A 57,671-nucleotide genomic window follows, 5' to 3' on the forward strand; every position below is an offset into this window, starting at 1 on the left:
CCGCGTCGTCCCCCCCAGCACTCCCCCGGGCGCGCGCCCGCGGCCCCCCCGGGGCGGCGCCCCCCCCGGGGGGGGGGGGGCCGGTCGAGCGCCGCCCCCCCCGCCCCGCTTCGTTGTCAGGCCGCGGCCGGCGTGTAGTGCGCCGCCTCGTCGCCCTCGACGACCCGGCTCAGCCCTCCGCCGACGCCGACAGGGACATCGCCCGCGACCGTCACCCGGTGCAGCAGACGCGGCAGATCGCCGTAGTCGTCGGGCGCGTAGTGCTGCGTGCTGCGGTTGTCGAAGAGGACCAGGTCGCCCGGCGCCCAGGTCCAGCGGACGACGTTCTCCGGGCGCGTCACGTACGACTGGAGGATCCGCAGGATGTCGCGGGACTCGGACGGGGACAGGCCCACCAGAGACTGCGCGAAGCCACCGATGAAAAGGCCGCGCTCGCCCGACTCGGGGTGGACACGGACCACCGGGTGCTCGGTGCGGTACTTCCTCGAGACGAACTGCCTGCGGTGCTCGGCGGCCTTCTCGGTCTTCGGCTCGGCATAGTCGTACGCGTTGGTGTGGACGGCCCACAGCCGGTCGGCCAGCTCGCGCAGCGCCTCGGGCAGATCCCGGTAGGCGGCCGCCGAGTTGGCGATCAGGGTGTTGCCGCCGTACGGCGGGACCACGAGGCTGCGCAGCGTGGACGCCTTGGGCGGGGTGCGCAGGAACGTGACGTCGGTGTGCCACTGGTTGGCGCGGATGCCCTCGTCGCCGTCGACCGGCAGGATGTGCGGCTGGCCCTCGACGGACGGCACCGTGGGGTGCGCGGTGGTGAGCTCGCCGAACAGCGAGGCGAACCGTAGCTGAGCGGCGTCGTCGAGCTGTTGGTCGCGGAAGAAGAGCGCTTTGTGCTCGATGAGCGCCGCGTTGATCTCGGTGACGATGGCGGGGTCGAGGTCGGTGGAGATGTCGACGCCAAGGATCTCGGCGCCGATACGGCCGCCGATCCGGCGGATGTCGAAACCGGTGCTGGTCATGCGGAACTGCCTTTCTCTGGCGGTGAATGAACGGGGATCAGTGGGACAGGCCGGGCCGGCCTGCCGGGCGCTGAAGGCCGTAGTGGTCGCGCAGGGTGCGGCCGCTGTACTCGGTGCGGAACAGCCCCCGGTCCTGCAGCAGGGGGACAACCTGGTCGACGAAGTCGTCGAGTCCGCCCGGCAGATACGGCGGCATGATGTTGAAGCCGTCTGCCGCGCCCTCGGCGAACCACTGCTCCAGCTGGTCCGCGATCTGCTCGGGCGTACCGGCGAAGACCCGGTGGCCGCGGCCGCCGCCGAGCCTGGCGATCAGCTGCCGGATGGTGAGCTGCTCGCGCCTGGCGAGCTCGGCGACCAGCGTGAAGCGGGACTTGTTGCCGTTGATGTCCTGCTCCTCGGGGAGCTCGGGCAGCGGTCCGTCCAGTGGCAGCCCGCCCAGGTCCGTGCCGAGCATCCCGGACAGCTGCTGGAGCCCGTACTCCGGGACCTGCAGCCCCGTGAGCTCGTCCTCCAGCGCCAGCGCCTCGGCCTCGGTCCCGCCGATGATCGGGCAGATGCCGGGCAGGATCTTCAACTGGTCCGGTGTGCGGCCGTACTTCGCGAGCCGCGACTTGAGGTCCTTGTAGAAGGTCTGGCCGTCGGCGAGAGTCTGCTGGGCGGTGAACACCGCCTCCGCGTACCGGGCCGCGAACTCCTTGCCGTCCTCCGACGACCCGGCCTGCACCAGCAGCGGATGTCCCTGGGGCGAGCGCTGTACGTTGAGCGGTCCGTCGACCCGGAAGTGGGTGCCGCGGTGCTCGATCGGCCGTACGGCGCCCTCCTCGGAGTAGACGCCGCGCTCGCGGTCGATCACCGGCGCGTCGTCCAGCCAGCTGTCCCACAGCTCCTTGGTCACGTCGAGGAACTCGGCCGCGCGCTCGTAGCGCAGCGCGTGCTCCAGATGCTCCTCGAGGCCGAAGTTCCTGGCCTCGGCGACATTCCCGGAGGTGACGATGTTCCAGCCGGCCCGCCCACCGCTGATGTGGTCCAGCGAGGCGAACTTGCGCGCCACATGGAAGGGCTCGTTGAACGTTGTGGAGACGGTGGCGATCAGGCCGATGTGCTCGGTGGCGACGGCCAGCGCAGAGAGCAGCGTGAGCGGCTCGAAACCGCCGACCGCGTTGTAGCGGGCGTTGCCCCACAGAGCGACGCCGTCCGCGAGGAACAGCGAGTCCAGCCTGCCCCGTTCGGCGGTTCGGGCCAGCTCCTGGAAGTACGAGAGATCGGTGATCCGCTCGGGCTGGGTGCGCGGATGGCGCCAGGCGGCATCGTGATGACCGGCGTTCATCAGGAACGCGTTGAGATGGAACTGGCGTGGGGTGTCGGCGGGCATCGGTGAATCCTCAGTTTCCGGTCGGGGTGCGCCAGGACGTGAAGCGGCGTTCCAGGGCTACGAGCAGCTGGTTGAAGATCACGCCGATGGCGGAGATGGTGATGATCCCGGCGTACATCTCGGGGATCGCGAAGTTGAACTGCGAGGCGTTGACGAGATAGCCGAGCCCGGCCTTGGCGCCCACCATCTCGGCGGCGACGAGGACGAGGATGGCGAACCCGCCGGCCAGCCGGATGCCGGTGAAGACCGTCGGGACCGAGGCGGGCAGGATCACTTTCTGGAAGATCCGCGGGGCGGGCAGATCCATTGACCTGGCGAGCCTCAGCAGGGTCGGATCGACGCTGCGTACGGCGCTGATGGTGTTCAGCAGGATCGGCCAGGTGCACGCATAGACGACGATGGAGATCTTCGAGGTCTCCCCGATGCCGAGCAGCAGCACGAAGACCGGCAGCAGCGCCAGTGCGGCGGTGTTGCGGAAGACCTCGAGGAGTGGCCCGAGGAGATCCGCGAGCGGTTTGTACCAGCCGATCAGCAGGCCGAGCGGTACAGCGCCGACGACCGCGAACCCGAAGCCGGTGAGCGATCGCCCGAGGCTGGCCTGTGCGTGCTCGGCGAGTTGCCCGTCGAGCAGCAGCTGCCACCAGGCGACGGCGACTTCGGAGAACGGTGGCAGAAAAGTACGGTCGACGAGGCCGAGGCGGGGCGCGGTCTCCCACAGAGCGAGCAGCGCCGCGATCGCGACGGTCCGGGTGAACACGGCAAGCAGGGCCCGGCCGGTGCTCCGCAGCGGGGCAGCCCGCAGTGCGCTTGTGCGGGCGGGGGGCGCGGGTGCTGGATCGGTGCGCCGTGCCGTGCCGCTCACATCGACGGCGGTTACGAGCGCCTTCTCGGTGGTGATGCTCATGGCGTTGCGGCCTCCAGCTCCTCCTGCTGGGCCCTGTTGACCTCATCGCGCAGCAGGCTCCAGATCTGATGTCGGTGGTGCGCAAACTCGGGGCTGGACCGTGGATCGGCGTCGGCGCTTCGGTCACCCAGGTCGATCGGCACGATCTCTTTGATCCGGCCGGGCCGGGAGGTGAGCACGGCGACCCGCCGGCCCAGATGGACCGCCTCGTCGATGCCGTGCGTGATGAACACGATCGTCTTGCCGGTGCGCTGCCAGATCCGCAGCAGCTCGTCCTGGAGGGACTCCCGGGTCTGTGCGTCGAGCGCGGCGAACGGCTCGTCCATCAACAGCACGTCGGGGTCGTAGGCGAGGCTGCGGGCGATGGCGACACGCTGGCGCATGCCGCCGGAGAGCTCGTGCGGATGGCGGTCCTCGAAGCCGGTGAGCCCGACGAGCGCCAGATACTCGCGGGCCCGCTCGGCCCGTTTGCGGCGCGGCACCCGGGTGGCTTCGAGGCCGAACTCGACATTGCCCCGGGCGGTGCGCCAGGGGAGCAGGGCGTACTGCTGGAAGACGATGCCGCGGTCCAGACCCGGGCCCGAGACGGGTTCGCCGTCGAGCAGGATCCGGCCCGAGGTGGGCTCGGAGAGCCCGCCCAGCAGGTCGAGCAGGGTGGATTTCCCGCAGCCGCTGGGGCCGACGACAACCACGAACTCCCCGGCGGCGATGTCGAGATCGATTCCGTCGAGCGCGATGACGGGCTGCTGCTTTCCGCGTACGGGGAAGGTCTTGCCGATGCCCTGGAAGCTGATCTTCGGCGTGGTCATGGGTCAACTCCCCGCCTTCGTGGCGCTCTTGTTGAACCTGTTGGTGTAGAGGTCGGGGACCTTCACCTGGCCGGACTTGATGTCTCCCCGCTCTGTGAGCCAGTCGGCCCAGTCGGAAATCTCCTTCTTGTCGATCCGGCCGCCGGGCGCGGAGACACCGTAGGAGCGCCAGTACTTGAGCGCTTCGGCACTCTCGTTGCGCTTCCGCTTGGCGACGATCTCGGTCATCTTGGCGACGACCTCTTCGTGCGGATTCGTACGGGACCAGTCCAGGGCCTTGCCCACGCCGGTGACGAAGGTCCGCACCGTCTCCGGGTTCTGTTCGATGAAGCGCTCGGTCAGCACATAGGTGCCTGCGCTGACGGCCCCGCGCAGCTCGAAGTCGCTGAAGAGCTTGCGTATGCCGCCCGTCTGCAGCGCTTTGTCGCGCAGGATGCCGCCGAGGACGGCCACGTCGATCTGCCGCTGGCGCAGCGACTGTTCGGTGTTGACGGGCGGTACGACGATCCGCTCGACCTGCTCGGCTTCTGCCCTGCTCAGACCGTTCTTCTTGAGGTAGATGTCGAGCATCGCCTCGGCGTGGGCGCCGAGGGTGTTCATGCCGACCTTCTTGCCGATGAGGTCGCGGGGCCGGCGGATGGCGCTCTTCTCGGCGGCGTAGTAGCCGCTGTAGGCGTACTTGTCGGAGCCGTAGTAGCTGATGACGGCCGTGATGGGAGCTTTGCGGGAGGCGAGCTTGACCACCGCGCCGTTGAATGCGCCCCCGAAGTCGATCTGACCGGAGGCGGTGGACTGGATGTCCTGCGGGCCGCTGATGGTGTTGCCGACCCAGTCGAGCTTCAGGTCCTCCAGATAGCCGAGGGCAGCGGCGAGTTCGGCCGGGTTCACCGCGCCGGCCGAACCCTGATAGCGGAGCGTCTTGGTGTTGCGGACGCCGCTGCCGCTCGCTGTGCCGCAGCCCGCAGCCGCCAGCGCGGAGAGTCCTGAGAGCACAAGGAAGGTGCGTCTGGTGGAGGTCATCAGTCATTCCGTTTCGGGGTACGCGAAGATTCCTGGAAATTCACCGGGAAGAGCGCGATGAATTCAGGTAGGAGGTGGGAATTTATTGGCAGGGGAATGGGGGAAATCCTGCCCAAATAATTACCGCGGGAGGGCTGGAGAGTGGGGTGCTCAGCCCGTCAGAAGCCCCTGGAGCAGGGGCCGGACGCGGACGAAGAAGTCAGCTGCGCGTGTTTCAGCGGCCGGCGGCACAGAGTGCGCTGGCGTGCCGTCGAAGATCGACGTGCAGGCGCGATACGAGAATGTCAGCTTGACTCACAACGGTGAGAGTGGCAGCGACTTCCGGTCACGTCAATGCGTTTCGGAAATCGTCTCGCATAGTGAATTGTTACGGCTTTCTTTCGCGAATGTGGACGTCGGACGGCTGTCACGGCCCCGAAGTGTCCACGGTCCTGACGGCCGCTGTTCTTCCCGGTGTTCCCACGGCCCACTGGTACGCCCCCCCCGGGCGCCGAGATGCTGTCCGCCGACAGCGCTTACTACGCGCTCAACACGCCGTATTCCAGGAGTAGTTGTGGGCCTTGGCAGAGCAAGACGCTCCGTCGTGCTGGTCGCGACGGTGTCCGCCCTGGTGGCGGGAGCGGTATCTCCCTCCGTCGCCGATTCCACCCCCGACCCCCGGCCCCGGGACCGGTCCGAAGTACTGCGGCCGATCGCGCCGCCGCCCGCGAGCGCCCCGGCCGGACGTCCCAGAGCCATCGCCGACGGCGACGGCATCGAGACCGCGCGCAGCTCCCGGCCGATCGCCCCGGGTGTCCGCCTCACCTCGTACGACCGGCTCGAATCCAACAAGTGGCTGCGGGTCGACGCACTCTCCGTCGAACTCGACGGCAGCGGGGCACAGGCCGACTACCTCTCCTCGGGCAAGGTTGCCGACCGCCGTACCGTCTCCGAACTCGCCGCCGGTCACGACGCCGGACCCGGCCGGCGCACCGTCGCCGCCATCAACGCCGACTTCTTCGACATCAACCAGACCGGCGCTCCGCAGGGCCCCGGCATCAAGGACGGCAAGGTCACCCACTCGCCGGCCACCGGCGCCAACCGAGCCGTCGGCATCGGCCCCGGGAGCGCGGGACGCGTCCTGCAGCTCTACTTCGACGGCACCCTGACGCTGCCATCGGGAACGCACCCGCTGACCGCGTACAACGCCGCGAACGTTCCGGCCGGCGGCATCGGCGCGTACAACGCGGCCTGGGGAACCGCCGACCGTGCCCTGACCGTGGACGCCGCAACTCCCGTCGCCGAGGCGCTCGTACGGGACGCCAAAATCGTCGCGGTCACGGGCAGGCCCGGCACCGGGCCGATCGCTCCGGACACCACCGTCCTGGTCGGACGGGAGGCCGGCGCCGGACTCCTCGCCGCGCTGCGCCCCGGCGACCCGGTGTCCCTGGAGTACCGGCCGCGCACCGACAGCGGCCCCGTCCCGCGCACCGCGGTCGGCGGCCGTGAACTCCTCGTCGTCGACGGCGTACCCCAGAACCACGAGGGCGAGGGCAACAACACCGCCGCCCCCCGCACCGCCGTCGGCTTCTCCAAGGACGGCAGCGCGATGCAGGTCATCACCGTCGACGGCAGGCAGGCCGACAGCGGCGGCGTCACCCTCACCGAGCTCGGCCTGATGATGAAGCAGGCCGGCGCGCACAGCGCGCTCAACCTCGACGGCGGCGGATCGTCGACGCTTCTCGCGCGCGAGCCCGGCAGCGACGCCCTCCAGGTGGAGAACAGCCCCTCCGACGGCAGTGAGCGCACGGTCCCCAACGGTCTCGCGCTCACCGCGCCCGACGGCAGCGGACGGCTGCGCGGCTTCTGGGTCGAGACCCGCACCCCCGCCGGTGGCGCCCCCACCGCCGACCCGGTCAAGGGCGGCCACCCCGAGCGGGTGTTCCCCGGACTGACCCGTCGGCTCACCGCCGCCGGGTACGACGAGACGTACGGACCGGCTGCGGGAACCCCGCACTGGCGTGCCGTACGGCCCTCGGTGGGCCGGGTCGACGGCCACGGCGTGTTCCGGGCTCGGCACAGCGGCACCACCGAGATCCGTGCCGAACGCGCCGGCGCCCACGGCAGCACCGAGCTGACCGTCCTCGACGACCTTGCCTGGATCGAGCCGACCACCCGGCGTGTCGGCCTCGCGGACGTGAGCGCCACCGGCACGTTCGGCATCCTCGGCCTCGACGCGCAGGGCAACAGCGCGCCCGTGGAACCCGGCGATGTGCAACTCGCCTACGACCACACGCTGTTCGACATAAGCGACGACGGCCGGGGCTCCTTCACCGTCACTTCCCGTACGGGCGGCGGCGCCGGGCGGATCACGGCGACCGTCGCCGGCGTCACCACCGTCCTCGCCGTCAGCGTCGGCCTCGCCGAGCAGCCGGTGTCGGCCTTCGACGACGCGGCGTCCTGGACCTTCAGCCAGGCCCGCGCGAGCGGTTCGGTCGCGGCCACGCCCGACGGGCAGAGCGGCACCGGCCTGGAGCTCACCTACGACTTCACGCAGTCGACCGCGACCCGCGCCGCGTACGCCAACCCGCCGCGGCAGATCGCCGTCCCGGGCCAGCCACAGTCCTTCACGCTCTGGATCAAGGGCGACGGGAAGGGCGCGTGGCCGACGCTGCACCTCAAGGACGCGGCCGGATCCGACCAACTGCTGCGCGGCCCGTACGTCACCTGGACCGGCTGGCGGCAGGTGACTTTCGCCGTCCCGCCCGGGGCCGCGATGCCGCTGTCGGTCCACCGCTTCTATCTGGCCGAGACCGCTGCCGCCAGGCAGTACACCGGCAAGATCGTGATCGACGGCCTCGCCGCGCAGCTGCCGCCGACCGTCGACCTGCCCGAACAGCCGCGTACGGCCGATCCGCTGATCGACCCCGCGGCCGAAACCGAGGGCAGGGACTGGCAGTTCGCGGTCATGTCCGACGCACAGTTCGTCGCCCGCGACCCCGACAGCGCGATCGTGGCACAGGCGCGGCGGACGCTGCGCGAGATCAAGGCCGCACGGCCCGACTTCGTCGTCGTCAACGGCGACCTGGTCGACGAGGGTTCGCCCGCGGACCTCGCGTTCGCGCGGCGCGTGCTGACCGAGGAGCTGGGGGACGAGCTGCCCTGGTACTACGTGCCCGGCAACCATGAGGTGATGGGCGGGAAGATCGACAACTTCATCACCGAATTCGGCCCCGCGCACCGTACGTTCGACCATCGCGGCACGCGCTTTCTGACGCTGGACACGTCGAGCCTGACCCTGCGCGGCGCCGGCTTCGACCAGATCAAGGAGGTGCGGGCGCAGCTCGACGCGGCGGCGAAGGACCCGGACATCGGCTCGGTGACGGTCGTCGAGCACGTGCCGCCGCGCGACCCGACCGTCCAGAAGGGCAGCCAGCTGAGCGACCGCAAGGAGGCGGCGCTGATCGAGCAGTGGCTCGCGGAGTTCCGCCGTACGACGGGCAAGGGTGCGGGGCTCATCGGTAGCCATGTCGGCGTCTTCCACGCCGAGCACGTGGACGGCGTGCCGTATCTGATCAACGGCAACTCGGGCAAGAATCCGGCGGGCCCGGCGGACGAGGGCGGCTTCACCGGCTGGTCGCTGGTCGGCGTCGACAAGGTCTCGCGGGGCGAGCAGGCGGCGGGCCGTGCCAGGCCGTGGGAGGGCGGCCCGGACTGGGTCTCCGTCCAGACCCGCGCACATGTCGACGGTCTCACCCTGGACGCGCCCGCGGTACTGCGCCCCGGCGACAGCGAGGATGCCGACGCGACGGTCACTCAGGGTGCGCGCAGGGTTCCGGTGGCTTTCCCGCTGAGCGCGGACTGGACGGGCTCGCCGAATCTGTACATCGGTGCCCCGGAGAACGCCCGCCACCGCCACGCGGCGGCGTTCGACCCGACGACGGGCCGGCTGACGGCCCTGCGACCGGGGACGGTCACGCTGGCGGTGACGGTGGGCGGCGTGACGCAACGTACCGAGGTCCGCATAGCGGCGGAGGGAGCGGGGGTGGGCCGGGCGGCCTAGACACACCTGCTTGCGCGCAGCCGGCCTCGCACCCGGCGGGGGTGTGGGGCCGGCCGCGCACCCGATGGGGCCGGCTGCGCGGCCCCGTTGTGCCCCCGCTCCCGCGACCCGGCGAGGCATGGCTGTACAGGGACGGACCGGGTGCCCCAGCTCGCCGTGCGGGAAGCCCCCGCAGCGGGCAGCCTAGGTCGTGAGCGCTGCGGAGGAGGTGATTCCCCTTGTCCGATCCGCTCGCCTCAGGGGCCGCAGAAGCCGTAGAACCGGACGGCGGGGGCGAGGGCTCCCACCCTCTCCTGTCGCTCGCGCTCGCCGGGATGATGGACGACGTCCAGGCCCACTCCGGAGCCGTCTACCTGCTCGCGCACGACGGGCAGGTCCTCGAGATGGCCGTCATGGCCGGGCTGCCCCGCGCCTTCGCCGCGCCCTGGGAACGCGTCTCGATCGGCTCGCCCATCCCCGTCGCCGAGGCGACGCGTGAGCGGCAGCTGATCTGGGTCTCCGGCGAGGAGGACATGGCCCGCCGCTATCCACGCATCGCGGTGGTCCTGCCCTATCCCTTCGCCCTCGCCGCCCTGCCCATCGCGACCGCCGACACCGCGTACGGCGCCGTCTTCGTCACCTGGCCCGGCTCCCATCCGCCCGAGATATCCGCCGGCGAAGTCGGCCGTCTCACCGCCGCCTGCGACCGCCTCGCCCTGCGGCTGGCGCGCGCCGCGCAGCAGGGCCGCCCCGTCGTCCCAGAGGCAGACTTCCTGGGGCCCGCCGCCATGACCGGGACGAGCGGCGCGGTCGAGGCCGTGCACATGCTGGCGCGGGTGCCGGACGGCATGTGCTCCCTGGACGTGAACGGACACGTGACCTACGCCAACCCCGCGGCCGGTGAACTGCTCGGCCTCCCCTCGTCGGGGCTGCTGGGCAACCTGCTGTGGTCGGCCCTGCCGTGGCTGAACGACCCGGTGTACGAAGACCGCTACCGGGCGGCTCTGATCAGCCAGCACGCCACGTCCTTCGTGGCGCTGCGCCCGCCGCAGGACTGGCTGATGTTCCGCTTCCACCCCAGCAGAAGCGGCATCAGCGTGCACATCACCCCGGCCCGCGGAACCGTCCAGGAGATGCCCCACGACGCACCGTCGCAGCAACCCGCGGGCCTGGTGGCGATATCCCACATCCTCAACCTGGCCAGCGCGCTGACCGAGGCCGTCGGCGTGTCCGACGTGATCGAGCTGGTCGCGGACGAAATCATGCCGGCCGTCGGGAGCCGCGCGCTGATCATGCTTGCGTCCGACGCCGGGCGGCTGCGCGTCCTGGGCCAGCGCGGCTACCAGAACCCGGAGGTCGTCGACCGGTTCGACGGCATGCCCCTGGCCGCCCAGACGCCCGGCGCCCAGGCGCTCGCGACCGGAGTGCCGTCCTTCTTCGAGTCGCGCGAACAGCTGGAGCACATCTATCCCGCGCGCTACGCGACCCGTGACGGCATGGCCGCCTGGGCCTATCTGCCGCTGATCGCCTCCGGACGGCCCGTAGGCACCTGCGTACTCAGTTACTCGGAGCCGCACCACTTCTCCACCGACGAGCGCGCCGTCCTCACCAGCCTCGGCGGCCTCATCGCTCAGGCACTTGAACGGGCCCGGCTCTACGACACCAAACACCGGCTGGCCCACGGCCTCCAGTCCGCCCTGCTGCCGCACTCCCTGCCCACCCTGCCCGGCCTGGAGGTCGCCGCGCGCTATCTGCCCGGCACCCAGGGCATGGACATCGGCGGCGACTTCTACGACCTGATGCGCACCGGCGACGCGGTCATCGGAGATGTGCAGGGCCACAACGTCACCGCCGCCGGGCTGATGGGCCAGGTCCGCACTGCCGTCCGCGCCTACACGGCGGTCGGCCAGCCGCCGGGCCAGGTCATGGAGAGCACCAACCGGCTGCTGATCGACCTGAACGTGGATCTGCTGGCCAGCTGCGTCTATCTGCATCTCGACCGGCTGGCGGGCCGCGGCCTGCTGGCCCGCGCCGGACACCCCCAGCCGCTGCTCCGCGATCCGGACGGCCGGGTCCACATCCTGGATCTGGCAGGCGGCCCGCTGCTCGGCGTCGACCGGTTGGCCGCCTACCCCACCACGGCGGTGCCGCTGCCCCCGGGATCCGTACTGGTCCTGTACACGGACGGTCTGATCGAGGTGCCCGGCGTCGACATCGACGACGCCCTGGCGGACCTGGCCGCACTGCTGGCAAGCACCGCCGACCAGCCGCTCGAAGCGCTGGCCGACAGTCTGATCCGCCACGCGACGCGCAGCCGTCAACGCAGCGACGACACGGCGCTGTTGCTGCTCCGCCCGGAAGTCTGAGCAGAGCGGGGCCGCACGATCAGGCGTGATCGGGAACCACCGCAGACGTTCACCCGGTCGAGCTGGAGGCCCTCAATTCGCCGTTCCCGAGGGGCGCGAAGAACCGGGCCACATCCGCGTCCGTCACCTCCGACAGCTCCGCGGGCGACCAACGTGGCCTGCGGTCCTTGTCGATGACCTGCGCCCGTACGCCCTCCACCAGATCGGGCGACGAGAGGGCCGCACACGAGACGCGGTACTCCTGGTCGAGCACCGGCTCCAGCACTCCCAGCCGCCGGGCCCGGCGCAGCGCGGCGAGCGTCACCTTCAGCGAGGTGGGGGACCGGGTGAGGATCGTCCCGGCGGCCTCTTTCGCCGCCGGCTCGCCGCAGTCGAGCAGCCGGCCGAGGATCTCCTCCACGGATCCGGCGGCGTAACAGTCGTCAATCCACTCGCGGTGCCGGGCCAGTTCTCCTTCGGGCGCGGCCTCCGCGCACCGCCGCACCGCCTCGGCCACGTCCAGTCCGGCGAGCAACGCGGTGAGCTCCGCCAGCCGGCTCGACGGTATGAAGTGATCGGCGAGCCCGCACAGCAGTGCGTCGGCCGCGCCCACCGCCGTGCCGGTGAGCGCGAGATGAGTGCCGAGCTCCCCGGGAGCCTGCGCGAGCAGATGCGTACCACCTACGTCCGGCACGAAGCCGATGCCCGTCTCCGGCATGGCGACGGCGGAGCGCTCGGTGACGACGCGTACGTCGCCGTGCGCGGAGACGCCGACCCCGCCGCCCATGACGATGCCGTCCATGAGGGCGACATAGGGCTTGGAGTAGCGGGCGATACGGGCGTTGAGGCGGTACTCGTCCCGCCAGAAGTCGAACGACGCGTTTTTGCCCGCCAGCGCGTCCGCGTGAATGGCCCGGATGTCGCCGCCCGCACAGAGCCCCCGTTCACCGGCTCCGGAGACAACCACGACCGCGACGGATTCGTCCTGCTCCCACTGTGCGAGCGCCGCGTCGATGGTGCGGACCATCGGGTGGGTGAGGGCGTTGAGAGCACGGGGACGGTTGAGAGTGATGTACCCCGCGCGGCCCTCGGTGCGCAGCAGTACGGAGTCGTCGAGGGCCATCGGTGTTCCTTCCGGGGTGTGGATCTCCTCGGTCCATCCTCGCTCACGCGACGACGGCTCCTTCAGGCGCGCCTTGTGTTCGGGCTCTTCCCGCCAGTCCGACCAGTCGGTACGTTCCTGGGTGAGCCGGATACCGGTAGGCCGGACACCCGGTCCGAGGCGACGGAGGCCCCGATGTCAGAGCACGCACCACAGATCGCAGGCCACTGCGACGAACGCTTCGAGGCGGTGCGCACCGCCTTCGAGGAGAACTTCCGCGCCCGCGGCGAACTCGGCGCGGCCGTGACCGTGTTCCTCGACGGAGAGAGCGTCGTCGACCTGTGGGGCGGCTGGGCCGACGAGGCGCGCACCCGCCCGTGGGAGCGGGAGACGCTGGTCAATGTGTGGTCGACGACCAAGGGCCCCACCGCCCTGTGCGCGCATCTGCTCGCCGACCGGGGGCTGCTCGATCTGGACGCCCCCGTCGCCACCTACTGGCCGGAGTTCGCCGCGGCCGGCAAAGAGGCCATTCCCGTACGTCATCTGCTGTCGCACCGCGCGGGCCTGGCAGGGCTGCGCGAGCCGCACAGCATCGACCAGCTCTACGACTGGGAGCTGACCACCGCACGCCTCGCGGCCACCGAGCCGTGGTGGGAGCCGGGCACCCGCTCCGGCTACCACGCCTTCACCTACGGGTTCCTGGTCGGAGAGGTCGTCCGGCGGATCACCGGACAGCTGCCCGGGGAGTTCCTGCAGCAGGAGATCACCGGACCGCTCGGCATCGACTTCACCATCGGGCTGCCGGAGAAGGAGGCCGGGCGCGCCGCCGAGCTGGTCCATCCGCCGGCCGCGGCGAGCAGCGAACAGGCCGCGATCTTCGCCCAGTTGCAGCCGGTCGCCCTGGCGGCCCTCGTCAATCCGATTCTCGGTGCGGCCGACGCCAACACCCCCGCGTGGCGCGCGGCCGAGATCCCCGCCGCCAACGGCCACGGCACCGCCCGTGCGGTCGCCGCGCTGTACGGAATCCTCGCCGGACGCGGAGAGTTCGCCGGCCGACGCGTGCTGTCCCCGGGGGCCGCCGAGCGCGTCCGCGAGGGCCAGGGCCGCTGCCGGGACCTGGTACTCGGCGCGGGCTTCAAGAACGACACGGAGGTGGCGCTCGGCCTCTGGCTGAGCGGCGAGAACGGCTCGTACGGCCCCAACACCCGCGCGCTGGGCCATGACGGCTTCGGCGGCTCGTGCGGCCTCGCCGACCCGGAGGCGGGCATCAGCATGGGCTACGTCATGAACCGCATGGGCCCGCACATCGCCGACGACCCGCGCAAGATGGCTCTGATCGACGCGCTTTACCAGTCGGTGGGGTGACCGTCCGGTTCTGCGGGACGGGCTTGATTACCCCGGCCCTTCCAGATTCTTGCAACACGTTCTACTGTGTGCGCCGCCGCGCATGGGACGGATCGCGAGACTCCTGGAGGGGCCGTGCACCTCGAATACACGCCTGAGCAGCAGCAGTTGCGGGCCGAGCTGCGCACGTACTTCGCCGAACTCGTGCCGGACAACGTCTACACCCGGTACGCCGACCCGGGCGAGCAGAAGCGCTTCTACCGCGAGACCGTGCGCCGCCTCGGCACCGACGGCTGGCTCGGTGTCGGCTGGCCCAAGGAGTACGGCGGCCGCGGCCTCAGCCCCATGGAGCAGTTCATCTTCTTCGACGAGGCCGCCCAGGCCGGCGTACCGCTGCCGCTGATGGCCCTCAACACCGTCGGCCCGACGATCATGCAGTTCGGCACGGAGGAGCAGAAGGCATACTTCCTGCCGAAGATCCTCTCCGGCGAGATCGACTTCGCGATCGGCTACAGCGAACCCGACGCGGGCACCGACCTCGCGGCCCTCAAGACCCGCGCCGTGCGCGAGGGCGACGAGGACAACGGCACGTACACCGTCAACGGCCAGAAGATCTGGACCACCAACGGCGACACCGCCGACTGGGTCTGGCTCGCTGTGCGCACCGACCCCGAAGCCCCGCCCCACAAGGGCATCACCATGCTGCTGGTGCCGACCTCCGACCCCGGCTACTCCTGCACCATCATCAACACCCTCGCCTCGCACGACACCACCGCCAGCTACTACGAGAACATCCGTGTCCCCGCCTCCCGCCGCGTCGGTCAGGAGAACAAGGGCTGGCGACTGATCACCAATCAGCTCAACCACGAGCGCGTCACCCTCGCCGCCCACGGCACCATGGCCATCCGGGCCCTCCAGAACGTCCAGCGCTGGGCCGCCGACACCAAGCTCGCCGACGGCCGCCGGGTCATCGACCTCGGCTGGGTGCGAGGGCGCCTCGCGCGGACCCACACCAAGCTGGATGCGATGAAGCTGCTCAACTGGCAGATGGTCGGCGCCGTCCAGGCAGGCACGCTCACCCCGCAGGACGCATCCGCCGTCAAGGTGTACGGCTCCGAAGCGCGCCGCGACGCGTACGCCTGGCTGATGGAGGTCGTCGGCGCGGCGGGCCCCCTCAAGGAGGGCTCGGCCGGCGCCGTCCTCCACGGCGAGCTGGAGCGCGGCTACCGCTCCGCCGTGATCTTCACCTTCGGCGGCGGCAACAACGAGATCCAGCGGGAGATCATCTCCTGGATCGGGCTCGGGATGCCGCGAGTGCGGCGTTAGCGTCCTTGTGACTCACCACGATAGTTGGCACATCACAACCACAGTTGTCGCTGGACACGCGTGTGCATACTCGCTGTTCGATGTCAGAGATGGCGCCGCATAGCCTGGATGCAGACATCACGACTTCACGCCGAAGCCCTGACTTGGCGAGGCCGGCCGGTTCTGCGATATGCTTGACAGGAATCTCTGCGTCCGCCGGTCCTTCCTCGAGCAGTTCGACCGCAGCGGCGAAAATTCAATTCTGTCGCTCAAGGTTGTGCCGCTCCCAGCGCGCATCGTGACCCGTCGACATTCGACGAGTGTATCGAGCCGAATTTTCGCAAGCGGAAAGGTATGTTCGCGGCCTTACCTGCAACAACAAGATCGGGGAGATGCTGGCGTTGCCACGATCGAGAGCGGCGTCACGCGCTGGTTGTCGAGTTCGGTAGGCGGTCCGTCGCACGATTATCGTCGTGAGGGAGATCAGTTCCCATGGACCTCAACACCATCACCGAAGTCGTCCGGCGACCGTCCGATCGGCCAGGCGTGGACTGGCGCGAAGGCGACTCCTGGCTCGCAGGCGGAACGTGGCTGTTCTCCGCGGAGCAGCCAAGCCTGCGCCGCCTGATCGACCTGACAGCGTTGCGTTGGGATCCCCTCGTTCCGAGCGACGCGGGCCTCGGAATCGGCGCAACGTGCACCATCCGCGACCTGTATTCCTTTGCGCTGCCAGGTGATTGGATCGCGGGCGCCCTTTTCGCGAAAAGTTGCGAGGCGTTCTTGTCCTCGTTCAAAGTCTGGAACTCGGCGACCGTCGGCGGCAATATCTGCATGTCTTTGCCTGCTGGCCCAATGATCACGCTGACGGTCGCACTCGAGGCAAAGTACGAGCTGTGGGCTCCTGACGGGTCCGCGCGCAACGTCGATGCCCTCGACTTCGTGACCGGCAACAATCGAAACATTCTTACTCCCGGGGAAATCTTGCGGCGCATTGACATTCCGGCGCGCGCCCTGAGGAAACGCACTGCGCACCGCCGCTTCACGCTGACCCACCTCGGCCGTTCGACGGTGTTCCTCATCGGTACTCAAACGCCAGGAACGAGCGACCTGCTGCTCACCGTGACAGCCGGCACTACACGGCCTGTGCGCATTGCTTTCGACACCATGCCCGATGCCCGAACTCTGCAGCAGAGCATCGACGTTATCCCCGCCGGCGTCTGGTTCGCCGATCCCAACGGGACCCCCGACCACCGTCGCCACCTGACAAAGCACTTCGCCGAAGAGATTCGTCGCGAACTCATAGCTGGGGGCCCGGCATGACATACATCGTGAACGGCAAGAGCTTCGACGAAGAACCAGACCCCGGCCAGTGCCTGCGAACTTTCCTCCGTTCACTCGGCCACTATGGTGTCAAAAAGGGTTGCGACGCAGGCGATTGTGGCGCATGCACGGTGTGGTTGGACGGCAATCCGGTACACAGCTGCATCACCCCTGCTTTCCGCGCGGACGGTTGTGAGGTGACTACGATCGAGGGTATTGGATCACCCGGCAACCTTCATCCAATGCAGCGACAGTTCCGCGACGCCCCGGGGTTCCAATGCGGTTTCTGCACCGCGGGGATGATCATGACGTCGGCAACGTTCACCGAGGCCCAGAAAGAGGACTTGCCACGGGCGTTGAAGGGCAACCTCTGCCGCTGCACCGGCTATCGAGGGATCGAGGATGCCGTGAAGGGCGTCGCCGGCCTGGAGACAGCCGCGCCGGGAAAGGCCGTCGGGACGAGCGTCAGTGCGCCGGCAGCCAACGACGTGGTAACCGGTCGTGCCGAGTTCACGATGGACACACACATCGAAGGCATGCTGCACCTCAAGGTGCTGCACTCACCACACGCGCACGCCCGGATCGTCTCGATCGACAAGACCGCTGCACTCGCAGTTCCCGGCGTGCATCGGGTCTACACCTGGGAAGATGTGCCGCGCAGGCGTTTTACTACGGCGATCCACAGCGACCATCTTGTCGATCCGGACGACACCTTCATCCTGGACAACACGGTCCGCTTCGTCGGCCAACGCGTCGTTGCGGTCCTGGCCGACACGGTCGGGGCGGCAGAAGAGGGATGCCGGAGGGTCGTCGTCGAATACGAGGCAATGCCGGCAGTCTTCGAGCCCGAAGAAGCAATGGCCGAGGGGGCGCCACAGCTGCACGGCGCGGACAGTCCATTCGTCCGCGATCCCGTCCACAACATCTTGCTCGAGATCCATTCGCACATCGGCGATATCGACGCAGGGTTCGCCGAAGCCGACGTGATCCACGAAGGCACGTACTCCTCACCACGAGTGCAACACGCGCATCTGGAGACCCACGGCTCGATTGCCTGGATGGAGAACGGTCGTCTGAACGTCCGCACCAGTTCGCAGTCGCCGTCGATCGGGAAAGTTAAACTCGCATATCTGTTCGCGCTGCGCCCGGACCAGCTCCGCGTGTTCTGCAAACGCGTTGGCGGCGGCTTCGGCGGCAAACAGGAAGTGATCTCGGAGGATCTGGTCGCGCTCGCCACCCTGGACACCGGGCGACCTGTCTGCTTCGAGTACACCCGCGAGGAGGAGTTCACAACGGCTTCGCCACGGCATCCGATGAAGTTGACGGTCAAGCTCGGCGCGAAGGCAGACGGAACGCTCACGGCGTTCCAAGTCCGCAATGTGTCGAACACGGGCGCCTATGGCAACCACGGCGGCGAAACGCTGTATGCAGGCGGCGCTGCCGTCATGATCTACCGCTGCCCCAACAAGAAGTATGACGCGTTCTCCGTCTATACGAACACCGTTCCGAGCGGGGCGCTGCGCGGTTACGGGATGACGCAACCGGCGTTCGCCGTGGAATCAGCGATGCACGAGCTGGCACTCGCATTGCACATCGATCCGCTCGAACTGCGACGCCGCAATATCGTGCGACCGGGTGATCCGCTCGTCGCCATGCATGACGGCCCCGACGACGTGCTGTTCACCGAGGACGGACTCGCGAAGTGTATCGATCTGGTGGATGACGCCATGGCCCGTACAGCAGATGAGCCGTCCCCCGGCCCGGGGTGGCTCGTCGGGGCCGGCGTGGCGAGTTCATTGCACGAGACCGCGCCCCCGACGGAACACATCTCCGAGGCCTGGGTCACGCTTGGCGACGACCTCATGTACGAGTTGGCCGTCGGAACAGTCGAATTCGGCGAGGGCACGTCGACCGCGCATGTCCAGATTGCGGCCAACCAGCTGGGCACGACGCCGTCGCGGATTCGCCTGGTGCAGTCCGACACCGACCGCACGGGATTCGACACCGGAGCCTTTGCGAGTGCAGGGCTCTTCGTGTCGGGCAACGCGGTACTTCGAGCGGCCAATGCTGTGCGCGACCGTATCCTGGAATTTGCTGCCGCGCACACAGGTGTCCATGTCGTGATGTGCTCGATGGACGACGAGGGTGTCGTCTGCGGCGACCAGCGCGTGTCGTTGGCCGAGCTCGTCGCATCGGCCCGAGCGCGCGGAATTCGATTCACCGCCGCCCGCAAGGCCTATGGCTCACCCCGAAGCGTCATCTCCAATACGCAGGGGTTCCGAGTCGCCGTCCATCGGGTGACGGGTGAGATCCGAATCCTTTACAGCGTCCAGGCGACCGACGCCGGCGTCGTCATCAACCCCGCGCAAGTCCGGGGACAGGTCGAAGGCGGTGTCGCCCAGGGAATCGGCTTCACGCTGACCGAGAATTACCACGTCGACGCGAACGGTGTCATGGTCAACCCGAACTTCCGCAACTACCGCATCCCCACCTACGCCGATGTCCCCCGCACCGACGTGCTCCTGGTGGACTCGGCGGATTCCGTTGGGCCCATGCGGTCGAAGGGGATGGCGGAATGCTGTATCAACCCGGTGGCCCCCGCGTTGGCGAATGCGCTCCACGACGCCACGGGCGTCCGCTACCGCGCGCTGCCCCTGACTCCGGAACGAATTTACAGCCGGCTCAACGAATACCAGTCGGTGCCGACGGCCTGAGCAAATGAACACCTGCCCGGACTGGAGCGGGAGTACGAAACGCGGCAGGAGGACGTCAACGCCGCTGCCGCCGACTACCTCGGCGCCGAGGAAGTCCGGCGTGTGCTCGACACGACCATGATCGGTCCAGAATCGCAGGCGGAACGGCTGAGCCGGCACCTCGGCGAGTTCGCCGGCGAAGTCCGCCACGAGAAGCAGGAGCTCCTCCTCGTGGCTCGCATGGCCGAACTGCCGCCCCGCCTGCCGGGACACCGGATCGGACAGTCCGCCGAGATCAGACCACCGGGGCCGGGTAGGTCGGGTACTCCACCCCGGAGACGTGCTGGACGACGCGGATGACCTGGCAGGAGTAGCCGAACTCGTTGTCGTACCACAGGTAGAGGATCGCGTTGTCGCCGTCCACCTTGGTGGCGCCTGCGTCGACGATCGAGGCGTGACGCGAGCCGATGAAGTCGCTCGAGACCGCGTCGGGGGCGGTGGTGAAGTCGATCTGGCGCTTGAGCGGCGAGGTCAGCGACACGTTGCGGAGGTAGTCGAGGACCTCCTCGCGGGTGGTCTCACGCCCGAGCCGCAGGCTGAGGATCGCGATCGAGACGTCGGGCACCGGGACGCGGATCGAGCTGCCGGTGATCGGCGCCTTGAGGTCGGGGAGCGCCTTGGCGACCGCGGAGGCGGCACCGGTCTCGGTGATGACCATGTTGAGCGGCGCCGAGCGGCCGCGGCGGTCCGAGCTGTGGTAGTTGTCCAGCAGGTTCTGGTCGTTGGTGAACGAGTGGACGGTCTCCACGTGGCCGCGCAGGACGCCGTACTCGTCCGCCATCGCCTTCAGCGGCGGGACGATCGCGTTGGTGGTGCAGGACGCGCAGGACAGGATCTGCTCGTCCGGCTTGATCATGTCGTGGTTGACGCCGTGCACGATGTTGGGAACGTCGCCCTTGCCCGGCGCGGTCAGGACGACCTTGTCGACGCCGGGGCGCAGGTGCTTCGACAGGCCCTCGCGGTCGCGCCACTTGCCGGTGTTGTCGATGAGGATGGCGTCCTTGATGCCGTACGCCGTGTAGTCGACCTCCGACGGGTCGTTGGCGTAGATCACCTTGATCTCGTTGCCGTTGGCGATGATCGTGCTGTTCGCCTCGTCGACGGAGATCGTGCCCTGGAACTGGCCGTGGATGGAGTCGCGGCGCAACAGCGAGGCGCGCTTGACGATGTCCTGGTCGCCGCCCTGCCGGACGACGATGGCGCGCAGTCGCAGGCCATTGCCGGAGCCGGCCTTCTCGATGAGCAGGCGGGCGACGAGCCGGCCGATGCGGCCGAAGCCGTAGAGGACGACGTCACGCCCCTCGCGGCGCTCGATCTTGTTGGCACCCATGGCGCCGGCGACGGCCTCCGCGGTGAACTCCTCCACCGAGAGCCCGCGGTCGTCGGTCTTGTACACCGCGGCGAGCATGCCGATGTCGATCTGGGAAGGGCCGAGATCGAGCGTGGTCAGAGCCTGCAGGAACGGCAGCGTCTCGGTGACCGAGAGTTCTTCACCGGCGATCTGCCGGGCGAATCGGTGGGTCTTGAGGATGCTGACCACCGACTTGTTCACCAAGGAGCGGCTGTGAAGCAGGACCGTGACGTCCCGCTCCCGGTGTAGCTTCCCGATGATTGGGATCATCGACTCCGCGATCTCCTCGCGGTTCTTCCAGTTGGTGAACGAGTCGTCATTGACAGTCACAGGTTTATCTTTCGAGCTAGGCGGTGCTCAGATGGTAACCCCCCGCCACTTTGATCATTCAAACGGCCCCCTGCGGTAGACCAACGAGACGGACACCGGGTCCGCCCCGTCGTGCAACGCTCCGGTTCCGGAGGCGGAGGACGCTGCATGGTAAGGTTTTTGTGGCCTAAGATGATCGGTCATATTGCTGCGAGAGGGTACTCCCGGTGGCCAGAAGAAGCATGCGCGAGGAGATCGTCGAGGCGGCGGTCGAGCAGTTCCATACGCGCGGGTTCAACGCGGCGGGCGTCAAGGACATCACCAACAGCGCGGGGGTCCCGAAGGGGTCGTTCTACAACCACTTCGAGAGCAAGGAAGCGCTGGCCGTGGTGGCCCTGGAGCGTTACGGCGAAAGCCGTCGGCTCCGGGAGCTCACCGATGCGTCCGTCGATCCACTGCTGCGGCTGCGGCAGCACTTCGAGTTCCTCCGCGACGAGAACACCACCAGGGACTTCACCCGCGGCTGCCTCATCGGCGGCTTCGGCGCGGAGATGGCCGACCACAGCGACATGATCCGCGAGGCGGTACGAGTCAGCTTGGAGAGCTGGGCGCAGGCGCTCGCGGCTCCGATCGCCCAGGCGCAGGAGTCGGGCCAGGTGACGGCGACCACGGACGCCAAGACGCTCGCCCGGTTCATTCTGAACGCCTGGGAGGGGACGCTCATCTCCGCACGGTCCGAGCATTCGGAGGACTCCTACGAGGTGTTCTTCGACACGGTGTTCGGCACGCTGCTTGCCTGACGCCTCTTGGCGAATTCACGGTTCTACGGTCTCGACGACCGAGCCCCCGGCCGCAGGCGGCCGGGGGCTCGGTCGTGGCACCGTACGTCACTCGAACGTGATCCCGTCGAGGTCGATGGTGACAAGCAGCAGATCCCGGTTGGCCGTTCCGTCCTCGTTGAGGGCGTAGACCCGTCGCTTTGTCGGGACCATGATCCCGTCGAACTCCCGGTACTCCGAGGGGTAGTGCGCGGCCGGGCCGCCCGCGACAACCTCGGCGTTGTAGTCGTGCCGCTTGAAGAGACCGTCGCTGCCGACGTAGAAGGTCTGCTCCTTGGAGTGGGTCGCGATGTCATCGGGGAACGTCACCTTCAGCCGCCGCCAGGTCTGCCCGTCCTCCTCCCGGGGCGTCAGCTCCTCGGTCTCGAAGCCGGGCATGGTGAACGAGAAGGGCGCAGTCAGATACGTCCACATCGCGTATCCGGCGAAGTACGCCAACTGCAGCTCGTCCCACGGGGTTTCGAGGACGTGTCCCGCGAACGAGTCCCGCGGGTTGTCCCGTTCGGCCAGGACCTCGCCCGAGCCGGTCTCGATGGCGACGTGCTTCGGGGTGAGGGCCGAACGTCGCCCCTCCTCCTTGACCGGGAAGTGGCTGGCGAACTGACGGTGCAGGTCGACGCGGAGATGGGCATCGGCGAGGACACCGTTCTGGCCTTTGAGCCCCCACAGTGGACCGCCGTTGCGGAGGTGTGCGGTGAGGGACGTGTACCCGTTCCATCGGTCGAGGCCGCCGTGCGCGGCGATGGTCAGATCCCTGAGGTTGCTGTTCTCATTCATTGTCAGACCGCCACATTCAGAACGACACGGAAACGGGCTTCGCCGGACATCATGCGCTCGTAGGCCTGGGGGGCCTGGGCGAGTGGCATGACTTCGGTCATGGGACGGACATCCCGGGCCTCGGCGAACCGGAGGTTGTCCTCGTTGTCGATGGAGCTGCCGGTCAGGCTTCCGCTGACCGTACGGGTGCCGAAGATCAGGTCGGTGGTCTGCACCTCGATCGGGTCGAAGGCGGCACCGACGACCACCATTCGGCCGCGCGGCGCCAGTCCGGAGACCAGCGGCGTCATCGAGGCACCGCTCGCGGCGGTCGCGACGACCGCGGCCGCGCCGCCGAGCCTTTGCAGCGCCTCGCCGGCGTCCTCGGCGGAGCTGTCGATGTAGTAGTCGGCGCCGAGCCGCTTGACCAGCTCCGCCTTCCCGGTGCCCCGGGCGATCGCGGCGACGCGGAACCCGAGCTTGTTCGCGTACTGCACGCCCAGGTGCCCGAGGCCGCCGATCCCCTGCACGGCCACCAGCGCGCCGGGGGCGCTGTCGATCTGCTGGAGCGCGCTGAACACCGTCAGTCCTGCGCACAGGAGCGGCGCCGCGTCGATGGGGCTCATCCCCTCCGGGATCCGTACGAGGCCGCTGGCCCTGGCGACCACCATCTCCGCGTAGCCGCCGTCGACGTCGCTTCCCGTCTGCGGCTGGTCCTCGCAGTTGACGAAGTCACCACGTCGGCAGAAGTCGCACACTCCGCAGTGGCCGTTCAGGAAACCTACGCCCACACGCTCGCCGACCCGCCATGTCGTCACCCCGGGGCCGACCGCGTCGATCACGCCGACGACCTCGTGCCCGGGGACCACCGGCGAGGACGGGTCGGGCCGCATCCCCTCGACGGCCAGGACGTCGGAGTGGCAGACGCCGCAGGTCTCGACGCGCAGGCGTACATGCCCCGGCGGTGGCTCCGGTGTCTCGCGCTCCACCAGCTCGAACTTCCGTGACCCTGTGACCTCGAACGCTCGGTATGTGGACATTGAATCCCCTTGTGAGTCAAAATGACCGGTCGTCTCGTTTTCATAATGACCGGTCGTCTTGGGATCCGTCAAGCCGGCGAGGGCCTTGGCGCCGGTCGCCTCCTCGGACGTGTGTTTCCTGCGTCCGTGATCGCGTACCCAAGCGACAACAAAGCTCTGCAAGCGGGGTCGCCGATGGACGAGACTGAACTGACACCAGTGCAGGTCAGGGTTTTGGGCAGGTGACATGTATCGCAAGGAGTCGCACGTGCCAGGCATGAGCGGCCCGGACCCGGACCCGGGGCTCTTCGGACCGGACTCGGTGACCTGGCAGATGCACGGAGATCCGATGATGTGGGTCGCCGGGGTGCGCGCGCTGTACCTCCAGGCGCTGCACCCCCGGGCCGTCCGCGGCGTCATGCAGAACAGCGACTTCCGGAAGGACGCCTGGGGCCGGCTCATGCGCACCGCGAACTTCGTCGGCACCATCACCTACGGCACTGCCGCGGCCGCCGAGCAGGCGGGCGCCCGGGTCCGCCGCATCCACACCCACCTCGGGGCCACCGACCCCGTCACGGGCGAGCGCTACGGCGTCGACGAGCCGGAGCTGCTGCTGTGGGTGCACTGCGCCGAGGTCGGCTCGTACCTCGACGTCGCACGCCGCTCCGGTATCCCGCTCAGCGACGCCCAGGCCGACCGCTACCTCGACGAGCAGCGCGAAGGCGCACGCCTGGTCGGCCTCGACCCGGACGAGGTACCCGCATCCGCCGGGGAGCTCGCCGCCTACTTCGACCGGGTGCGTCCCGAGCTCGCCGCCGGACCCGAGGCACACGACGTCGACGACTTCCTGCAGCGGCCGCCGATCAACCCTCTGCTCGTCCCGGCGCGCGAACTGCTGTGGCGGCGCGTGGCCGCACTCGCGTACAACGCACTGCCCCCTTACGCCCATGAGTTGTACGGCAGACCCGCCCCCGCCCCTGAACGTGTCACGCATCAGCTCATCGCCACAGGCAACCTGCTGCGCTGCATTCTCTCCCGTCTGCGCTGGCAACTGCCGCCAGGTCACATCTTGAAAGCGATGGCGCGACTCGGCCCCGGCGCCCGCCCGGCGCCGTACAAACTGCGCAGACAGGAGGCCATACTGGACGGGCCGGGGAGGGCGCAGCTTAGCGACGGGGGCGACAGCACGCGATGGCGGAATCCAGGCTGATCCAAGGCCGCTACCGGCTGCTCGACGTCATCGGGCGGGGGGGCATGGGCGAGGTGTGGCAGGCCCGCGACGAGTCCCTCGGACGGCGCGTCGCGGTCAAGTGCCTCAAGCCGCTGGGAGCTCAGCAGGACCAGAACTTCACCCGGGTGCTGCGCGAGCGTTTCAGGCGCGAGGCGCGGGTCGCCGCGGCACTCCAGCACCGCGGGGTGACAGTCGTCCACGACTTCGGCGAGTACGAGGGCGTGCTCTACCTCGTCATGGAGCTGCTGGAAGGCCGCAATCTCAGCCAGCTGCTGGAGGAGAACAAACAGCATCCGCTGCCGGTGCCCGACGTCGTCGACATCGCCGAGCAGATCGCGGACGCCCTCGCCTACACCCATGAACAGGGCATCGTCCACCGCGACTTGAAGCCCGCCAACATCATGCGGCTCACCGACGGCGCGGTGAAGATCTGCGACTTCGGCATCGCCCGCCTCGGCGCGGACATCGGCTTCACGTCCCGGCTCACCGGCACCGGAATCGCCATGGGCACCCCGAACTACATGTCGCCCGAGCAGATCAGCGGCAGCCATGTCGACCATCGCAGCGATCTCTACTCCCTGGGCTGTGTGCTGTACGAGATCGCCACCGGCGTCCCGCCCTTCGACCACGACGACGCCTGGGCGGTGCTCGTCGGCCACCGAGACACCCTGCCGCAGCCGCTTCGCACCCACCGGTCCGAGATCCCCGAGTACTTCCAGCAGGTCGTCCTCGACCTGCTCGCCAAGACCCCCGAGGCGCGGCCGACCGACGCCAAGGAGCTGCGCCGCCGGATGGGCGCCGCCACGCGCCAGACGCACTCCATCGCGCCCGGGCCCCGCCCCGAGCAGCCGCCCTCGCGCGAGCCGCGGCTGCCGTCCTGGACCCGTGGCATGACCACCGGCCACAAGGCGACCGGCACCTCCCTGCTCCGGCCCGCCCTGCCCGACCACACCGCGGGGCTGACCGGCGAGTGGACCACGCACACCGATTCGCGCGGCGGCCCGCTCCCGCCGCCTCGGGCCAGGCCCGAGCGCCCCACGCCGCCGCCCGAGATGCTCGCCGTCCTCGCCAGCCGTCACAACGCGGGCCTCAGCCTCGGCCGGCTCGGCCGCTGGGAGGAGGCCGGCGAAGTGCACCGGGCGGTCGCCGCCGAGCGCGAGCACGTCCTGGGCCCCGACCACCCGGACACCTTCGCCAGCCGCTACGAGGTCGGCTTCACGCTGAGCCGGACCGGGCGCGCCGCCGACGCACTGCGGGAGTTCGGCCGGGTCGCGGAGGGGCGCGAGCGGACCATGGGCGCCGACCACCCCGAGACGCTCGCCGCCCGCCAGGAGATGGCGTACGTCCTCGGCCAGCTCGGACGGCACTTCGAGGCGCACGAGGTGTACGCCGCGGTCCTGGACTCCCGTGAGCGCACCGTGGGCCATGACCACCCCGACACCCTGCGCTGCCGGCACAACCTCGCCTTCAACCTCAGCAGGCTGGGACGGCTCGAGGACTCCTACCGGATGGCGTACGACGTCGTGGCCGCGCGCGCCCGGGTGCTCGGCGCCGAGCACCCCGACACCCTGGTCACGCGGTACGAAGTCGCCTACGCGCTCGGCCAGTTGGGGCGCTGGACCGAGGCGCTGCAGACCTACCGGGAAGTGGCCGTCGCGCGCGCCCGGGCACTGGGCGCAGACCACCCCGACACCCTTGCCGCCCGCTACGAGGTCGGCATCAGCCTCGGCCGACTGGGCCGTAGCGCGGAGGCCCTGGAGCTGTACCGCGACCTGGTCGACGACCGCACCCGCGTCCACGGGCCCGACGACCCCGAGACGCTGCGCGCCCGCCACGGTCTCGGGGTGAATCTCGGCCGGCTCGCCCGCTGGGAGGAGGCCCTCGCCGAGGCGCGCGACGTGTGCGCCCTGCGCGAGCGAGTGCTCGGCGCCGACCATCCCGACACCCTTGTCAGCCGCCGGGAAGTGGCCGTGGGCCTCGGCTGGCTGGGCCGCTGGGCGGATGCGCTGACCGTCTACGGCCAGGTCGCCGAGGCCCGTGAGCGGGTGCTCGGCATGGACCACCCCGACGCGCTGGCCAGCCGCAACGACGAAGCGCACTGCCTGGAGCAGCTCGGCAGGCACGCCGAGGCGGTGGAGCTGTACCGGCGGGTGGCGGCGCTGCGGCAGCAGCGGGTCGCGCACAGAAGCTGACGAGGCCGCGGACGGGGGTGAAGGACATGGATGAGGCCGGTCCCGAGGAGAGATCCGGTGCCTTCATCGAGCCGGGCAGCGAAGGGAAGCCCGCCGCCTTCGCCCCGCCCGGCCCGCACGGGCAGCCCGCCGCCTTCCCTCCGCCCCGTCCCGAGCCGCCGCCCGGCGCCTTCACCGTGCACAACACCATCAACGCGCCCACGCAGTACGCCGTACAGGCCGGATACATCGGCAAGATCATCTACCAGCACGCGGAGCTCGCCCCCTCCCGGGCACGCGCCCGGCAGCTCGTCCTGCGCTCGGCCGTCGTGCTGCTCGCCGGGGCCCTGGCCCTCGCCGCCGGCCGGCACAGTCGCGGCGGCATGTGGGACACCGCCCTCGTCGCCCTGGGAGTCTTCCTGCTCGCCGTCGGCGCACGGGACATCCGCGCTGCCTGGACCCAGTGGCGCAGGACCCGCCCCGGCTGGGACACCGCACTCGACACCTGGCTGGGCCAGGCGCAGAACATGCTCGCCGAGACCCTGACATCCCGCTGGGAACGGGAGGAACGCGCCCGCCGCCTCCAGGATCCCGTCCCCGTGCCCGTACGCTGGCGCGTCACCGACGCCGACCTCTTCGATCACTGGGCCACCATCGCGGGCACCGCCGCACACGACCCGGCGCACGGCGAACCCCTCGTCCTCGCAGGGGAGTTCGACGACATATCCGACGTCTTCGCCCTCGTGCCCTCGCGCCGTCTGGTGGTGCTCGGGCCCGCCGGAGCGGGCAAGTCGGTGCTGGCCATGCGCTTCGCGTTGCAGCGGCTCGGCACGCGACGGCCCGGCGACCCCGTACCCGTTATCTTTCCGCTCGGCTCATGGAATCCGGCCGCACGTCCGGACCTGTGGGCGTGGGCGGCCGACTGGCTGGCCCGCGCGTACCCGGGGATCGCCTCAGCCACGGAACCGGCCCGTCTCGTCGCCGCCGCGCTGCTCCGTGACGGTCGCGTCCTTCCCGTACTCGACGGATTCGACGAACTGGGCGAGCCGGCACGTCTCACGGCGCTGCGCACACTCAACGCCACACTCGCGCCGGGCGCGCCGGTGTTCGTCACCGCCCGCCGCGAGGAATACGCGCGTGCCGTCCGGGAGGCCGACGTGCTCACCGCCGCGGCCGTGGTGGAGCTGTGCCCGCTCGGTGTCCACGAGCTCGGCGCCTACCTGCCGCTGACCGCCCGAAAGGCGCGCGACGGCCGAGCGGGCGCCACGTGCTGGGACCCTGTGCTCGACGCACTGCGCGTATCCGGTGCGGGCGCCCGCGAACTGGCCGAGGCGCTGTCCACGCCGCTCATGACCGCCATGGCACGTGCCGCCTACAGCGACACGGACGCCGGCCCCGCCGAACTCCTCGACCGTGACCGCTTCGTCGACCGGGCCGCGCTGGAGGACCATCTGATCGCCCGCTTCGTGCCCGCCGTGTACGGCTACGGGCCCGGCGGGATTGCGCCCGAGACCTCGGTACGCGAGGCCGAACGCGCCCTGCGCCGTCTCGCCCTCTTCACCCGCTCCCGGCCGGGCGCCGAACTGTCCTGGTGGGAACTCGACCAGGCACTGCCGTGGCCGTTGGGCTGCACCGGCGTCCTGCTCTCCCTCGCCATGGCGTGGCTGTTCGTGCCCGTTCTCGGTCTGGGCGGCCTGTGGCCGGTTCTGCTGCTGACCGGCCTGGTGCCCCTCGTCCAGATCCTCATCCCCGGCAACAGGCTGGCGCCTCTGCCGCGGGGACTGCGGGTACGCGGCCGTGCGTGGGTATGCCTGCGGCGTGCGGCGGTCGGCTTCGTGCTCTGGATCGCGGTGGGGCTCGCCGTGTTCAGCGGACGGCCGCTTGTGCTGTCGCTGACGGTGGTCCTCACCGCGCTGACGGCGTTCGTGGATGTCCCGACCGATGCGGCGCACGAGGCCGCCCCCAAGGCGTCGTTGCGCCGGGACCGTACCGCCGTGCTGGCGCTGGGACTTGTGCGCGTGCTCGGCGGCGGCACGCTCTGGTGGCCGGCCGTGGCCCTGCTGACGCCGCTGCTCAGCCTCACCGCGTGTGACTGGAACGGGATCGACAGCGGCTGCCCCGGCAACCTCACCGTGGACGGCGACGGCAACCGGCACTCGGGCCACTGGGCCGTCGGCGTGGATGGGGGTGTCACCGGCCCCGCCTGGGCCATCGCCCTGTTGCTCACCGCCTGCGCGCTGATGACGTTCGCGTTCGCCACGTCGGCCTGGGGACGGTTCACGCTGACGCGCGCCTTCTTCGCCGCCCGCGGGGAACTGCCCTGGCGGCTCATGGACTTCCTCGAGGACGCGCATGCCCGCGGGGTGTTCCTGCAGGCGGGCCCGGCGTGGCGCTTCCGCCATGAACGGCTCCAGTCACGCCTCGCGGGCCCGGCCACGACGCGACGCCCCGGACGGTGGGCCGGCCTGGCCCACGCGTGGGGGCGCTCGCCCCGGCGGCGGGGCAGGGCGGTCGCCGGGCTGGTCCTGTGCCTGGTGTGGGGTGGGGCGCTGTGGAACCATCTCTTGTTACCGCCCGAGCTCCCGTCCCGTCCCGACGACCCCCCTTGGCATGTGCCGGAGCCGCGCAGCTCGACGGCGTGCGGTCTGCTCAGCCGGGAGAGTGTCTCGCTGTTGCGGTTGACTCCGCACGGTGACGGGCGCACACCCAACGACTGCGTCTGGTATCCGGCCCGGGGCCTGCGGTCGCCCCTGGCCGAGTTCAGCGTGCACATCTCGCTGGAGGAGCACAACGACGCCGAGCACCTCGTCGAGCGGCGCATGGGCTTCCCCGCGTCGTTCCAGCGCCGCGTCGGCGGTCTCGGCGAGGACGCGGTGGAGTGGACACGGCACACGGACGTACTCGCGGACCGCTATGTGCCCGGTCTTGTGGACGCCGGGGTCCTGGTCCGCGGCGGGTCCGTTTCCCTCACGGTTGACTACCGGCTCCAACACGGGCACGAGCACCAGATGCTCGAGGTCGCCGAGGTCATCGCCCGCGACGCCACGCGCACCCTGCTCGCCTGGGAACCCACGGCGCGCGGAGAGCTGCGCTACGGCGCGCCCCCGCAGCCCGACCACACGGTGAGCCGACGGGACCTCGCCGACGTCCTCGGCACGCACCCCGACCCCTGACCGGCGGCAGCCGCCCCGGACGCAGTGCCGCCCTGGCCTACGCGATCACCTCGTGCTACGAAGAGCCATGCCCGCACACACTTCGTACGACGTCGTGATCGTCGGCGGCGGCCACAACGGCCTGGTCGCCGCCGCCTACCTCGCCCGCGCCGGACGTTCCGTCCTCGTCCTGGAGCGCCGTGGAAACACCGGGGGAGCGGCCGTCTCCACCCGCCCCTTCGACGGGGTCGACGCCCGGCTCTCGCGCTACTCCTACCTCGTGTCGCTGCTGCCCGACAAGATCGTGCGCGAGCTGGGGCTGAACTTCGCGGTCCGCAAACGCACTGTCTCCTCGTACACCCCGAAGGGTGCCGGCGGCCTGCTCGTCGGCGGGGACCGAACCCGGGAGTCGTTCGCCCGGCTCACCGGCGGGGAGCGGGAGTACGCCTCCTGGCAGGAGTTCTACTCAATGACCGGCCGGGTCGCGGAGCGGGTGTTCCCCACCCTCACCGAACCGCTGCCGACCCGTGAGGCGCTGCGCGCGCGCATCGACGAAGAGACGGCCTGGCGGACGCTCTTCGAAGAGCCGATCGGCGTCGCGGTCGAGAAGCGGTTCGCCGACGATCTCGTACGCGGCGTGGTGCTGACCGACGCCCTGATCGGCACCTTCGCCGACGCCCATGACCCGTCGCTGATCCAGAACCGGTGCTTCCTGTACCACGTGATCGGCGGCGGCACGGGGGACTGGGACGTGCCGGTGGGCGGCATGGGCGCGCTGACCGACGCACTGGCGGCGGCCGCGCGGGACGCGGGCGCGGAGATCGTGGTGCTGCACGAGGCGACCCGGATCGAGACCGGCGGCGAGCGGTCCGAGGTCACTTTCCGCTCGGACGGCGCAGAGGGCACGGTCGCGGCCCGTCAGGTGCTGGTGAACGCCTCGCCCCAGGAACTGGCCGCACTGCTCGGCGAGGAGCCCCCAGCTCCCGCGGAGGGCGCCCAGCTCAAGGTCAATATGCTGCTGCGCCGGCTGCCGCGGCTGCGCGACCGCTCCGTCGACCCGCGCGACGCGTTCTCCGGGACGTTCCATGTCTCCGAGGGATACGGGCAGTTGGCGACCGCGTACCGGGAGGCCGCCGAGGGGAAGCTGCCCAGCGCGCCGCCGTCCGAAATCTACTGCCACTCGCTGACCGACCCGTCGATCCTCGGTCCGGAGCTCGCGGCGCAGGGCTACCAGACGCTGACCCTCTTCGGACTGCACACCCCGGCCCGCCTCTTCGCCGCCGACAACGACGCGGCGCGCACCGAACTGCTGGCCGCCACCCTCGCCGAGCTGGACGCCCATCTGGACGAGCCGATCGCCGACTGTCTCGCGCTCGACGAGCACGGCGAGCCCTGCATCGAGGCGAAGACGCCGCTCGATCTCGAACGGGAGCTGCGGCTGCCCGGCGGCCATATCTTCCACCGCGATCTCGCCTTCCCCTACGCCACCGAGTCCACGGGCCGGTGGGGCGTCGAGACGGCGCACGCCAATGTGCTGCTGTGCGGGGCGGGCGCCGTCCGCGGCGGCGGGGTCAGCGGGGTGCCGGGACACAACGCCGCGATGGCGGCGCTCGGCCGGTGATCCCTCGCTGACGGAGAGTCAGTCCCGGGACGCCGTCCAGCCGTTGACCTCGATCAGAGCGGCGTCCCCGGGCCTGGCGTCGTCGAAGACCGGACGTCCGCGGTCTTCGACCCGCAGGCCGTCCACGTACACCCCGCGGCCCACATAGAGCTGGTCGGTCGCATACCGCCAGCGCAGCCGCACCTTCGCGCCGCACCACGCCGAGAGATCGGCGGTCAGCAGCTGCCAGACACGCCCGGACCAGCCGGTCACCGACCCCGCCGGGTGCGGCTGCGGCTCAGCCTGCCCCCGTACGGTGGTGAACGGCACCGCCCTCCAGGTCGCCCCGTCGTCCGCCGACGCCTCAAGGAACACGGCGTCCGAACCCGGTTCGGTGTCCCACCACAGCCGGCACCGCAGCCGCGCCTGCTCCGAGGCGAGTGCGAGCGCGGGCAGGGTGAGCGTGGCGGATGTGGAGCCGGCCATGCCGGAGAACCAGGCGGTCCGTCCGCGCGCGGGCCGGACGGGGACCGCGCGGGCCATGTTGTTGGCGGCGGCGACGCGCGGGGCGCTTCCGGAGCGCCAACTGCGCACCGGGTGGACGGAGTTGCCGAGCACGATCAGAAACGAGTCGGTGCTCGGGGCGAGGACCAGACTGGTGCCGGTGAATCCGGTGTGGCCCGCGGTGCGGGGTGTGGCCATCGCGCCCATGTACCAGTGCTGGTAGAGCTCGAAGCCGAGGCCGTGTTCGTCGCCGGGGAAGGCGGTGTTGAAGTCGGTGAACATCAGTTCCACTGACGCCGGGCGCAGGATGCGGGACCGTCCGTAGACACCGCCGTTGAGGAGGGTACGGGCGAGGATCGCGAGGTCCCAGGCGCAGGAGAAGACACCGGCGTGGCCCGCGACGCCGCCGAAGCTGTATGCATTCTCGTCGTGCACCTCACCCCAGACCAGTCCGCGGTCCAGGCCCGACCAGGGCAGCCGGGCGTCCTCGGTGGCGGCGATCTTCGGCTTCCAGGAGGCGGGCGGGTTGAAGAGAGTGCGGTGCATCCCGAGCGGAGCAGTGATCTCGCTCTGGAGCAGCACATCCAGAGAGCGACCGGTGATCTCCTCCAGGATCAGCTGCAGCGAGATCAGATTGAGGTCGGAGTAGAGGTACTTGGTGCCGGGAGTGCTGGCCGGCGCCTCGTTCCACAGCAGCCGGAGCTTCCCCTCCCGCGTCGGCTCCTTGTACAGCGGAATCCAGGCGCGAAACCCGGAAGTGTGGGTCAGCAGCTGGCGCACGGTGATGTCCTGCTTGCCCGCGCCCCCGAAGTCCGGGAGGTAGGAGGCGACGGTGGCCTGAAGCTCCAGCGTGCCCCGCTCGATCTGCTGCACGGCGAGGATCGAGGTGAACAGCTTGGAGACCGATGCCAGATCGAAGACGGTGTCCTCGGCCATCGGGATCTGCCGGTCGGCCGGGAACTCCACGCCCGTGTCGGTCTTCTCGTCGTACGCCATGTAGCGCACGGCCTTGCCGATGGGCCGGTGCAGCGCCACGGTGCCGCCTCGCCCCGCGAGCAGCACAGCTCCCGCGTACCACGGGTGTTTGGGGGAGGGGGCGAGGAACCTCTCCGCGTCGGTGACGAGTTGGTCCAGATGACCGGGGAGCAGCCCGGCCCGCTCGGCGGAACCGCGCCGCAGAGTCGGCAGCCCGGATCCGCTGCCCGACCCCGAAGCTGAACCTGCTCGCGAACCCGAGCCCGACGCCGCCTCCGCGAAGGGAATGGGCGCCAGCGCGAGCGCCCCGCCCAGCGCCAGTACTCCGCTGCCCAGCCTCCGGCGGCTGATCCCTCTGCCCGCTGAGTCCTCTGTCATCCGGAACCCTTTCCTGAAAGTATCTTTCGGGATCTGACACGGCAGTGAAACTTTCTTGCCGGGCCCGGGTGCTGTCAACCACCCCAAATAATCTGACACTGCATCAGAAAATCTCTTCCCTCGTCCGCCGGGCTGCGGCATCCTGCCGCCCATGGAGACGGAGCTGAGCAGGAAACTGGGGATCGAGCACGCCATCTTCGGCTTCACGCCGTTCCCGGCGGTGGCCGCCGCCATCACCCGGGCCGGCGGATTCGGGGTGCTCGGCGCGGTCCGCTACACCGCGCCCGACGAGCTCAAACAAGACCTGGACTGGATGCAGGAGCACACCGGAGGCAAGCCGTACGGCCTCGATGTCGTCATGCCCGCCAAGAAGGTCGAGGGCGTGACCGAGGCCGACGTCGAGGCGATGATCCCCGAAGGGCATCGGCAGTTCGTCAGGGAAACCCTCGCCAAACACGGCGTTCCCGACCTCCCCGAGGGTGAGGCCTCCGGCTGGCGCATCACCGGCTGGATGGAGCAGGTCGCCCGCAACCAGCTCGACGTCGCCTTCGGCTATCCGATCAAACTGCTCGCCAACGCCCTCGGCTCCCCGCCCGTGGACGTCGTCCAGCGCGCCCACGACCACGGCGTCCTCGTCGCTGCCCTCGCCGGAAGCGCCAAACACGCCAGGCGCCACGCCGAAGCCGGCATCGACATCGTCGTCGCGCAGGGCTACGAAGCGGGTGGCCACACCGGTGAGATCGCCTCCATGGTGCTCACGCCCGAAGTCGTCGATGCCGTGAACCCCCTGCCCGTACTCGCCGCCGGCGGCATCGGCAGCGGCGAGCAGATCGCCGCCGCACTCGCCCTCGGCGCGCAGGGCGCCTGGCTCGGATCCCTCTGGCTCACCACCCACGAGGCCGACCTCCACTCCCGCGCGCTCACCGCCAAACTCCTCGCCGCCGGCTCCGGCGACACCGTCCGCTCCCGCGCCCTGACCGGCAAACCCGCCCGCCAGCTGCGTACCGAGTGGACCGATGCCTGGGACGACCCGAACGGACCAGGCACCCTTCCCATGCCGCTCCAGGGACTACTCGTCGCCGACGCCGTCTCCCGGATCCAGAAGTACGAAGTGGGCCCGCTGCTCGGCACACCCGTCGGCCAGATCGTCGGCCGGATGAACTCCGAGCGCAGCGTGCAGGACGCCTTCGACGAGCTGACCCGCGGTTTCGAGCGGGCCGTGGACCGAATCAACCGCATCGCCGGAAGGAGCCGGTCATGACCGAACGGCCGTGGGGGTCCCCCCGGACGGAGTCTGGGGGAGGGTTCTGGGCACAGGCGGCCGCGGACCCGGACCGTACGATCCTGATCGCCCCGGACGGCGAGCAGTGGACCGCCGGACGGCTGCACGCCGTGGTGAACGGGCTCGTTCACGGCCTGCGGGCGGCCGGTCTGGAAAAGGGCGACACGTTCGCCGTCGTCCTGCCCAACGGCGTCGAGTTCCTCACCGCCTACCTCGCCGCCTCCCAGGCCGGTCTCTATCTCGTCCCCGTCAACCACCACCTCGTCGGCCCCGAGATCGCGTGGATCGTCGCCGACTCGGGCGCCAAGGTGCTGATCGCGCACGAGCGGTTCGCCGAAGCGGCGACCGCGGCCGCCGACGAGGCCAGGCTGCCCGCCGGGCACCGCTATGCCGTGGGCAGTGTCCCTGGCTTTCGCCCGTATGCCGAACTCCTCGACGGACAGCCGGAGTCGGTGCCCGCAGACCGGTCGCTCGGCTGGGTCATGAACTACACCTCGGGCACCACCGGCCGGCCGCGCGGCATCCGCCGCCCGCTGACCGGCAAGCTCCCCGAGGAGGCCCACCTCGGCGGCTTCCTCGGCATCTTCGGCATCAAGCCGTTCGACGACAACGTCCATCTGGTGTGCTCGCCGCTCTACCACACCGCCGTACTCCAATTCGCGGGCGCCGCCCTGCACATCGGGCACCCGCTGGTCCTGATGGACAAGTGGACGCCGGTGGAGATGCTGCGCCTCATCGACGCGTACGCCTGCACACACACGCACATGGTGCCGACACAGTTCCACCGGCTGCTCGCGCTGCCCGACGCTGTGAAGGAGCGGTACGACGTCTCATCCATGCGGCATGCCATCCATGGCGCTGCCCCCTGCCCCGACCATGTGAAGCGGGCGATGATCGACTGGTGGGGGAGCTGCGTCGAGGAGTACTACGCGGCGAGCGAGGGCGGCGGCGCATTCGCGACCGCCGAGGACTGGCTGAAGAAGCCCGGCACCGTCGGCAAGGCCTGGCCGATCAGCGAACTCGCTGTCTTCGACGACGACGGCAACAGGCTCCCGCCCGGCGAGCTGGGCACCGTCTATATGAAGATGAGCACCGGTGGCTTCAGCTACCACAAGGACGAGTCCAAGACGAAGAAGAACCGCATCGGAGACTTCTTCACCGTCGGCGACCTCGGGATCCTCGACGAGGACGGCTATCTCTTCCTCCGCGACCGCAAGATCGACATGATCATCTCGGGTGGCGTCAACATCTACCCCGCCGAGATCGAGTCCGCCCTGCTCACCCATCCCGCCGTCGCCGACGCGGCCGCCTTCGGCATTCCGCACGCGGACTGGGGGGAGGAGGTCAAGGCGGTCGTCGAGCCGGCCGAGGGACACGAACCGGGGGCTGCGCTGGCGGCCGAGATCCTCGCCCACTGCGAGCGCCGACTGGCGGGCTACAAGCGCCCCAAGACGGTGGACTTCATCGAGGTCATGCCGCGCGACCCGAACGGCAAGCTCTACAAGCGACGGCTGCGCGAGCCCTACTGGGAGGGGCGTGAGCGCGCCGTGTGAGCCCCGGAGTGGAGCAGCGGCACCCCGGCGGGAGCGGGACCCGGCTCGACGGATGCCGCCCGCCGCACCTCGACCCCGTTGGCGCAGCACCTCGCCGCCATGTTCGGTGTAGCGGATGACGGCGGACAGACCGCCACCGCCGGACGAATGGCGGTCGCGGCTGTCAGCCGCTGCGGCGGGAGGCAGCGCGGGCGCCGCGGTCAACAGGGCGACGCCGGTGAGACCGAGCCGTCTCAGGCGGGTGCTGAAGAGCAACGTGCCTCCCAACGGGACTACGGTGAAAGCCGGTTGGTCCACGCACTCAGCCGGGGCTGACGGTGTCAACATCCCGTTGGGTATCCGAGGTCTTGACCGTCGGTTCGGCGCCGCCCAGGATCGCGCCATGACAGGTGTACGCAGCAGCACAGTCGACGGCATCGTGCGGCGCAGCGCCCGGCGCACCCCCGACGGCACCGCCGTGCGGTACCGCGACCGGTCCTGGACGTATGCCGAACTGGACGCCGCGGTGTCCACCGCCGCCGCGGTCCTGACGGGCCATGGACTGCGCCAGTACGACCGCGTCGCCGCCTACGGTCACAACTCCGACGCCTATCTGATCGCCTTCCTGGCGTGTTCCCGCGCCGGTCTTGTGCACGTACCCGTGAACCACAACCTCACCGGCGACGACCTCGCGTACATCCTTCGCCAGTCGGGGAGTTCGCTGGTGCTGGCCGACCCGGATCTCGTGCCGCACATTCCCGACGACATGGCAGTACGGACCCTGCGCGACGCCGACGACTCCCTGCTCGCGGCGCTGGGCACTCCCCAGTCGTACGACACCGACCGGGACGCCCGCGACCTGGTGCAGCTGCTCTACACCTCCGGCACCACCGCGCTGCCCAAGGGCGCGATGATGACGCACCGGGCGCTGGCACACGAGTACGACAGCGCCATCGAAGCCCTCGACCTCCGGCAGACCGACCGGCCCGTCCACTCGCTGCCGCTCTACCACTCCGCCCAGATGCATGTGTTCCTGCTGCCGTATCTGGCGGTGGGCGCGGAGAACACCATCATCGACGCGCCCGACGCGGTGACGGTCTTCGACCTGGTCGAGGCGGGCCGCGCCGACAGCCTCTTCGCCCCGCCGACCGTGTGGATCGGTCTCGCGAACCACCCCGAGTTCGCCACCCGCGACCTGAGCGCGCTGCGCAAGGCGTACTACGGCGCCTCCATCATGCCGGTGCCCGTGCTCGAAAGGCTCCGTGAGCGGCTGCCTGGTCTGGGGTTCTACAACTGCTTCGGGCAGAGCGAGATCGGCCCTCTCGCGACCGTGCTGGGACCCGACGAGCACGACGGCCGGATGGACTCCTGCGGAAGGCCGGTGCGGCATGTCGAGGCCAAGGTGGTCGACGAGAACGGGGAAGAAGTCCCGGACGGGACCGCGGGCGAAGTCGTGTACCGGTCACCGCAGTTGTGCGACGGCTACTGGGACAAGCCGGAGGAGACGAAGGAAGCTTTCCGCGACGGCTGGTTCCACTCCGGAGACCTGGTGGTCCGCGACGCCGACGGGTACTACACCGTCGTCGACCGGGTGAAGGACGTCATCAACTCCGGGGGAGTTCTGGTCGCTTCACGACAGGTCGAGGACGCCCTCTACACCCATCCCGCCGTCGCCGAGACCGCCGTCGTCGGACTGCCGGACGACCGCTGGATCGAGGCGGTCACCGCTGTCGTGGTGGCACGCGGGGAGGTCAGCGAGGCCGAACTCATCAACCACGCGCGCGAGAAGCTCGCGCACTTCAAGGCCCCGAAAAAGGTCCTGTTCGTGGACGAGCTGCCGCGCAACGCCAGCGGGAAGATCCTCAAGCGCGAGCTGAGGGACCGCTTCACTTCGTCCTGAGGTCCACGATCCTTTTGATCTTGCCCACCGACCGCTCCAGCGTCTCGGGGTCCACCACCTCGACCGTGACGGACACCCCGATGCCGTCCTTCACCGCGGTCGCCATCGCCCGCGCGGCGGCATCCCGCTGCTCGGACGTCGCATCCGCGCGCGCCTCCGCCCGTACGGTGAGCGCGTCGAGACGGCCCTCGCGGGTAAGCCGCAGCTGGAAGTGCGGAGCGACATGCGGCGTACGCAGCACGATCTCCTCGATCTGGGTCGGGAAGAGATTGACCCCGCGCAGGATCACCATGTCGTCGCTGCGCCCGGTCACCTTCTCCATCCGCCGGAACACCCGGGCCGTGCCCGGCAGCAGCCGCGTCAAGTCCCGGGTCCGGTAACGGATCACGGGCATGGCCGCCTTGGTGAGCGAGGTGAAGACCAGCTCGCCGTGCTCGCCGTCCGGCAGCACCTCGCCGGTGAACGGATCGACGACCTCCGGATAGAAGTGGTCCTCCCAGATGTGCAGCCCGTCCTTGGTCTCCACACACTCCTGCGCCACGCCGGGGCCGATGACCTCGGACAACCCGTATATGTCGACGGCGTCGATCGCGAACCGCTCCTCGATCTCGCGCCGCATCTCTTCGGTCCACGGCTCCGCGCCGAAGATGCCGACCTTGAGGGAGGTGGTACGGGGATCGACCCCGTGCCGTTCGAACTCGTCCAGCAGCGTGAGCATGTACGAGGGGGTGACCATGATGATGTCGGGGCGGAAGTCCTGGATGAGCTGCACCTGGCGGGCGGTCATGCCGCCGGAGGCGGGGATGACCGTGCAGCCCAGCCGTTCCGCGCCGTAGTGGGCGCCGAGACCGCCCGTGAACAGCCCGTATCCGTAAGCCACATGGACCTTGTGGCCGGGCCGCCCGCCCGCCGCGCGGATCGAACGGGCCACCACGTCGGCCCAGGTGTCCAGATCGCGCTCGGTGTAGCCGACGACGGTGGGACGGCCCGTGGTCCCGCTGGAGGCATGGATCCGCCGCACCTCGGACTGCTCCACCGCGAACATCCCGAACGGATAGTTGTCGCGCAGATCGGTCTTGGCGGTGAAGGGGAAGCGGCCGAGATCGGCGAGCGTGCGGCAGTCCTCGGGGCGCAGCCCCACCTTGTCGAACGACTGCCGGTAGAAGCCGACATTCTCGTACGCGTGGCGCAAGGTCGCCCGCAGCCGCTCCAGCTGCAGCGCCTCGAGCTCCTCGCGGCTGAGCCGCTCCGCCGCGTCCAGCAGGTCCGTCATACGGAAACTCCCGTCCCAAACCGGACGACCGATCATTCGGTCGTGCTGTTCCGGGATCAGTAATCCAGCCCGTCCCGTCTCCTGGCAAGGGGTTGATTCCCAGAAACTGCTCCCATCCGTTCACGTGCGCTCTGGGCGTGAGTCCATTGCTGCGAATGTCGGTCCCCGGTGAAGATCGCCGCATGCCGAAGTTCTCTGCGCACGACGGGACAGTGCTCTCACCTGAAGGGGTACGGCGAGCCGCTGATCTGCCTGCCCGGCGGCCCCATGCGGGCCTCCTCCTACTACTACGGTGACCCGGGCGGCCTGGCCACGCACCGGCAGCTGGTGCTGCTGGATCTGCGCGGAACCGGGGACTCCGCGGTACCTGCCGACCCCGCGACGTACCGCTGCGACCGGCAGGTCGCCGACGTCGAGGCGCTGAGCGAGCACCTCGGCCTCGCGCGCATGGACGTGCCGGCGCACTCGGCCAGTGGAAACCTGGCGCTGCTGTACGCGGCCCAGTACCCCGAGCGGATCGGCCGGCCGGCGCTGCTCACGCCCAATGCCTGGGCGGTGGGGCTCCAGGCGACGCCGGAGCAGCGCCGTGCGGCGGCACTGCTGCGCCGTGACGAGCCGTGGTTCGAAGAGGCGTACGCCGCCCTCGGCGCCGCGCTCGGCGGAGGCAAGCCGAACGGCTCCTTCGAGCCGTTCTTCTACGGGCGGTGGGACGCGGCGGCTAGGGCGCATGCCGCGTCGGGCGATGGGCAGTTCAACCCCGAAGCGGCCGCCCGCTACGGCTCGGAGGGGCTTTCGACCCGCCCGCGACCCGGGCCGCGCTGACCGAGCTGGAAGCGGCGGTGCTGGTGATGGCGGGCGAGCTCGACGGCGTACCGACACCGGAGCGGGCCGGTGAGCTGGCCGCGCTGTTCCCGGACGGCGAGGTCGTCGTACAGCCGGGTGGCGGTCACTTCCCCTGGCTCGACGATCCGGACTGGTGCGTACGGGCGGTTATCGGGTTCCTGTCGCGGTGAGCCGCTGGTGAGGGGAGAGGATGCGGGATAGTAGTTGAAACCCGCAAACAACCTCCGAGAAGGAGTCCGCGATGCCTCAGCCCGAGGGAGCCGAACTCGACGCCGTCCTCGCCCGCAGGGAGGAGCTGCGCCAGCGCCATCTGCGCCCGATGTCCGACCGCCCCCCGACCACCGCCCGGGGCATCCACCATGTGGCCTTCATCTGCCGTGACGTCGAGGAGACCATTCGCTTCTACCAGGAGTTCCTGGGCTTCCCGCTGGTCGAGATCGTGGAGAACCGCGACTACCGCGGCTCGACCCACTTCTTCTTCGACATCGGCCACGGCAATCTGCTGGGCTTCTTCGACTTCCCCGGCCACGAACACCCGCCCATCACCGAAACGATCGGCGGGGTGCAGCACCTCGCGCTGTCGGTGGGGGCGGCGGAGTTCGACGCGGCCCGCAAGGCGCTGGACGAGGCGGGCGCCGACTATCTCGGACCGGACCGGGGTGTTGAGGACAGCCTGTACATCCGCGACCCCAACGGCGTGCCGCTGGAGCTGTTCCGGGAGCAGCTCGGCATCTTCAACGGCGAGCGCATCGTCAGCCGGACCAACGGCGAGGAGTGAGGCCAACCGCTGAGGTCAATGCCTGATGAGGACCCGTTCTCTGCCGGGCCCCCCGCCGCGTACGATCAACGTCGATCCGTCGGCCCGAGAAGGGGAACTCGTGCAACTGAGCTCATCCGTAAGGCGTTTGCTGACCACAGGCGCCGCCGCGACACTCCTGTTCACCGGAGCGGGCACCGCCTCCGCCGGCCCGGCCGTACCGCAGCAGGCTGCCGTCGCCGTGGCCGACGTGCGGAGCGGCCCGTGCTCCGGCGTCCACACCATTGCCGATCTCTCCGCCCAGCGGGTGGCCACCGCCGACCTGGTCGCCGCGGCCAAATACGGCACAGGCAGTCCCATCGATGACCCGGCCCGGGAGAAGCAGGTCCTCGACAGCGTGGCGCAGCAGGCCCGCGATCTGGGTGCGGATCCCGAAGCGACGGTACGGATCTTCCGTGACCAGATCGAGGCCAGCAAGCTCGTCCAGCGCGCCCTGTTCCGCAGCTGGGACGCAGCCCCTTCGCAGGCGCCGACGGAACGGCCCGACCTCGCGGAGGTACGCAAGGAGATCAACCGGATCAATGCCGCTCTCGTCCACGGCATCGCCGATTCCGCCTCGGCCCGACCGGCTCCGTACTGCGACGGCCTGCTGATCGCCTCGGCAGCACACGTACGGCACGAGCGGCAGCTCGACGCGCTCCACACGGTGGCGCTGGCCCGCTCTCTGCGGTCCGTCTGCGCCGACTGACCCGGGGCTTCGCGCGTCCGAGAGCCCGGGCGCGCGACAACGGGCCGGAAGGTCATTGCGCGGCCGACTCCACCGCGACCGTCCGCGCCCAGCGGTAGTCCGCCTTGCCGCTCGGCGACCGCTGGATCTCCGGCGCGATCACCAGCTGCCGCGGGATCTTGTAGCCGGCCAGCCGGGTGCGGCAGTGCGACTGGATGTCGTCCAGCGTCGGTGGGAGCGCGCCCTTGCGCACCTGCACCACGGCTGCCACATGGTTGCCCCACTTACTGTCCGGCACACCGGCGACCAGCGCGTCGTACACGTCCGGATGGGACTTGAGCGCCTGTTCGACCTCCTCCGGATACACCTTCTCGCCGCCGGTGTTGATGCACTGCGAGCCGCGTCCGAGGACAGTGACGATGCCCTCCTCGTCGACTGTGGCCATGTCTCCGAGCAGCACCCACCGCTCGTCGCCGCGCCTGAAGAAGGTCTCGGCGGTCTTCTTCGGGTCGTTGTAGTAGCCGAGGGGCACGTGCCCGCGCTGGGCGATCCGGCCGGGCTCGCCAGTCTTCACCGGCTCGTACGTCAGCGGGTCGACCACCGCCGTACGGGCGTTGACCCGCAGCCTGAAGCCCTTCTCCGGGCCGGAGTCGTCGGTCGCCGTGCCGTTGAAACCGGACTCCGACGAGCCGAAGTTGTTCAGCAGCATCACATTCGGCACGAGCGCCGTGAACTGGGCGCGCACCGTCTCCGACATGATCGCGCCGGAGCTGGAGACGCTGAACATCGAGGAGCAGTCGGTCCCCTTCATCGGCCCGGACAGCGCGTCGATGAGCGGGCGCAGCATCGCGTCGCCGACCAGCGACACGCTGGTGACCTTCTCCTTCTCGATCGTACGGAGCACCTCTTCCGGCACGAACTTGCGGTGGACGACGATCCGCTGGCCGAAGTTGAACCCGATGAACGCGGTCAGCGTCGATGTGCCGTGCATCAGCGGGGGAGTGGGGAAGAAGGTGATGCCTTCGCCGCCCGCGGCCACCCGCTCGGCGAGCTCCTCGGGCGAACCGACCGGCTCTCCGGTCGGCGCGCCGCCGCCGAGCCCGGAGAAGAACAGGTCCTCCTGCCGCCACATCACACCCTTGGGCATGCCCGTGGTGCCGCCGGTGTAGATGATGAACTGGTCGTCGCCGGAGCGCGCCCCGAAGCCCCGCTCCGGCGACGCGGCCGCCTCCGCCCGCGCGAAGGGGACGGCGGCAAGCGGCGGCGCGCCGTCCGGGGGCGTACCCACGCGCACCAGATGGCGCAGCTTCTCGGTCTTCGGCAGCGCGGCCGCGACGCGCTCCGTGAACTCTGCGTCGAAAACGAGGGCCACGAGGTCCGCGTCGCGGAAGAGGTAGACCAGTTCCTCCTCCACATAGCGGTAGTTGACGTTGACGGGCACGACGCGGGCCTTGAGGCAGCCGAGGACGGTCTGGAGGTACTCGATGCCGTTGTAGAGGTGCAGGCCGAGATGCTCGCCAGGGCGGATGCCGGCGTCGATGAGGTGGTGCGCGACGCGGTTGGCCGCGGCGTCCAGTTCCGCGTAGGTGAGCCGGCGCTCCGCGCCCGTGCCGGGATGGTCGATGTACACAAGCGCCTCGCGGTCGGGGACCACGTCGACGACCGACTCGAACAGGTCGGCAAGGTTGTACTCCACCGCTCCTCCTGACCCCGGCGAACTTCGGCTCGGCGGTCATTAGAGCGCCGCCGGGCACAAGTGGGAAGGGGGGACGGCGAAGAAATCTGACTGTCTGTCAGAAAACTATTGAACTGCGCTCCCGCCTACTGCAACCTGTTCTAGGTCTTGAGACGGGAGGACGGCAATGGGTGGGACGGAACACCTCACCGTGCAGCGCGAAGGCGCCACACTGGTACTCACTTTGAACAGGCCGGAGGCCAAGAACGCGCTCTCGCTGCCGATGCTGGTCGGCCTGTACGACGGCTGGATCGAGGCCGACGAGGACGATGCGATCCGCTCGATCGTGCTGACCGGAGCGGGCGGCGGCTTCTGCGCCGGCATGGACCTCAAGGCCCTGGCGGGCAAGGGCATGGAGGGCGAGCAGTACAGGGACCGGCTGAAAGCCGACCCCGACCTCCACTGGAAGGCGATGCTGCGCCACCACCGGCCCCGCAAGCCGGTGATCGCCGCGGTCGAGGGGTACTGCGTGGCCGGCGGTACCGAGATCCTGCAAGGCACCGACATCCGGGTCGCGGGCGAGAGCGCCACGTTCGGCCTGTTCGAGGTCAAGCGCGGACTCTTCCCGATAGGCGGCTCGACGGTAAGGCTGCAGCGCCAGATCCCGCGTACGCACGCCCTGGAGATGCTGCTGACCGGTCGGCCGTACAGCGCGGAAGAGGCCGAACGGATCGGGCTCATCGGCCACGTCGTGCCCGACGGAACTGCGCTGGAGAAGGCACTCGCCATCGCCGAGCAGATCAACGCCTGCGGGCCGCTCGCGGTCGAGGCGGTGAAGGCGTCGGTGTACGAGACGGCGGAGCTGACCGAGACGGAGGGCTTGGCCGCGGAGCTCGAGCGTGGCTGGCCGGTCTTCGATACGGCCGACGCGAAGGAGGGGGCGCGGGCGTTCGCGGAGAAACGCGCCCCGCGGTACCGCCGAGCCTGAGTTTTCCCCACCCCGCCCCTTCCCGTAACTGGGGGCAGGCCCCCAAACCCGCCCCCTACGCCCTGCGGGCGTGGGGGACCCCCAGTACGGCCTTCGGCCGTGTCCTCAAACGCCGGACGGGCTTGAATTCCGCCGGTCGGCCTGAAGAACAGGCCGACCGGCGGGAAATTCAAGCCCCGTGGGGGTCCCCCCGGACGAAGTCTGGGGGAGTTTGAGGCGCGGGGTCTGGGGCGGAGCCCCAGTTACGGGAACGCCCCGCGCAGCGGTACTGCCGCCCGCACCCTCGCCGACCCCCACAAGAAAGGGCCCCGCCCATGACAGCCGCCGCCCCCGCACCCCAGACGCTGCGCGCCCCGCTCGTCGTCGAGTTCCCCTTCACCCGCTCCCTCGGGCCCGTCCAGTCCGCCTTCCTCACCGGCCTGCGCGAGCGCACAGTCCTCGGTGTGAAGGGCAGTGACGGCGCAGTGCTCGTGCCGCCCGTCGAGTACGACCCGGCCACCGCCGAGGAGATCCGCGACCTCGTAGAGGTCGGCGTCACCGGGACCGTCACCACCTGGGCCTGGAACCCCGCCCCGCGGCGTGACCAGCCACTCGCCACCCCCTTCGCGTGGGTGCTGGTCAAGCTCGACGGGGCCGACACCTCCCTCCTGCACGTCCTCGACGCGCCGGGGCCCGACGCCGTACGCAGCGGCATGCGCGTCCGTATCCGCTGGGCCGAGGAGCGGGCCGGCGCGATCACCGACATCGCCTGCTTCGAGCCGTACGACAGTGAGCCCGCCGCCCACGTCACCAGCCACAGCGGCGAGTTCGCCGACGCCGTGACCGGCATCGTCACCCCCGCCCGGCTCGACTACACCTACTCGCCCGGCCGCGCCCAGTCCGGCTACATCAATGCCCTCGCCGACCGCAGGACCGTCGGCGAGCGCTGCCCGTCCTGCCGCAAGGTGTACGTGCCTCCCCGTGGCGCCTGCCCCACCTGTGGCGTCGCCACCGACGAACAGGTCGAGGTCGGCCCGCGGGGCACCGTCACCACGTACTGCATCGTCAACATCAAGGCGAAGAACCTCGACATCGAAGTGCCGTACGTCTACGCGCACATCGCCCTCGACGGCGCCGACCTCGCCCTGCACGCCCGCATCGGCGGCATCCCGTACGACCAGGTGCGGATGGGCCTGCGCGTCGAACCGGTCTGGGCCGAAGGCGGCCGCCACCCCGACCACTACCGGCCCACCGGCGAGCCCGACGCCGACTACGACACGTACAAGGAGCTGCTGTGACCCGAGACGTGGCGATCGTCGCCTTCGCGCAGAGCGACCATCTGCGGCGCACCGACGAGCTCTCCGAAGTCGAGATGCTGATGCCGGTCCTGCACGAGGTGCTGCGCCGGACCGGACTGCAGACCAGTGACATCGGCTTCACCTGCTCGGGATCCACCGACTATCTCGCCGGACGTGCCTTCTCCTTCACCATGGCCTTCGACGGCGTCGGCGCCTGGCCGCCGATCTCCGAGTCCCATGTCGAGATGGACGGCGCCTGGGCGCTGTACGAGGCCTGGGTCAAGATCCTCACCGGCGAGGCCGACACCGCCCTCGTCTACGCCTACGGAAAGTCCTCGCCCGGCGAGGTGCGCGACGTACTGACCCGCCAGCTCGACCCGTACTACGTGGCCCCGCTCTGGCCCGACTCCATCGCACTCGCCGCACTCCAGGCGCAGGCGCTGATCGACGCGGGAGCCACCGACGAACCCGCCCTCGCCAGGATCGCCGCCCGCAGCCGCGCGGCAGCATCGGACAACCCGCACGCTCAACTGAAGGGTTCTCTTCCGTCGGGCGACTACCTCGTCCAGCCGCTGCGGACCGGGGACTGCCCGCCGATCGGCGACGGCGCGGCCGCCGTGATCCTCGCGGCCGGGGACAGAGCCCGCGAACTGTGCGACCGCCCCGCCTGGATCCGGGGCATGGACCACCGCATCGAACCGCACAGCCTCGGCGTCCGCGACCTCACAGACTCGCCCTCCACCCGGCTAGCAGCCGAACGCGCCGGAGCCTTCGACAGGCCCGTCGACACCGCCGAGCTGCACGCCCCCTTCAGCGCGCAGGAAGTCGTCCTGCGCGCAGCCCTCAAGCTCGACGACAGGGTGAGGGTCAACCCGTCCGGCGGAGCGCTCGCCGCCAACCCGGTCATGGCTGCGGGCCTGATCCGGCTCGGCGAGGCCGCCGCCCGCATCCACCGAAGCGAGTCCGACCGGGCGCTCGCCCACGCCACCTCCGGCCCCTGCCTCCAGCAGAACCTGGTCGCCGTCCTCGAGGGAGAGTCATGAGCAAGGAGCCCGTGGCCGTCGTCGGCATCGGTCAGACCAAGCATGTCGCCGCCCGCCGGGACGTCTCCATCGCGGGCCTGGTCCGTGAGGCCGCCCGGCGCGCTCTTCAGGACGCGGACCTGACCTGGTCGGACATCGACGCCGTCGTCATCGGCAAGGCACCCGACTTCTTCGAGGGCCTGATGATGCCGGAGCTCTATCTCGCCGACGCGCTGGGCGCCGTCGGCAAGCCGATGCTGCGCGTCCACACCGCCGGCTCGGTCGGCGGCTCCACCGCGCTCGTCGCCTCCAACCTGGTCGCTGCCCGCGTGCACAGCACCGTCCTCACCCTCGCGTTCGAGAAGCAGTCCGAGTCCAACGCCATGTGGGGCCTGTCCCTGCCGATCCCCTTCCAGCAGCCCCTCCTCGCGGGCGCGGGCGGTTTCTTCGCCCCGCACATACGGGCGTACATGCGCCGCACCGGCGCGCCCGACACGGTCGGCTCCCTCGTCGCGTACAAGGACCGCCGCAACGCCCTGAAGAATCCGTACGCCCATCTCCACGAGCACGACATCACGCTGGAGAAGGTCCAGGCGTCCCCGATGCTGTGGGACCCGATCCGCTACTCCGAGACCTGCCCCTCCTCCGACGGCGCCTGCGCGATGATCCTCACCGGCCGCGCGGGCGCGGCCCGTGCACCGAGGCCGCCCGCCTGGATGCACGGCGGCGCGATGCGCAGCGAGCCCACGATGTTCGCGGGCAAGGACTTCGTCTCGCCCCAGGCCGGCAAGGACTGCGCCGCCGACGTCTACCGGCAGGCCGGCATCGCCGATCCGCGCCGGGAGATCGACGCGGTGGAGATGTACGTCCCGTTCTCCTGGTACGAGCCGATGTGGCTGGAGAACCTTGGCTTCGCCGCCGAGGGGGAGGGCTGGAAGCTCACCGAGTCCGGCGTCACCGGACTCGACGGCGATCTGCCCGTGAACCCGTCGGGCGGCGTGCTGTCCACCAATCCCATCGGGGCCTCCGGCATGATCCGGTTCGCCGAGGCCGCCCTCCAGGTGCGCGGGCTGGCGGGCGAACACCAGGTGGAAGGGGCCCGCAAAGTACTCGGTCACGCCTACGGCGGCGGGTCGCAGTTCTTCTCCATGTGGCTGGTCGGCGCCGAGCCGCCCACCACCTGACCGTCCGCCGTACGGCATGTGGCGGCGGACAGGTCGCGGTCCTCGTTCCGCGGCCTGTCCGCAACCGGAGACGATCGCTAGTCTGAGCCCCGGAGACGATGCGGGAGGAGCACGGACGTGGCCGAGAGCACGACCACCAGGCAAAGGTTTTCGGGCTGGGACAAGCCGGAACTCGACCTCAGCAACGCCGACTGGCAGTCCAGCAGTCAGGGAACGGGAGACGTCCAGATCGCCTTCGTCGAGGGTTTCATCGCGATGCGCAACGGCGGACGGCCGGAGAGTCCGTCGCTGATCTTCACCCCGGCCGAGTGGCGCGCCTTCGTCCTTAACGCCCGCGACGGGGAGTTCGACCTCACCTGACCGCCCAAGCGGCCTTAGGGGTCGCGGGTGACCCGCGCACTGCAAGGCAGTGGGCGGGGTCGGCAGTGCCTGGAACCCGCGGCCCGCACATCCTCTCGTACTCGACGCTGCCCTCCGGCTGAGGGGCTCGGCGTCGCGGACACCGTTGAACACGCCGGGGCAGTTTCCCGTATCACTCTGCGCACCCCGGCAAGCGGGTGCGCAGCGTTCCCGCGAGATTCCGTTCCGAGACCGTGAGGATCAGCCATGAATGACCCCGTCAATCCTCCTCTCCAGGCCCTCCCGGACGGGGAGGCCGAACTCCGTCTGGTGCTCCGTCTGCAGTGGGAGGACATCGCCGCGCTGGGGCAGGAGGCGGGCCGGCTGGCCGCCCAGATGCAGCGCCCGGTGACCCTCGACGAGGCCGCGAGCCACCGGCTGCGCACGCGGACCGCCGGCCACGCGAGGCCCGCACCTGACCGGAGCCAGCAGGGTGCGCCCTCGTCCGTGTCGTCCCTGACTGCCCGCACTCCGGGTGAGCACGCCCGGCAGGCCATAGAGAAGATCAATGGGTCGGCCCCCGGGCTCGGCACGACCCAGACCTCGGCGTGACGAGCGGGAGCGGGGACAACCGCTCCCGCCGACCGATCCGGAAACAACCCCCTACAACCCCCTACAACCCCCTTTCACCGGACGGGCCCGCGCGCGGCCAACCGGGCGTACCCTGAGGTGCCTCAAGGACGTCCGTCCGGCAACTCCTTCGCCGTGCCGGGCGTACGCCCTGGCCGTGGGGGTGCACCATGACGCGACGCGCCGGCAGGACCCGACGTCGTCTTATCGAGCGCGAGGCCGAACTGGCCGCCACCGACGAGGCGTTGAGCGAGCTGGTCGGTCTCCGGTCGGACGGCGTCGAGCCACCGGAGCGTCCGCGTGGCGCCCTCCTCGCCTTCGCCGGACATGCGGGCCTCGGCAAGACGACGCTGCTTGCCGAAGTACGCCGGCGCGCGGCCGCCAAGGGATGCACGGTGCTCTCCGCGCGCGGCGGCGACCAGGAGCAAAGGGTCGCCTTCCATGTGGCCCGGCAGCTGATCCAGCCTCAGCTCGCAGGCTCGTCCGACGCCGCGCTCCGGCTGCAACTGGGGAGTTGGTACGCCATTGTCGGCCCCGCGCTGGGCCTGTGCACCGCCGAGGCGGGCGCACCGCCCGACCCGCAGGGCCTGCGCGACGGCCTCGACTGGGTCCTCACCCATATTGCCGTCCAGCGCGCCCCGCTCGTCCTCGTCCTCGACGACGCCCACTGGGCCGACCCGGAGTCGCTGAGCTGGCTCGCCGCCTTCGCGCCCCGCGCCGAAGAGCTCCCGATGCTGCTCGTGGTCGCCTACCGGCCCGAGGAACTCCCTGACCACGCACGGCAGTTCCGCGGGCTTCCCGGCCGCGCCGGACACCGCCCCATCGACCTTGAACCCCTCACGGCCCCAGCCGTCGGACGACTCGTACGCGAACAGCTCGGCGATGACGCCGACGAGGCGTTCTGCCGCGAATGCTGGGCCGTCACCGCGGGCAACCCCTTCGAGGCCGTCGAACTCACCGCCAAGGTCCACGACCGGGGGCTCGAACCCAACGAGGCCGGCTCCCACCTCCTGCGCGACCTCGCCGCCGACGTCAAGGGCAGCGGACTCATCTCACGCCTCGAACGCCTCGGCGCCTCGACTGTCCGGCTTGCCTGGGCGGGAGCCGTACTCGGCACCGAGATCCCGCCCGCTCTCGCCACCACCGTCGCGGGCCTCGGCAGCGAGGAGGCCGCCCGCGCCGCCGACCGACTGCGCGACGCCCGCATCCTCACCGGATCGGGCACCCTCGAATTCGTCCACCCGCTGATCGCCACCGCCGTCTACCGGGCCATCCCCGACGCCGCACGGGTCGCCCTGCACGGCCAGGCCGCCTGGTCCGTCATCGACGCCGGATTCGGCTCCACGGCCGCCGCCCGCCACCTGATGGAGACCCATCCCGAGGGCGACCCGTGGGTCGTCCAGCATCTGCGCCAGGCCGCGCGGGAGACGCTCCGTGCCGGAGCCCCCGACGCGGCCCGCCGCCACCTCGCCCGCGCCCTGCGGGAACCGCCGCCGTTCGGGGACCGGGCCGCCGTCCTGTACGAACTGGGCTGCGCCTCTCTCCTCACCGAACCCGCCACCACCGTCAACCATCTGCGCGCCGCCCTCGAAGAACCCATCGCCGACCCGGCTCTGCGCCAGGGCATCGTCTACCGCCTCTCCCAGGTCCTCGCCCACTCCGACCGGCTCGGCGAAGCCTCCGACACCCTCGCCCGCGAGGCCCGCCTCACCACCGATCCGCGCACCCGGCTGCGGATGCAGGCCGAGAAGTTCATGTGGGACGCCTTCCGCGCCGACGAGCCCGACTCGCCGGCCCGATCGCGGCGGCTGGCCCGGCTCGCCGACCGGCTCACCGGACGCGACCTCACCGAGCGGTACATCATCGGGCTGCGCGGCTGGGACGCGATGCTGCGCGCCGAACCCGCCGCCGTCGCACTCGGCCACGCCGAGCGCGCCCTGGAGGGCGGACTGAGCTGGGCCGTGGAGGACCGGGGTTTCGAGGTCCCCGTCCTGGTCGCCCTCACCTTTCTCTACGGTGACCGGCCGGGCCGTGCCGAGGAGCTGTTCGCCGCCGGGACCGCGGAGTTCGAGCGCCAGGGATGGCGCGGCGCGCATCTCTCCTTCGCCTACACCCTCCTCGCCTATATCCGCTACCGGCGCGGTCGGCTGGCGGAGGCCGAGGACTTCGTACGGGCCGGGCTGCGCCTTGCCGAGCGGGTCGGGCCCCGTACGCCCGTCGAGTGGTACGCGCTGGGCACCCTCGTCGAGGTCCTGCTCGCCCGCGGCCGCACCGATGAGGCGGTGCGGATCGCGGAGGATCACGACTTCGGCGAACCCTTCCCCGCGGCCGTGACCTTCCCCGACTCCCAGACCGTGTACGGCGAACTGCTGCTCGCCCGCGGCCGGCCCAAGGAAGCGGCCGTCGAACTGGCCGCCGCGGGCAGGCGGCTCGACCCACGCGGCATGCGCAACCCCGCCTGGTGCCCCTGGCAGCTCCACCTCGCACTCGCCGAGGCGCACGACGCACCGGACCGGGCCCGCGCGACCGCTCTCGAAGCGTTGCACCGCGCCCGTCGCTTCGGGGCGGCATCGGCGATCGGCCAGGCCCTGCGCGTGGCCGCCGAGGTGTCCGGCGGCGCCGAACGCACGGCCCTCCTCGAGGAGGCCGTCGCCCATCTCGAGCGCTCACCCGCCGCGTACGAACTCGCCCGCGCCCTCGTCGACCTCGGCACCCATCTGCGCCGCACCCGCCACCCGAAGGAGGCCGCCGAGTATCTCTACCGCGGTCTGGAGGTCGCCGGGCAGTGCGGCGCCGATGGGCTCGCGGACGCCGCCCGTGACGAACTCGCGGCCGCCGGGCTGCGCCCGCGCCGGCTGCGGGCCATCGAAACCGACGCCCTCACCGCCCGCGAACGGTCCGCGGCCGCGCTGACCGCCCAGGGGCGCGACAGGGCCGCCGTCGCTGCGGCCCTCCACCTCGACGAACAGGCCGTGACCAGGTTGCTCTCCGCCGTCTACCGAAAGGCGGGCACCGACGAGGCGGGCCTGGCGGAGGCCATGCCCGAGGTCCTGGCCGTGGCCCGGGACGGCGGTCGTGGACGGTGACCGGCGGCGTCCAGGAGGCTCCGGGCCCCGGCTCGGCCGGGCCCGTCCGGACACGTACCATGGCGGTATGTCGTTCCTCCGCCGCCGTAGCGCCGCCACACCCGCGGGCCCGGACTTCGATGTCCTGGCCATGGACCCGGGCGACTGGCCCGGCAACCTCGGCGCCGGTCTACTGCCCGCCCCGGACGGTACCTGCCAGGGCGTCTTCCTGCGGTACGACCTGTTCGGCGGCCGCGGCCCGGCGATGATCATCGGCAATCTGCCGGAGGGCTCGCCGGCCCGCGAGCTCGAGGACGGACAGGTCCCCTTCGAGGTGGCCCAGCTGCTGCTGGCGCTGGAGAACGACGAGCCGGTCGAGGTCGTGGACGTCGAGGACACGCCGGTGATGCAGGGCGACAACCTGCTGATCGTGCGCCGCCTCAAGCTCTCCGAAAGCCGTATCTCCTGCGTGCAGTTCGACCGCAGCGACAATGTCCTGGTGACCATCGCCAGCTGGGACCGGCCGATCACGGACGATCTGTACGCGCTGCTCAAGCCGCTGCCCGCGGAACTCTTCCAGCAGGGCTGACCCGCACGGCCCGCCGCGTCGTTCTCGCGGTGGGCCGCACCTGTCATCAACTCACCCTCCGGCAGGCGCTATGTGCTGACGGGGGAGGGCTGAGCGAACAGATTCACGATGCGGGCCGCCGAAGTGCCAAGACCCGTGGGCCCGCATCTCTGCCACGGGGGTGCCGGGACGCCGCGCAGATCCTCCTCCCGGTAACGGCGGATGCCCCGGTGCCAGTTCAGGATTGCGGCGACCCAGTCCTCCAGCTCGCGCACATAGTTGTCGAGTGCGGCCCTGCCGTCCTTGTCGAGTTCGAATTCCTCGCAGAGCAAGGGGAGTTCATGCTCCTTCGCATGCAGGAACTGTCGCAGCCGCCCCCGCATGAGATCGTCGATGATCGTGACGGCGGTGGGGTAGTCGCAGTCGAAGAAGGACTGCACGACCAGTACGCCATTGTGCAGCTCGCCCTCGAACTCGATCTCCTTCTGGTACGAGAAGAGGTCGTTCATCAGCGTGGCGTAGTCCATGGCGGAGTTCTCCAGACTGCGCACCGGTCCGCTCCGGTAGATCTCAGGCGCGAGCCGGTCGGCGTGGCGCAGCCGGGACAGACTCATGGTGAGCTCGGAGCCGAAGGTCAGCCGCCGCATCTCGATGTAGTCGACCGGGTCGGGAATGCGGTGCTGCGCCTGGTTGTGGAGCTCCCACAGCCAGCTCTCGAGCATGACGTCGACCGCCCTGCGAAAAGCCTGCCGCGCCTCGGGAGTCATCGGTCCGGCGGTGCGCGCCCACAGGTCGGCGAGCCCCCGCTCCATGGGGGACACCGCGACCGCCGCTCCGGCAGCCGGTTCGTCCACCGGCATGCAGGCCCTGAAGCGTACGTCGCAGAGTTTCGCCCCTTCGAGGTTGCGCGACCGCCCGAAGACGAGGGGGTAGTAGTCGTCGGCGTACGTCCCCCAGGTCAGCCACTCCGCGCTGAGCTCCAGCTCCTCGGGGGTGGCGTCCGGGTCGATCCCGGCCGAGCAGAGCGCGAAGTCGAAACCGGTCAGCGCCGGTTCGTCCCAGATGTCGTTCAGCAGCCCCATCCGGCCCGCCCACTCGACGGACTTCTTCTTGGCGTCCTCGTGGTGCGGGCTGATCGACACGGGGAACGGCAGGTCGAACTCCGGCAGGAGCGACGGCCCCACCCGCTGCGGCACATGGGTGAGGCTGCGCAGCCGTGCGGTGGCCGGGCGGCCGAAGAGTGTCCTGATGTCAAGCGCCGAGGTGCCAAGCACCCCGCCGAACGGCGACCGGCCGGTGTCCACCCCCTCGTTCATATAGCGGCTGGAGCGCAGGTGCCACTCATGGCCGCCGGACTGCCAGTCCTGAAGTCCCTTGGCGTACGCCGCGACTGCCGCGCACTCCGCCGGGCCGAGCCCCTTCTCGACGCAGAGCGCGGGGACTTCGGTGAGCGCGGTGGTCTCGAACTGCTGGACCCGGGAGGTCAGCAGATCGTTGACGGCATCGGCCGCCTCCTGGGTCGTACAGCCCAGGAAGGTCTCCAGTACCAGCACACCGTTGCTGAGCTCACCCTCCTCCTCGACCTCCCGCTGGTAGGAGAAGAGGTCGTTGCGCAGATGGACGCCGTCGGAGAAGGCGTCGGTGAGCACCCGCAGCGGGCGCGAACCGGCCACGGACTGGGGGACCTCGGCTCTGGCCGCGTACTCCACCAGCCCCGCCGACCACGGCGCGCCGCCGACCTTGCGGCGCATCTCGATGTACTCGACGGGGTTGGCGATACGCCCCTCGTTGATGTTGGAGAGCTCCCAGAGGGACTCGTTCAGGAGATTCCTCGTGGCCCCGGCGAACCGCACCCGCCAGGCGTCGGACATGCTCGGCACGGTCCGCGCCCACAGATCGGCCAGTCCCGCCTCGACCGGATTGGTGGGCTCTGGCGTGCCCTGCGCCAGGTCCATCGGCATGAAGGCCGGCAGCCGGTCCAGATACGCCTTGCCGCCCTCGCGGTCCTGGGAGCGCTTGAAAATCTCCAGGAAGTGGTCGTCGAAGAAGAAGACCCACACGTACCAGTCGGTGACGAGACAGAGGGTGTCGGCGTCGCAGTCGGGGTGGGTGCAGGCGCACAGCAGGGCGTAGTCGTGCGCGTCGAGGTCGCTCTCCTCCCAGATGCCGGAGCCCTCAAGCATCCCCATCCGGCGTGCCCACTCCTTGGTGTGCCGCCGCGCCTGCTCGACGTGCGGATTGAGCCGCGCCGGATACGGGACGTAGAAGTCAGGCAGTACGAAGGGCTGTGCCATGTGCGCCAGGGCCTTTCGGTGAGCATCCGCGCTCGGGGGCGCGGACAGGGTCGTGGACGGGCCAGCCCTACCCGTCGCCCGTACGGCCCACGCTTTACGGCCCATTAGTCACACAAGCGGACAAGGGTAGCCGCGGTGCGCCACCGGACCCCACGAACGGGGGCGCACCGCGACTGCCCGGCTACCTCAGTACGCGCACGTCGGACGCCTTCACAAAGGCGACCCGGTGCCCGAACTGGATCTCGTAGTACGCCTCCTTGCCGCGCACCACCCGGTGTCCTGCAGTATCGAACGTCGTGGCGTACAGGTACTCGCCCGGCGTCCGGTCGCCGACGACGTACTTCTGGCGAGCGAGCAGCTTGTACGGCAGCGGCGAGATCGCCTGAACCGGGACGTCGGCGGGGTATGCCGCCGCCTCCGGGTAGGCCCGCCCGTACACCGGGATCTCCGTGGCGCCGTCCTTCGGAGTGAGCACCAGACCCCGGGCGCCCACCGCCGTCGGCTGCTTGCGCGGGTTGTGGAACCACGCCTTCTGCCCCAGGTACCAGATCGCCGTCCAGTCGCCCTCGCGCCCGGCGACCGCGTACTGCTGGCCGGTCGAGGCACGCGCACCGGTGTCGTTGACGCCGGTCGTCGAGTCCTCGCCGCCCGGACGCAGCCCGATGTCCTTGACCAGGGGTGCGTCCTCGGCGGGCGCGGTGTGCAGCCGGACCGCGGCCGAGCCGTGCGGCACGCATGCCTGACCGGGCTTCACACAGCCCGTGTAGACCGGCTGGTTCTGCCCGTAGTCGGGGCGGATCGTCACCACACCGCTGCCCGGGCCCGCGGTCGGTGTGAACGGCCTGCCGATCAGCTGGAAGTAGTGCGCCCAGTCCCAGTACGGACCGGGGTCGGTGTGCATCCCGCGGATCGTCGCGGCGGTCGTGCCCGGCACATTGTCGTGCCCGAGGATGTGCCGGCGGTCCAGCGGGATGCCGTAGCGCTTCGCCAGATACTTCACCAAGCGGGCGGAGGTGCGGTACATCGCCTCCGTGTACCAGGCATCCGGCGAGACCAGGAAGCCCTCGTGTTCCAGGCCCACCGACTTGGTGTTCACATACCAGTTGCCGGCGTGCCAGGCCACGTCCTTGAGGGGAACGTGCTGGGCGATGTGCCCGTCCGAGGAGCGCAGGGTGTACTGCCACGACACATACGTCGGGTCCTGCACCAGCTTCAGGGTGGTGTCCCAGGAGCCTTCGGTGTCATGGACGATGATGTACTTCACCGACTGGGACGCGGGACGGTCTGCCAGGTCGTGGTTGCCGTAGTCGCCCTCGCCGAACTCCTCGTAGGGCGCGGGGATCCACTCGCAGGCCACCGTCCGCGGGCACTCCGTCTTCCCCGCGTCGGCCGTCCGCAGCCCGAGCAGTGCCACCTGCGCCGGGTCGGGTGCCACGGCCGGGTCACCCGTGAGCGCGACTCGCTGACCGCTGTCCGTGACGCGTGATTCGCCCGTGCGGATGACGTCGAAGACATCGTTGGCGTACGTCGTCGCGGTCGCCGTGTCGTCGGCCCCGGAGAAACGCGCCACCGCGCCGTACCAGTCGGCCGGATCCTCGCTCAGCGGCCGTCCCAGCCCCTTCTGCGCGCTGGCGAGCAGGGCGGCGCCGCCGCGCACATTGGCGGCCGGGTTGTCGCGCAGCTGCTCGGCTGTGTAGCCGGACAGCTCGGCCGCCCGGTCCAGCGTCCTTAGCCCTTCGGGGAGTTCGGACGGTTCGGGCAGCTCGGCCTCGGCGGTGTTCCGCGGCGGACGGGAGTCGTCGCCGCGTGCGTCCTCGATGCCGTGCGAATGGTGCGGCGCCTCGGCGAGTGCGGTCCTGGCGTCGGTGAGATGCATCGGCCCGTAGCCGCCCGTGACGCTCGCCGCGCCCCCGTGCGCGTCCCAGCGCGACTGCAGATAGGAGACGCCGAGCAGCACGCTCTGCGGTACTCCGTACCGGGCCGCGGCAGCGGCGAAGTCACGCTGCAGCGCGCCGGACGAGCGCAGTTCGGCGGTGGCCGACGGACCGGCCGAGACCAGTGGCAGCAGCAGAGCGGCCGACGCCACCGCGCCCCCTGCCCTCACCATGCGCCGACGGGCGCTTTTCGGTCGTACGGGGGCGGATCCTTGCAAGGCAGCCTCCATGGACGGGTGGTGTGCGACGGGGTCTGCGGGGTGGGACACGACTACAGGGGTATCGGCTCCCGGACGATCCGTCAATCAGCGTCAGCGGCAAGGATTTCGCACGTCAGCCCGGGTGTGGCGGAGTTTCGTGGTGAGGGGGCGCGGGCCTGCGGCGCGTCAGTGGCATGGACCAATAAACGTATACGTAACGGATGCTGACGCCGGTTGACGGGCGTCTCGGCATCCGGTCGGGCCATCTGGGTGGACCGATGGCCTACCAAGCCGCCCGTGCCAGCTGCCGGTCCACCTGGGCGGGGGACAGGGCGTGCTCGATCGCCAGGATCCCGGCGCCGAGCGCCGCCGCGTCCTCGCCCGTGCGGCTCGGCTCGATCCGCAGCACATGGGTGGCCAGCGGATGCGAACGCCGGTAGACCGCTTCCCGTACGCCCGCGAGCAGCTGGTCGTGGACGGCGGCCAGCGCGCCGCCGAGCACCACCGTGTCCGGGTTGAAGAAGTTCACCAGGCTCGCCAGCACCTCGCCGACCGCGCGCCCCGCCTCGCGCACCATGCGCACCGCAT

Annotated in this window: 40 protein-coding genes and 1 pseudogene (1 of these 41 running past the window's edge); 25 read left to right on the plus strand and 16 right to left on the minus strand. The window is 70.1% G+C overall.

Annotated features, from left to right (window positions below; all coding sequences use genetic code 11):
- Window positions 1–116 precede the first annotated feature (116 nt).
- The 6 genes from ACZ3H8_RS27665 to ACZ3H8_RS27690 form a co-directional block, all read right to left on the minus strand.
- Window positions 117–1,013 carry a TauD/TfdA dioxygenase family protein gene (locus ACZ3H8_RS27665; RefSeq protein ID WP_467406388.1) on the minus strand — a complete coding sequence of 299 codons (897 nt, stop codon included), beginning with the start codon at window positions 1,011–1,013 and terminating at the stop codon, window positions 117–119.
- Window positions 1,014–1,050: 37 nt separating this feature from the next.
- Window positions 1,051–2,385 carry an LLM class flavin-dependent oxidoreductase gene (locus tag ACZ3H8_RS27670; protein WP_467406391.1) on the minus strand — a complete coding sequence of 445 codons (1,335 nt, stop codon included), beginning with the start codon at window positions 2,383–2,385 and terminating at the stop codon, window positions 1,051–1,053.
- Between the two features lie 10 nt (window positions 2,386–2,395).
- Window positions 2,396–3,289 (minus strand): ABC transporter permease, encoded by an 894-nt coding sequence (locus ACZ3H8_RS27675; RefSeq protein ID WP_467406392.1) that lies wholly within the window; start codon window positions 3,287–3,289, stop codon window positions 2,396–2,398.
- A complete protein-coding gene (locus ACZ3H8_RS27680) occupies window positions 3,286–4,098 on the minus strand; it encodes an ABC transporter ATP-binding protein (RefSeq protein ID WP_467406395.1) in 813 nt (270 codons plus the stop codon). Before ACZ3H8_RS27680 ends, ACZ3H8_RS27675 begins: the two co-directional genes overlap by 4 nt.
- Before the next feature lie 3 nt (window positions 4,099–4,101).
- Window positions 4,102–5,118, minus strand: a complete 1,017-nt coding sequence (locus tag ACZ3H8_RS27685) for an ABC transporter substrate-binding protein (RefSeq protein WP_467406396.1) — start codon at window positions 5,116–5,118, stop codon at window positions 4,102–4,104.
- A gap of 214 nt (window positions 5,119–5,332) precedes the next feature.
- Window positions 5,333–5,416 carry a putative leader peptide gene (locus tag ACZ3H8_RS27690; RefSeq protein WP_351446407.1) on the minus strand — a complete coding sequence of 28 codons (84 nt, stop codon included), beginning with the start codon at window positions 5,414–5,416 and terminating at the stop codon, window positions 5,333–5,335.
- Window positions 5,417–5,704: 288 nt separating this feature from the next.
- On the opposite strand from ACZ3H8_RS27690, the gene ACZ3H8_RS27695 reads away from it, so the two are divergent.
- Both ACZ3H8_RS27695 and ACZ3H8_RS27700 read left to right on the plus strand, forming a co-directional pair.
- On the plus strand, window positions 5,705–9,160 hold the full coding sequence (locus tag ACZ3H8_RS27695) for a phosphodiester glycosidase family protein (protein ID WP_467406735.1): 3,456 nt from the start codon (window positions 5,705–5,707) through the stop codon (window positions 9,158–9,160).
- A 314-nt stretch (window positions 9,161–9,474) separates the two neighbouring features.
- On the plus strand, window positions 9,475–11,505 hold the full coding sequence (locus ACZ3H8_RS27700; RefSeq protein ID WP_467406737.1) for a PP2C family protein-serine/threonine phosphatase: 2,031 nt from the start codon (window positions 9,475–9,477) through the stop codon (window positions 11,503–11,505).
- Between the two features lie 49 nt (window positions 11,506–11,554).
- Here the strand turns inward: ACZ3H8_RS27700 and ACZ3H8_RS27705 are convergent, their stop codons facing one another.
- Window positions 11,555–12,607, minus strand: a complete 1,053-nt coding sequence (locus tag ACZ3H8_RS27705; protein WP_467406398.1) for an enoyl-CoA hydratase/isomerase family protein — start codon at window positions 12,605–12,607, stop codon at window positions 11,555–11,557.
- A gap of 174 nt (window positions 12,608–12,781) precedes the next feature.
- On the opposite strand from ACZ3H8_RS27705, the gene ACZ3H8_RS27710 reads away from it, so the two are divergent.
- From ACZ3H8_RS27710 to ACZ3H8_RS27725, 4 genes are all read left to right on the plus strand, one after another.
- Complete coding sequence (locus ACZ3H8_RS27710) at window positions 12,782–13,951, plus strand: serine hydrolase domain-containing protein (protein WP_467406400.1); 1,170 nt, start codon at window positions 12,782–12,784, stop codon at window positions 13,949–13,951.
- 114 nt (window positions 13,952–14,065) lie between these two features.
- Window positions 14,066–15,256, plus strand: coding sequence for an acyl-CoA dehydrogenase family protein (locus ACZ3H8_RS27715; RefSeq protein WP_467406402.1), 1,191 nt, complete (start codon window positions 14,066–14,068; stop codon window positions 15,254–15,256).
- A gap of 471 nt (window positions 15,257–15,727) precedes the next feature.
- A complete protein-coding gene (locus ACZ3H8_RS27720; protein ID WP_467406405.1) occupies window positions 15,728–16,555 on the plus strand; it encodes an FAD binding domain-containing protein in 828 nt (275 codons plus the stop codon).
- Window positions 16,552–19,269, plus strand: a complete 2,718-nt coding sequence (locus ACZ3H8_RS27725) for a molybdopterin-dependent oxidoreductase (RefSeq protein ID WP_467406407.1) — start codon at window positions 16,552–16,554, stop codon at window positions 19,267–19,269. Before ACZ3H8_RS27720 ends, ACZ3H8_RS27725 begins: the two co-directional genes overlap by 4 nt.
- A 274-nt stretch (window positions 19,270–19,543) precedes the next feature.
- Here ACZ3H8_RS27725 and ACZ3H8_RS27730 read toward each other — a convergent pair whose 3' ends face one another.
- Complete coding sequence (locus ACZ3H8_RS27730) at window positions 19,544–20,989, minus strand: glyceraldehyde-3-phosphate dehydrogenase (protein ID WP_467406409.1); 1,446 nt, start codon at window positions 20,987–20,989, stop codon at window positions 19,544–19,546.
- A gap of 206 nt (window positions 20,990–21,195) precedes the next feature.
- Between ACZ3H8_RS27730 and ACZ3H8_RS27735 the strand changes: the two genes are divergently transcribed.
- Entirely contained in the window at window positions 21,196–21,768 is a 573-nt protein-coding gene (locus ACZ3H8_RS27735) for a TetR family transcriptional regulator C-terminal domain-containing protein (protein WP_467406411.1), read from the plus strand.
- A gap of 87 nt (window positions 21,769–21,855) precedes the next feature.
- Here the strand turns inward: ACZ3H8_RS27735 and ACZ3H8_RS27740 are convergent, their stop codons facing one another.
- A complete protein-coding gene (locus ACZ3H8_RS27740) occupies window positions 21,856–22,584 on the minus strand; it encodes a hypothetical protein (RefSeq protein ID WP_467406413.1) in 729 nt (242 codons plus the stop codon).
- A gap of 2 nt (window positions 22,585–22,586) precedes the next feature.
- Entirely contained in the window at window positions 22,587–23,603 is a 1,017-nt protein-coding gene (locus tag ACZ3H8_RS27745; RefSeq protein WP_467406415.1) for an alcohol dehydrogenase, read from the minus strand.
- Between the two features lie 256 nt (window positions 23,604–23,859).
- Here ACZ3H8_RS27745 and ACZ3H8_RS27750 point away from each other — a divergent pair, with 256 nt between their 5' ends.
- The 4 genes from ACZ3H8_RS27750 to ACZ3H8_RS27765 all read left to right on the plus strand — a co-directional run bounded on the left by ACZ3H8_RS27750 (window position 23,860) and on the right by ACZ3H8_RS27765 (window position 31,757).
- Complete coding sequence (locus ACZ3H8_RS27750; RefSeq protein WP_467406740.1) at window positions 23,860–24,792, plus strand: oxygenase MpaB family protein; 933 nt, start codon at window positions 23,860–23,862, stop codon at window positions 24,790–24,792.
- Entirely contained in the window at window positions 24,774–27,005 is a 2,232-nt protein-coding gene (locus ACZ3H8_RS27755; protein WP_467406417.1) for a serine/threonine-protein kinase, read from the plus strand. Before ACZ3H8_RS27750 ends, ACZ3H8_RS27755 begins: the two co-directional genes overlap by 19 nt.
- A gap of 26 nt (window positions 27,006–27,031) precedes the next feature.
- Window positions 27,032–30,157, plus strand: a complete 3,126-nt coding sequence (locus ACZ3H8_RS27760; protein WP_467406419.1) for an NACHT domain-containing protein — start codon at window positions 27,032–27,034, stop codon at window positions 30,155–30,157.
- Window positions 30,158–30,224: 67 nt separating this feature from the next.
- Window positions 30,225–31,757: a phytoene desaturase family protein gene (locus ACZ3H8_RS27765; protein ID WP_467406422.1), complete on the plus strand. Its 1,533-nt coding sequence runs from the start codon at window positions 30,225–30,227 to the stop codon at window positions 31,755–31,757.
- A gap of 18 nt (window positions 31,758–31,775) precedes the next feature.
- On the opposite strand, the gene ACZ3H8_RS27770 is transcribed toward ACZ3H8_RS27765, so the two are convergent.
- Window positions 31,776–33,593 carry a serine hydrolase domain-containing protein gene (locus ACZ3H8_RS27770; RefSeq protein WP_467406423.1) on the minus strand — a complete coding sequence of 606 codons (1,818 nt, stop codon included), beginning with the start codon at window positions 33,591–33,593 and terminating at the stop codon, window positions 31,776–31,778.
- Between the two features lie 151 nt (window positions 33,594–33,744).
- Here ACZ3H8_RS27770 and ACZ3H8_RS27775 point away from each other — a divergent pair, with 151 nt between their 5' ends.
- The 3 genes from ACZ3H8_RS27775 (at window position 33,745) to ACZ3H8_RS27785 (ending at window position 38,307) form a co-directional block, all read left to right on the plus strand.
- Window positions 33,745–34,854: an NAD(P)H-dependent flavin oxidoreductase gene (locus ACZ3H8_RS27775; protein ID WP_467406426.1), complete on the plus strand. Its 1,110-nt coding sequence runs from the start codon at window positions 33,745–33,747 to the stop codon at window positions 34,852–34,854.
- Window positions 34,851–36,428 (plus strand): acyl-CoA synthetase, encoded by a 1,578-nt coding sequence (locus tag ACZ3H8_RS27780; RefSeq protein WP_467406427.1) that lies wholly within the window; start codon window positions 34,851–34,853, stop codon window positions 36,426–36,428. Before ACZ3H8_RS27775 ends, ACZ3H8_RS27780 begins: the two co-directional genes overlap by 4 nt.
- Before the next feature lie 382 nt (window positions 36,429–36,810).
- Window positions 36,811–38,307, plus strand: coding sequence for an acyl-CoA synthetase (locus ACZ3H8_RS27785; RefSeq protein ID WP_467406428.1), 1,497 nt, complete (start codon window positions 36,811–36,813; stop codon window positions 38,305–38,307).
- Here ACZ3H8_RS27785 and paaK read toward each other — a convergent pair.
- Window positions 38,294–39,580, minus strand: a complete 1,287-nt coding sequence (gene paaK / locus ACZ3H8_RS27790) for a phenylacetate--CoA ligase PaaK (protein WP_467406431.1) — start codon at window positions 39,578–39,580, stop codon at window positions 38,294–38,296. The genes ACZ3H8_RS27785 and paaK overlap by 14 nt on opposite strands.
- A 182-nt stretch (window positions 39,581–39,762) precedes the next feature.
- On the opposite strand from paaK, the pseudogene ACZ3H8_RS27795 reads away from it, so the two are divergent.
- The 3 genes and pseudogenes from ACZ3H8_RS27795 to ACZ3H8_RS27805 all read left to right on the plus strand — a co-directional run bounded on the left by ACZ3H8_RS27795 (window position 39,763) and on the right by ACZ3H8_RS27805 (window position 41,928).
- Window positions 39,763–40,593 (plus strand): annotated as a pseudogene (locus ACZ3H8_RS27795) (alpha/beta fold hydrolase).
- 71 nt (window positions 40,594–40,664) lie between these two features.
- The gene (locus ACZ3H8_RS27800) at window positions 40,665–41,201 is read left to right on the plus strand and encodes a VOC family protein (protein WP_467406432.1); all 537 of its coding nucleotides are present in this window, start codon (window positions 40,665–40,667) and stop codon (window positions 41,199–41,201) included.
- 100 nt (window positions 41,202–41,301) lie between these two features.
- Window positions 41,302–41,928, plus strand: coding sequence for a chorismate mutase (locus tag ACZ3H8_RS27805; protein WP_467406433.1), 627 nt, complete (start codon window positions 41,302–41,304; stop codon window positions 41,926–41,928).
- Between the two features lie 52 nt (window positions 41,929–41,980).
- On the opposite strand, the gene ACZ3H8_RS27810 is transcribed toward ACZ3H8_RS27805, so the two are convergent.
- Window positions 41,981–43,603 carry an acyl-CoA synthetase gene (locus tag ACZ3H8_RS27810; RefSeq protein ID WP_467406436.1) on the minus strand — a complete coding sequence of 541 codons (1,623 nt, stop codon included), beginning with the start codon at window positions 43,601–43,603 and terminating at the stop codon, window positions 41,981–41,983.
- Window positions 43,604–43,769: 166 nt separating this feature from the next.
- Between ACZ3H8_RS27810 and ACZ3H8_RS27815 the strand changes: the two genes are divergently transcribed.
- The 8 genes from ACZ3H8_RS27815 to ACZ3H8_RS27850 all read left to right on the plus strand — a co-directional run bounded on the left by ACZ3H8_RS27815 (window position 43,770) and on the right by ACZ3H8_RS27850 (window position 52,676).
- Window positions 43,770–44,570, plus strand: a complete 801-nt coding sequence (locus tag ACZ3H8_RS27815) for a crotonase/enoyl-CoA hydratase family protein (RefSeq protein WP_467406437.1) — start codon at window positions 43,770–43,772, stop codon at window positions 44,568–44,570.
- Window positions 44,571–44,884: 314 nt separating this feature from the next.
- Window positions 44,885–45,847 carry a Zn-ribbon domain-containing OB-fold protein gene (locus tag ACZ3H8_RS27820; RefSeq protein ID WP_467406439.1) on the plus strand — a complete coding sequence of 321 codons (963 nt, stop codon included), beginning with the start codon at window positions 44,885–44,887 and terminating at the stop codon, window positions 45,845–45,847.
- Window positions 45,844–46,890: a thiolase domain-containing protein gene (locus tag ACZ3H8_RS27825; RefSeq protein ID WP_467406442.1), complete on the plus strand. Its 1,047-nt coding sequence runs from the start codon at window positions 45,844–45,846 to the stop codon at window positions 46,888–46,890. The genes ACZ3H8_RS27820 and ACZ3H8_RS27825 overlap by 4 nt, the downstream gene beginning before the upstream one ends.
- The gene (locus ACZ3H8_RS27830; protein WP_467406444.1) at window positions 46,887–48,053 is read left to right on the plus strand and encodes a thiolase domain-containing protein; all 1,167 of its coding nucleotides are present in this window, start codon (window positions 46,887–46,889) and stop codon (window positions 48,051–48,053) included. The genes ACZ3H8_RS27825 and ACZ3H8_RS27830 overlap by 4 nt, the downstream gene beginning before the upstream one ends.
- 117 nt (window positions 48,054–48,170) lie before the next feature.
- Window positions 48,171–48,413, plus strand: a complete 243-nt coding sequence (locus tag ACZ3H8_RS27835) for a DUF397 domain-containing protein (protein WP_307665273.1) — start codon at window positions 48,171–48,173, stop codon at window positions 48,411–48,413.
- Window positions 48,414–48,659: 246 nt separating this feature from the next.
- Window positions 48,660–49,004, plus strand: a complete 345-nt coding sequence (locus tag ACZ3H8_RS27840; RefSeq protein WP_467406447.1) for a hypothetical protein — start codon at window positions 48,660–48,662, stop codon at window positions 49,002–49,004.
- A 188-nt stretch (window positions 49,005–49,192) separates the two neighbouring features.
- Window positions 49,193–52,108: an ATP-binding protein gene (locus ACZ3H8_RS27845; protein ID WP_467406450.1), complete on the plus strand. Its 2,916-nt coding sequence runs from the start codon at window positions 49,193–49,195 to the stop codon at window positions 52,106–52,108.
- A gap of 67 nt (window positions 52,109–52,175) precedes the next feature.
- Complete coding sequence (locus tag ACZ3H8_RS27850; RefSeq protein WP_307665276.1) at window positions 52,176–52,676, plus strand: hypothetical protein; 501 nt, start codon at window positions 52,176–52,178, stop codon at window positions 52,674–52,676.
- Window positions 52,677–52,744: 68 nt separating this feature from the next.
- On the opposite strand, the gene ACZ3H8_RS27855 is transcribed toward ACZ3H8_RS27850, so the two are convergent.
- The 3 genes from ACZ3H8_RS27855 to ACZ3H8_RS27865 all read right to left on the minus strand — a co-directional run.
- Window positions 52,745–54,949: a terpene synthase family protein gene (locus tag ACZ3H8_RS27855; protein ID WP_467406452.1), complete on the minus strand. Its 2,205-nt coding sequence runs from the start codon at window positions 54,947–54,949 to the stop codon at window positions 52,745–52,747.
- A 181-nt stretch (window positions 54,950–55,130) separates the two neighbouring features.
- Window positions 55,131–57,056, minus strand: coding sequence for an N-acetylmuramoyl-L-alanine amidase (locus tag ACZ3H8_RS27860; RefSeq protein WP_467406455.1), 1,926 nt, complete (start codon window positions 57,054–57,056; stop codon window positions 55,131–55,133).
- 310 nt (window positions 57,057–57,366) lie between these two features.
- Window positions 57,367–57,671 carry the end of an ROK family protein gene (locus ACZ3H8_RS27865; protein ID WP_467406456.1) on the minus strand. Its footprint extends 898 nt past the window's final position, so the window shows 305 of its 1,203 coding nt (coding positions 899–1,203); the start codon falls outside the window, past its right edge — the gene reads right to left on this strand; the stop codon is at window positions 57,367–57,369.

The organism is Streptomyces sp. NPDC002868, assembly GCF_055563295.1.

Excerpts from the sequence above, each read along its gene's own strand:
- ACZ3H8_RS27665 (WP_467406388.1), bottom strand. The coding sequence starts at position 1,013 with ATGACCAGCACCGGTTTCGACATCCGCCGGATCGGCGGCCGTATCGGC.
- ACZ3H8_RS27670 (WP_467406391.1), bottom strand. The coding sequence starts at position 2,385 with ATGCCCGCCGACACCCCACGCCAGTTCCATCTCAACGCGTTCCTGATG.
- ACZ3H8_RS27675 (WP_467406392.1), bottom strand. The coding sequence starts at position 3,289 with ATGAGCATCACCACCGAGAAGGCGCTCGTAACCGCCGTCGATGTGAGC.
- ACZ3H8_RS27680 (WP_467406395.1), bottom strand. The coding sequence starts at position 4,098 with ATGACCACGCCGAAGATCAGCTTCCAGGGCATCGGCAAGACCTTCCCC.
- ACZ3H8_RS27685 (WP_467406396.1), bottom strand. The coding sequence starts at position 5,118 with ATGACCTCCACCAGACGCACCTTCCTTGTGCTCTCAGGACTCTCCGCG.
- ACZ3H8_RS27700 (WP_467406737.1), top strand. The coding sequence starts at position 9,475 with ATGATGGACGACGTCCAGGCCCACTCCGGAGCCGTCTACCTGCTCGCG.
- ACZ3H8_RS27705 (WP_467406398.1), bottom strand. The coding sequence starts at position 12,607 with ATGGCCCTCGACGACTCCGTACTGCTGCGCACCGAGGGCCGCGCGGGG.
- ACZ3H8_RS27710 (WP_467406400.1), top strand. The coding sequence starts at position 12,782 with ATGTCAGAGCACGCACCACAGATCGCAGGCCACTGCGACGAACGCTTC.
- ACZ3H8_RS27720 (WP_467406405.1), top strand. The coding sequence starts at position 15,728 with ATGGACCTCAACACCATCACCGAAGTCGTCCGGCGACCGTCCGATCGG.
- ACZ3H8_RS27725 (WP_467406407.1), top strand. The coding sequence starts at position 16,552 with ATGACATACATCGTGAACGGCAAGAGCTTCGACGAAGAACCAGACCCC.
- ACZ3H8_RS27740 (WP_467406413.1), bottom strand. The coding sequence starts at position 22,584 with ATGAATGAGAACAGCAACCTCAGGGATCTGACCATCGCCGCGCACGGC.
- ACZ3H8_RS27745 (WP_467406415.1), bottom strand. The coding sequence starts at position 23,603 with ATGTCCACATACCGAGCGTTCGAGGTCACAGGGTCACGGAAGTTCGAG.
- ACZ3H8_RS27750 (WP_467406740.1), top strand. The coding sequence starts at position 23,860 with ATGAGCGGCCCGGACCCGGACCCGGGGCTCTTCGGACCGGACTCGGTG.
- ACZ3H8_RS27755 (WP_467406417.1), top strand. The coding sequence starts at position 24,774 with ATGGCGGAATCCAGGCTGATCCAAGGCCGCTACCGGCTGCTCGACGTC.
- ACZ3H8_RS27760 (WP_467406419.1), top strand. The coding sequence starts at position 27,032 with ATGGATGAGGCCGGTCCCGAGGAGAGATCCGGTGCCTTCATCGAGCCG.
- ACZ3H8_RS27765 (WP_467406422.1), top strand. The coding sequence starts at position 30,225 with ATGCCCGCACACACTTCGTACGACGTCGTGATCGTCGGCGGCGGCCAC.
- ACZ3H8_RS27770 (WP_467406423.1), bottom strand. The coding sequence starts at position 33,593 with ATGACAGAGGACTCAGCGGGCAGAGGGATCAGCCGCCGGAGGCTGGGC.
- ACZ3H8_RS27775 (WP_467406426.1), top strand. The coding sequence starts at position 33,745 with ATGGAGACGGAGCTGAGCAGGAAACTGGGGATCGAGCACGCCATCTTC.
- ACZ3H8_RS27780 (WP_467406427.1), top strand. The coding sequence starts at position 34,851 with ATGACCGAACGGCCGTGGGGGTCCCCCCGGACGGAGTCTGGGGGAGGG.
- ACZ3H8_RS27785 (WP_467406428.1), top strand. The coding sequence starts at position 36,811 with ATGACAGGTGTACGCAGCAGCACAGTCGACGGCATCGTGCGGCGCAGC.
- paaK (WP_467406431.1), bottom strand. The coding sequence starts at position 39,580 with ATGACGGACCTGCTGGACGCGGCGGAGCGGCTCAGCCGCGAGGAGCTC.
- ACZ3H8_RS27800 (WP_467406432.1), top strand. The coding sequence starts at position 40,665 with ATGCCTCAGCCCGAGGGAGCCGAACTCGACGCCGTCCTCGCCCGCAGG.
- ACZ3H8_RS27815 (WP_467406437.1), top strand. The coding sequence starts at position 43,770 with ATGGGTGGGACGGAACACCTCACCGTGCAGCGCGAAGGCGCCACACTG.
- ACZ3H8_RS27820 (WP_467406439.1), top strand. The coding sequence starts at position 44,885 with ATGACAGCCGCCGCCCCCGCACCCCAGACGCTGCGCGCCCCGCTCGTC.
- ACZ3H8_RS27830 (WP_467406444.1), top strand. The coding sequence starts at position 46,887 with ATGAGCAAGGAGCCCGTGGCCGTCGTCGGCATCGGTCAGACCAAGCAT.
- ACZ3H8_RS27840 (WP_467406447.1), top strand. The coding sequence starts at position 48,660 with ATGAATGACCCCGTCAATCCTCCTCTCCAGGCCCTCCCGGACGGGGAG.
- ACZ3H8_RS27845 (WP_467406450.1), top strand. The coding sequence starts at position 49,193 with ATGACGCGACGCGCCGGCAGGACCCGACGTCGTCTTATCGAGCGCGAG.
- ACZ3H8_RS27850 (WP_307665276.1), top strand. The coding sequence starts at position 52,176 with ATGTCGTTCCTCCGCCGCCGTAGCGCCGCCACACCCGCGGGCCCGGAC.
- ACZ3H8_RS27855 (WP_467406452.1), bottom strand. The coding sequence starts at position 54,949 with ATGGCACAGCCCTTCGTACTGCCTGACTTCTACGTCCCGTATCCGGCG.
- ACZ3H8_RS27860 (WP_467406455.1), bottom strand. The coding sequence starts at position 57,056 with ATGGTGAGGGCAGGGGGCGCGGTGGCGTCGGCCGCTCTGCTGCTGCCA.